The sequence below is a fragment of the Actinospineispora acaciae DSM 45401 genome, from assembly GCF_000620785.1.
Lineage (GTDB): Bacteria > Actinomycetota > Actinomycetes > Mycobacteriales > Pseudonocardiaceae > Pseudonocardia > Pseudonocardia acaciae.
The window spans coordinates 843,982-900,848 of the sequence record NZ_JIAI01000001.1 but is presented as its reverse complement, the minus strand read 5'-3'; the positions used below and the strand labels follow the sequence as shown (position 1 = coordinate 900,848).

The following is a 56,867-nucleotide window of genomic DNA, read 5'->3' as shown; positions in this document are numbered from 1 at the left end:
ACTCCTGGGTCGCCCAGCCGATCGGCGCGCCGTTGTCCATGGCGCGCGCGGCCACGGCGGACAGCGAGGGGTAGCTGGCCACGAACTCGCCCGCGATCACCCGTTCCACCGCCGGCGTCGGGCTCACGAAAGCGACCGGCCGGTTCGCCGCGAACCCCTCGAACCAGCGCCGGCCCAACTGCTGGTCCACCTGCGTCCAGTAGAACACCGCGTGCTGCAGGGACGCGGAGCCCGGGCTGCCGGCGTCGATCCGCCCCTTCCAGGACGGGTCGGCCCAGCCCTGATAGGTCCGCAGCAGCTCCAGCTCCCGAGGCGTGATCTTGTCGGAGTTGTACGCGGCCCCCGTCGTATAGGCCAGCCAGGGATAGGCGATGCCGGGCACCGACGCCTCCGCCGGGTATTTGGCCGCGGTGGAGGGGGTGTACTCCTGGACGAGACCCTCGGTCCGAAACTCGTTCTGGAACGGCTCCAGGCCCGGGTACTGGATGACGTCCGCGACGTCCTTGCCGGCCCGTTTCTCGCTCAGGAAGGTCGTCAGGATCGCCGAGCCGATCTTGTTGGTCACCTGGACCTCGATGCCGGGGAACTCCTTCTTGAAGGCGTCCACGAACGCCGAGATCTCCTCGGTCGCGGTCACGTGGCTGTACAGCGTGACCTGGCCTTCTTGCAGCGCGGCCCGGTACAGCTCGGCTATCCGAGGATCGCCCGAAGCCAGGCCGGGGGCGTTGGCCGGATCACCCTGCCCGCCGCTGCACGAGCTCAGGGCAAGAGCCACGACGACCAGGAACACAAGCGCGAACTTCTTTGTCATTGTCCCACTCACGGTGGCGGAGGTGGCGGAGATCGCGGGCTGCACCAGGGGTTTCGCGCAGTCGCGGAGCATGATTGCATGCAATGTGTATCCAGTCAAGCGACGGGAGCTGTTGACAGCCGAGACCATCGAAGGCAGTCTATTTACTATAGAACCTGCCTCGAGCGCACCCGAAGCCCGAGGACGCAGCGGGGCGTCATCCGCTCCGTCTGGCCAGCAGGTCGCTCGCGTACCCCATCAGCAGAGCCATCCGAGGACGCGGGCGAATCGATGCGTGACGGCTGGCGCCCCGGGGCGGGGACGAGGACGGAGAGGAACGCGCAATGGCGGGCAAGATCACGGTCCACAACCCCGAGGGCAACGCGCCGGTCGTGGGCGCGAAGTCGCTGGCGCCTCGGCCGGCGAGCCTGTCGGGCAAGCGGGTGTTCCTGGTCGACGTGGGGTTCGAGAACTCCGGTGACTTCATGACGCAGCTGCGCGCGTCGTACGCCCAGAGCCTGCCCGACGTCGAGACCGTCGTCGTCCACATGGAGACGCCGTTCAGCCCGGCCCCCGACCTGTACTCCCGGATCCAGTCCGAGGGCGACGCGGCGATACTCGGGGTAGGCCTTTGAAGCGGTTGCGCGCCGGCGGTCGCCGGCCACGCCACCCGGCTCGAGTCCGAGTACCGGGTTCCCACCGTCTCCGTCCACGCGGATGCGTTCCACCGCCTGGTGGCCTCCACCAGCCGGCTGGCCGGCATCGGCACCCTGCGCCACGCCTTCGTCCCGTCCCCGGTGCAGGGGCGCACCTCGGCCGAGCTTCGGGCCTACATCGAGGGCACCAACCCGATCTCCAAGAACGCGTTCGCCGAGGACCTGCTGGACGGGCTGACCAGGCCGCTGGACGACAGGGACATCGCCGGCATGGCCTTCGAGCAGTCCAAGTCGCGGCTGCTCGACCCGGACACCGAGGAGAACCTGCTCGCCGCCTTCGCGGAGAACGGCTGGACCGACCAGCTGCCCGTGGTGCTGCCGACCGAGGAGCGCGTCGAGGCCATGCTGGCCGGCACCAGCCACCCGCCGGACAAGGTGGTCGGCAAGCTGCGCGCGGCGTCCACCAGGGACTACTGGGAGTTCACCGTCGAGCAGGCCGCCGTGAACGCGGTGATGGCCGGGGCCAGGCCGGAGTACTTCCCGGTGATCCTGGCGCTGCTGGGCAGCGGCTACTCCGCCCGGCACAGCAGCATCTCCTCGATGGCGCCGATGGTGGTCGTGAACGGCCCCATCCGCGAGCAGATCAAGATGAACTCGGGCATCGGCGCGATGGGCCCGTACGGGCACTCCAACGTCACGATCGGACGTGCCTACGGGCTGGGCTCGCAGAACCTGCAGGGCGGCTCGGTGCCCGGGATCAGCTACATGGGCACGCTGGGCAACCCGTTCTCGTTCACCAACCTCACGTTCGCGGAGAACGAGGAGTACAGCCCGTGGGAGCCCTACCACCTGCGCTACGGCTTCGCGGCGGAGGACAGCACGGCCACCGTGTTCATGGGCGTGCGGACCATGGTGACGGCCGGCGGGCTGGGGGAGAACTGGCGGGAGAACGCGCTGCGAGTGTTCGGCGCGATGCGCGGCGGCGGGGGAGCGATCATCGTGCTCGACCCGCTGGCGGCGCAGACCCTGGTCGAGCACCACGGGTTCACCCACCGGCAGGACCTGATCGAGTGGGTCGCGGACAACGCGCGCGTCCGGGCCGGGCTGTGGTGGGGGCAGGGCCTGCAGGACCTGTTCTTCGGCCGGCGCGGGCGCGAGGGCGTCGAGCCGTGGGCGAGCTACCTGAAGGCCGGGCCCGACGACCTGATCCCGATCAACGTGCCGGAGGACATCCACGTGATCGTGATGGGCGGCCGGACCACCGCGAGCTGGCGGGTGTTCGAGGGCTGGGGCAACGGCACGCCACAGGAACGCATGCTCTCCGGGCGCTCGGTGTCGATCGACGAGTGGCGCTGAGCTAGCTCGCTACACGAAGGAGTGAGGGGCAATGAGGCCTGTTGCGCGCAAGCTGGCGCGGCCGGGCAGCGCAGTGGTGACAGCGCTGGTGGCCGCGCTGGTGCTGGCGGCGTGCGGCGGCGGTGAGTCGGGGGTCGTGACGCTGCGGATGTACGACTCGACCGCCACCAAGGACGGCACCGAGCCGATCATCGCCGCGTTCAACGCCAGCCATCCCAAGATCAAGATGAACGTGCAGTACATCCCCACGGTCAAGCTCGGCCAGGTGGAGACCACCCAGCTGCAGGCCGGCAACCCGCCCGACATCATCGGCCCCAGCCCCGGCTCGGGCGGCGGCTCGACCGGCCTGTCGCTGTACAAGCTCGCCAAGGCCGGCAAGCTGGTCGACCTCAGCGACCGGCCGTGGGCGCGCGACCTGCCCGAGCTGCTCAAGCCGACGGCCACCTACGAGGGCAAGGTGTACAGCCTGGTCGGCGGGCTCTCCACGCAGTTCATGGACTACACGGTCCCGGACATGGAGAAGTTCGGGCTCAAGCCGCCGCAGGACTTCGCCCAGCTGCTCGCGCTCTGCAAGCAGGCGCGGGAGCACGGGACGTACGCGTTCGTCGCCGGCGCCGCCGACATGGCCGGCAACCGGATGCTGCTGCAGTCCTTCGCCGCCGCGAACGTCTACAGCCAGGAGCCCGACTGGGACGCCAAACGCGCGGCCGGCAAGACCACCTTCCAGTCCACCCCGGGCTGGCACAAGGTGTTCCAGCAGGTCCAGGACATGATCAACGCCGACTGCTACTACCCGGGTGGGGCGGGCCGCACCACCGAAGAGGGCAAGCGGATGCAGGTCTCCGGCAAGTCGCTGATGGGCATCGGCCCGTCCACGGCGGCCACCTACCTCACGGCGCGCAACCCGCAGCGCAAGTGGGCGGCGGCGCCGGTTCCGGGCGGGCTGGGCACGGCGCTGCCCCTGGAGGTCGGCGGGTCGTCGATCCCGAAGGACTCCAAGCACATCCCGGAGGCGCTGGTCTTCCTGGACTACATGGCGCAGCACCGCGACGAGCTCGCGCGCAACACCGGGGCGTTCTCCCCGGCCATGATGTCCCGGGGCGAGCTTCCCGACTTCCTCGGCCCGCTCGAACCGCTGGCCAAGCAGGGCAAGTTCGCGCTCGGGGCCGGCATCATGTGGCCGTCCGAGGCCCCGGCACAGGCCGCCTACAAGGCCATGACCGGCCTCTACAACGGCCAGGTCAAGGTTGACGACATCCTGCGGGCGATGGACGACGCGTGGGCGGCCAACCCGTGACGGCCACCCTCGTCAACGCCGAGGAGGCACCCCCGTCGCCCAAGCTCGGCCGGCGGCGGGCGGGCGGTGCCCGCCGCCCGCCGTGGCTGCTCGCGCTGCTCGGCATCGTGCTGCTGGTGACCATGCACTTCGCCGCGCCCCTGATCGGCGCGGTGTACGCGTTCACCAACTGGGACGGGGTGGGCGCGCCGGACTTCATCGGGCTGGACAACTTCCGGGAGATCATCGGCTCGCCCGTGCAACGCGGCGCGCTGCTGCACACCTTCCTGCTGGCCGGCTGCTTCGTCGTGCTGGTCAACGTGGCCGGCCTCGGGTTGGCGCTGGCGCTGAACCGCACGCTCAAGTCGCGCAACGTGATGCGCACGGTGTTCTTCGCCCCGGTGGTGCTCAGCCCGCTGGCGGTGACCTACATCTGGCAGTACATCTTCACCTACGACGGCGCGCTGAACAGGGCGTTCGACTCGCTCGGCCTGGAGTCCTGGCGCCACGAGTGGCTCGGCGACCCGAACACCGCGATCTGGACGGTGCTGGTCGTGATGGTCTGGCAGTACTCCGGCCAGGCCATGATCATCTACCTGGCCGGGCTGCAGGGCGTGGCGGACGAGCTGGAGGAGGCCGCCATGATCGACGGCGCCGGGCTGTGGATGCGGCTGCGGCGGATCATCCTGCCGCTGCTCGCGCCGGCCAGCACGGTGGTGTCCACCCTGATGCTGATCCTCGGGCTGCGGGTCTTCGACCAGGTCTTCGCGCTGACCTCGGGCGGCCCGGTGTACACCACGGAGACCCTCGCCACCCAGGTGTACGACCAGACGTTCGTGGTCGGGCGGTTCGGTTTCGGCGCCGCGATCGCGCTGGTCATGACCGTGCTCATCTCGGTGCTCGGGATCGCGAACCTCATGTTCCAACGGCGACGGGAAAGGCGGCTGTCGTGAGGTACACGGCCTGGTCGTTGGTCCGCGAGGCGCTGATGGTGCTGCTGGCGGTGATATTCGCGCTTCCGTTCTATTTGCTCATCGAGATCTCGTTGAAGTCCACCAGCGACTTCAACGAGTCGCCGTTGACGCCATTGTTCGACGTGGAATGGGGAAACTACGCCCAGGCCTGGACCAGCGGCGGGGTCACCGGCGGCATGGGCAGGGCGTTGTTCAACAGCGCCGTGATGACGGTGGCCAGCGTCGCCTGCCTGGTGCTGGTGGCGGCCCTGACCTCGTACGTGCTGGCCCGGCGGACCTCGCTGCTCAGCCGGGGCCTCTACGTGCTGTTCGTGGTCGGGTTCATCATGCCGGCCACCCTCGGGCTGGTCCCGGTGTACGTGGCGATGCGCGCGTTCGGCCTGCTCGCGACCTATCACGGCATGGTCATCCTGCACACCGCCGGCATCCTGCCGTTCGCGGTGTTCCTCTACACCGGGTTCATCCGCGCGCTGCCCACCGAGTACGAGGAGGCCGCGCAGGTGGACGGCGCCGGCCTGTTCCGGACGTTCTTCCGCGTGGTGGTGCCCCTGCTGCGGCCCATCACGACCACGGTGGCGATGCTCGCCGGCCTGATCGTGTGGAACGACTTCTTCCTCGCGCTGATCTTCATGAGCGGCACTCCTATCGCCACCCTGCCGCTCGCACTGAACACGTTCGTCAACGAGAACTACACGCAATGGAACATCATTTTCGCGGGAGCCACGATCGCCATCATGCCGATGTTGTGCATTTTCTTCATCGCTCAACGCCGGTTCGTTCGCGGTTTCGCCGGCGGGATTAGAGGCTGACATGGGAGCCATTGACCTCCACAACCTGGGAAAGGTCTACCCGGGCGGCACCCGCGCGCTGAAGGACCTGAACCTGCGGATCGCGGACGGCGAGTTCATGATCTTCGTCGGGCCGTCCGGGTGTGGGAAGACGACGGCGCTACGCATGATCGCCGGCCTGGAGACGATCGAGGAGGGCGAGATCCACATCGGCGGCCGGCTGGTCAACGCCGTCGAGCCGCGCCGGCGCGACATAGCCATGGTGTTCCAGAACTATGCCCTGTACCCGCACATGACGGTGTTCGAGAACATCGCGTTCCCGCTGCGGTGTGCCCGGATGCGCACCGCCGAGGTCCAGGGCCGGGTCAAGGAGGCGGCGGCGCTGCTGGGCCTGGAGGAGCTGCTCGCGCGCAAGCCCAGGGCGCTGTCCGGCGGACAGCGGCAGCGCGTCGCGATGGGGCGGGCGATCGTGCGCCAACCGCAGGCGTTCCTGCTGGACGAGCCGCTGTCCAACCTGGACGCCAAGCTGCGGATGCAGATGCGCTCCGAGCTCTCCGGCGTGCAGCGCCAGCTCGGCGTGACCACCGTGTACGTCACCCACGACCAGGTCGAAGCCATGACCATGGGCACCCGGATCGCCGTCATGAAGGACGGCGTGCTGCAACAGGCGGGCACCCCGGAGGCGGTCTACGACGCGCCGGCCAACACGTTCGTGGCCACCTTCATCGGATCGCCGGGGATGAACCTGCTGCACTGCCCGCTGGGGCGCGCCGAGGACGGCAGCGACGACGGCGGCCTGTCCTGGCTGTTGGGGGAGCACCGCGTCCCGGTGCCGCGCGGGCGGCACGCCGCGCTCGCCGATCTGGCAGGGTCGGAGGTCGTGGTCGGGATCCGCCCGGAGAAGGTGACCGACGCGGCACGGCCGGTGACGCCCGCGGCACGGCTGCGCGGCCAGGTGTCGAACGTGGAGATGCTCGGTCACGAACGGCTGGTGCAGATCACCGTGCCCACCGGCTCGGGCGAGACACCCGTCTACGCCCGCTTCTCGCCGTCGGCCACCGTCAAGGTCGGTGAGACCGTCGAGGTCCCGCTGGACGCCGACGACCTGCACTTCTTCCACCCAGAGACCGGTGAGGCGATCAGGTAGTGAGCGGTTTCGAGGTATTGGTTGCCGGCGGCGGGATGGCCGGGCTGACGGCGGGGCTGTTCTCGGCGCGCAACGGCCGGAAGACCGGCCTGCTGCTCGGCGACGAGGTCGCCGGCGGTGGCCACCTGATCAGCGTGGGCCGAATCGAGGACTTCCCCGGTTTCCCCGAGGGCGTGCCCGGCTACGACCTGTGCCCGATGCTGCAGGAGCAGGCGCTCAACGCCGGCGTGGAGTGCCTGCCCGGCTCGCTGGAGAAGATCACCCAGTCCGACGGCGGCTGGGTGGCCTCGACCGGCGCGGGGGAGATCCAGGCCTCGGCCGTCATCGTCGCCACCGGCTCCGAGGCGCGCCGGCTGGACGTGCCAGGGGCGGACCGGCTGCACGGCCGCGGGGTGTCCGACTGCGCGACCTGCGACGGGCCGCTGCACCGGGGCAAGACCGTCGCGGTGGTCGGCGGCGGCGACTCCGCGCTGCTGGAGGTGCTGGAGCTGACCAACCACGTGGAGCGGGTGCTGCTGTTCCACCGGGGCCGCGAGCTCGGCGGCCAGCACACCTACCGCACCCGGGTGCTCGAACACCCGGCCATCGAGGTGCGCGCGGAGTCGGTCGTCGAGGAGGTGCTCGGCGACGAGGTGGTGGGCGCGGTCAGGACGCGGGTCGCCGGGGGAGAGGTGGTCGAGGACGCGGTCGCGGGCGTGTTCGTCTACATCGGGCTGCGGCCGAGGACCGACTTCCTGCGCGAGCTGCTCACGCTCGACGACGACGGCAGGGTGGCGACCGACGGCGGGATGCGCACCGGGCTGCCCGGCCTGTTCGCCGCCGGGGACATCCGGGCCGACTCGGCGTCCCAGGCGATCACGGCGGCCGGCGACGGCGCGACCGCGGCGCTGGCCGCGCACCGTTACCTCGACAGGGGCGAAGACGACTGACCGGCTAGCCAATATTCTATACACCATCGGACACAAAAACGGAGGTCAACTGTGCGCGTGCGGGTAGCCACGGCGATCGCGAAGGCCCTCGAAGGAGCGGGCACCGAGTTCTGCTTCGGCTACAACGGCCACGGGAACTGGGCGCTGCTCGACGCCCTGGTCCACGAGACGTCCATCAAGACGGTGGCCAGCCGCAGCGAGGACCACGCCGTGCACATGGCGGACTGCTACTGGCGGACCCGCCGGCAGCCGCCGATGGCGGTGGTCACCACCTCGGTCGGCCCGGGCAACGCCAACATCACCCCGGCGGTGGCCTCGGCGTTCTTCGACTCCTCGGCGCTGCTCGTGCTCGCCGGCGGCGGGGCCACCCAGTGGTACGGGCGGGGCGGCATCGAGGAGTACTACCGGTACGGCCCCGAGGAGTGGCCGCTCACCCTCAAGCCGGTGACCAAGCAGTCCTTCAGCGTGACCAGGCCGGACACCGCGCTGGAGATGATCTCCCGGGCGTACAAGACGGCGATCAGCGGGCGCCCCGGCCCGGTGGTGGTGCAGCTCCCGTTCGACATCCAGCACACCGAGATCGAGGTCCGCGAGCTGCCCGACCTGGCGCGCTGGACCACGGTGAGCCGCCCGGGCCCCGACCCGGAGGCGATCGAGCGTGCGGCCGCGCTGATCTCGACGGCGCAACGCCCGCTGCTCAGCGTGAGCAGCGGCATCCACAACGCCCGAGCCTGGGACGAGCTGGCCACCCTGGCCGAGCGGTTCGACATCCCGGTCGAGACCGCCGTGCCCGGCAAGGGCGCGCTGCCCGAGGACCACCGGCTCTCGCTCGGCTGCGTCGGGCGCGCCGGCACCGGGCAGGCCAACCAGGCCGCCCGCGAGTGCGACGTGCTGATCGGGATCGGCACCCGGTTCGGCGACATCGACACCGGCGGCTGGAGCCTGCACGACATCCCCGGCAGCACCAAGCTGGTGCACATCGACATCGACGAGGGCGAGCTGGCCAGGGTCTACCCGGCGGAGGTGGCGATCGTCTCGGACGCCCGCTCGGCCATCACCGGCCTGGTCGACGCGCTCGGCCGGCACCGGCAGGCGGACCGCACGCCGTGGCTGGACCGGCTCGACGAGCTGCGGCGGGAGTGGCACGAGCAGGTCCAGCCGCTGCGCGTGGACGACTCGGCGCCGATGGGCTACGCCCGGGTGTTCAGCGACGTCTCCGACGTGGTCGAGGAGCAGGCGCCCCAGGCGAACGTGCTGTTCGACACCGGGCACTCGCTGTCCTTCGGCCCGCCGTTCCTGCGCGCGCTGAGCAGGCACTACATCCACTCCGGCGCGTTCCACCGGATGGGCTGGACGGTGCCGGGCGCGATCGGGGCCGCGCTGGCCCGCCCGGAGCAGCCGACGGTCGTGCTGGTCGGCGACGGCTCGTTCGTGATGACCGGATCGGCCATGCTCACCGCCGCCGAGCAGGGGCTGCCGATCGTGGTGATCGTGCTGAACAACTCGACGCTGCAGATCGAGCGGGAGCAGATGATCAAGTTCTACGGCCGGCACTCGCTGACCGACTACGTGGACGCCGAGTCCGGCGCGCCGCACCGGGTGGACTTCGCGGCCTGGGGACGGGTGCTGGGCGCGAACGGGGTCACCGTCAGGAGTCCCGACGAGATCAAGCCGGCGGTGAAGGAGGCGCTGTCCGCCGGCCGGCCGACGATCATCGACGTGGACATCGACCCCGAGTCGCCGGGATACCGGTCGATCCACTATCGGTATCCCTCGCACTTCGACCACCGCGGCCTCGACAACCCGCCGTTCTAGTGGCTACCGAGCCCGCGCTGAGCGCGCGGATCATGGACTTCGCGCTCGGCCACCCGAGCGCCGCCGTGCCCGACGACCTGCTGGAGTGGGCGGCCGGGCGCTTCCTGGACACGGTCGGGGTGGCGCTGGCGTGCGCGAGCTTCGACCTGGGCACGGCGGGCGCCCGGCTGGTGCGCGCGGACCCCGCCCCGGGTCCGGCGTCGGTCTGGGCCAGCGGCGGCCTGCGCGCCAGGGCCACCGACGCCTGCCTGGCCAACGGCATGCTCGCGCACGGCATGGACTACGACGACACGCACCCCGCGACCATGATCCATCCGAGCGTGGTGGTCGCGCCGACCGCGCTGGCGCTGGGCGAGGAGACCGGCGCGACCGGTCGGGACATCGTGGCCGCCGGCGTGATCGGCTACGAGGTGGCCGCCCGGCTGGGCGTGCTGGCCGAGGGGCGGCTGCAGAAGCGCGGCTTCCACCCGACCGCGATCATCGGCATCTTCGCCGCGACCGCCGTGGCCTGCCGGCTGCTGGGCGTGGGACGGGCCGAGGCGGTCAACGCCGCCGGGCTGGCCGGCAGCATGGCCTCCGGCCTGATGGAGTACCTCTCCGACGGCTCGGACGCCAAGCAGATGCACCCGGGCTGGGCGGCGAACGCGGCGGTCACCGCCGTGCGCCTGGCCCGCTGCGGCGCCACCGGCCCGGCGACGGTGCTGGAGGGCCCGTCCGGGGTGTATCGCTCGTTCGCCGGCGTCGACCTGACCCCGGAGGGCGCGTCGAGCGCGCTGGACGGCCTGGGCTGGGAGTGGGTGGGCACCCGGGTGGCGCCGAAGCCGTACCCGGCCGGCCATTGCATCCACGCCCCGGTGGACGCCTGGCGCGCGCTGCGCGAGCGGCTGGGGCTGCGGCCCTCGGACACCGGCCGGATCCGCCGGCTCACCGCGCTGGTGCCGTCGGCGTACCTGCACCTGGTGTGCGACCCGCTGGAGACCAAGCGCGCCCCGCGCACCGTCTACGACGCCCGGTTCAGCCTGCCGTTCTCGCTGGCGCTCACCGTGGTCGACGGAGGCCTCGAGCTGGACAGCTACCGCGCCGACCGGCTGCGCGACCAGCGGGTGCTGGACATCGCCCGCCGGGTCGACTACCAGGTGCTGGAGTACGACGAGTACCCCAGCGCGTTCCCCGGCGGCGTGCGCATCGAGCTGGACGACGGCACCCGCCACGAACAGCACGTCCGGCACAACGCGGGCAGCCTGGGCAACCCGATGTCGACGGGCGACCTGGACGCCAAGTTCCTCGGCGGCGCCCGGCGGCTGGCCGACCAGGCGACCAGCGAGCGGCTGCTGTCCAGCCTGCGCGGCCTGCCGGCGGCACCGTCGGCGTCGGAGTTCACCGCCGCGATGGCCGCGATCTCTGTGCCGTCCGAGCGGCTACCCGAGCGGAGCTCGGAAGGTCTCGCGCATCCGGAAGGCGATCACCAGCGAGACCAACCCGCCGGCGATCACCAGGAAGCTCGGTGACGCGCGGCTGCCGGTGACCGCCACCAGGAACGTCGCCAGGAACGGGGCGGTGCCGCCGAACACCGCCACCGAGAAGTTGTAGCCGATGGACAGCGCGCTGTAGCGCACCTGGGTCGGGAACAGCTCGACCAGCGTCGCCGGCAGCACGCTGCCGAGCACCGCAAACAGCAGCCCGATCAGCACCTCGGCCGCCAGCACCGCCCCGAACGCGCGCTGCGCCAGCAGCAGGAACACCGGATAGGTCAGCACCACGTAGCCCACCCCGGCGGCGATCAGCATCGGCCGCCTGCCGACCCGGTCGGACAGCGCGCCCATCACCGGCGTGAACAGCAAGGTGGTCACCAGCGCGACCACAGTCGCGGACAGCGCCCACCCGCTGGACAGCCCGACCACCTCGACCAAATAGGTCGGCACGTACACCAGGGTCGCGTAGAAGGCCACCCCGGGCAGCAGCGCGATCCCGAACGCGGTCAGGGTGGCCAGGCGGTTGCCGCGCACCGCCTCCCGCAGCGGGGCGTGCGCCACCTCCCCGGTCCGCTCCAGCGCCCGGAAGCTGGGAGTCTCGGCGATCCTCAGCCGCACGTACAGGCCGATCGCGGCCAGCGCGAGCCCTACCAGGAACGGAATCCGCCACCCCGACCTCACGTCCCCGAGCAGCACCGGCAGCAGCGCGGTGAACGACGCCCCGGCGAGCAGCCCGCCGACCACCCCGAACTGGTGCCAGCTGCCGAAGAACGCGCGCCGGCCCGGGGGAGCGTGCTCGACCAGGAAGGCGGCCGAACCGCCCCACTCGCCGCCCGCCGAGAACCCCTGCGCCAGCCGGGCCAGCACCAGCAGCGCGGGCGCGAACGCGCCGATCTGGGCGTAGGTCGGCAGCACGCCGATGGCGAACGTGGCCAGGCCCATCAGGATGATCGCGGCGGACAGCGCGGGCCGCCGGCCGATCCGGTCGCCGAGGTGGCCGAACACCACGGCGCCGAGCGGGCGGATCACGAACCCCAGGGCGAACACCGCGAACGTGGACAGCAGCGCCGCCAGCCGGTCGCCCGCCGGGAAGAACAGCGTCGCGATCGTCCCGGCCAGGTAGCCGTAGACCGCGTAGTCGTACCACTCGATGAAGTTCCCGATGGCGCCGGCGATGACCGCCCGGCCGCCCATTCTGCTCGCGGTGGGGTCGGCGGTGGCGGCGTCGGCCATGCCCGGCTCCTTACGACTGGCGGGTGAATTCGATATTATATTGACGTTCCGGTCCGGGGCTAGTGGCATGGCGAAACAACCCGCCGCGCGGGTCGCACGCGGGCCGAGTGATCCCCGCTGGCGCTAGACTATGCTGGTCAGTGCCCTGAACCAGGGTGAATACCGAGAGGTGGAGACGTGCCGACGTTGCCCCAGCCCGCCGCTCGGGGGACTTCCGACGGCCCTCCGCTGAGCAAGACGGCCTATGTTCTGGACAGGCTGCGGCGGGAGATCGCCGAGGGCACTGTCCACCCGGGCCAGTCGCTGCGCCAGGTCGAGGTGGCGAAGCGGTACGGGGTGAGCCCGACCCCGGTGCGGGAGGCGTTCCGGCTGCTGGAGGCGGAGGGGACGCTGGCCTACGAGGCGCACCGGGGCGCCACGGTGAAGGACATGTCCGTGCCTGAGGTGCGCGACCTCTACCTGCTCCGGTCGGAGATCGAGGGCCTGGCCACCTCGCTCGCCGTGGAACGCATGAACGACGCGGCGCTGGAGCGCATCCACACCGCCCACGAGAACCTGAACAGCGCGCTGGAGAGCGAGGACAAGTCGCAACTGTCCCTGCTCAACCGCGCATTGCACTTCGCCATCTACGACTCGGGGTCCTCACTGGTGGCCGTGCAGGCGGCGTCGCTGTGGTCGTACATCCCGCCTCGGATCACCATCTGGGCGGACCCCAAGAACGCCCGCTCGCTGGCCGGCGACCATGCGCGGATCATCGATGCCATCGAGCGGCGTGACCCGTATGACGCCCGCCGTTGCATGGCCGAGCACATCCTGCACGCGGCCAAGCTGCGCGAGGCGTACACCGCCCAGCACAACTCCTGACACCACCGCTCATATCATTGGCGGTTCGCGTGTCCACCGATTGTCTATATTGTGTAGACGGCATGAGTTTCTTTGTTCGCGTTCAGGTCGGCATTGTTCCGATGACGACCGTCGCCGCCAGTTCGTCGGACGCGGCGACGCGCGGCAATAGGCCGCCGTTCGCGAATGCCTCGACGACCCGGGGCGCCTGGCGCTCGCCGGACTCGACGAGCACGCAACCGCCCGGCGCCAGCCAGCCGCGCGCCGGGGCGATCACTTTCCGCACGATGTCGAGCCCGTCCGCCCCGCCGTCCAGCGCCACCCTGGGCTCGTGTTCCCGGGCCTCCGGGGGCATCAGCCCGATCGAATCGGTGGGAACGTACGGCGCATTGGCCACCACGACGGCGACCCGGCCCTTCAGCTCGGCCGGCAACGGGCGGTAAAGGTCACCCTCGTACACCCGGCCACCCACCTCCGCCAGGTTCCGGCGGGCGCACCGAACCGCGCCCGGGTCGATGTCGACGGCATGCAGCTCGACCGAGGGCGCCCGCGCGGCCACCGCCAGGCCGACGGCGCCGCAGCCGCAGCACAGGTCGACGACCACGGCGCGGGGCCGGCGTTCGGCGAGCGCGGCCGCCTGTTCAACGAGGAACTCGGTACGGCGACGGGGCACGAAGACGCCGGGCTCGACGGCGACCCGCAGGCCGGCGAACTCCGCCCAGCCCAGCACGTGCTCGAGCGGCACGCCGCTGACCCGGCGGTCCACCATCGCCGCAAGATCATCCGGAGTGGCCGCCGCGCCGGCCAGCAACAGGGCTTCTTCTTCGGCGAAGACACAGCCGGACGCCCGCAGCCTGGCGACGATCGCCGGCGACTGTGGGGACTGTGCGGACGAGAAAGCTGACATGAGAGCGCCTTTGCGATGCCGTGGACGCTCTCGCCCGGCTACCTCGCGCGGACCGCGCGGCCGTGAGCCGAGAGCGCCCAGCCTGAACTGGCGGTAACGGGTCTCACCTCCCGGTTCGTTCGACGACGGACAACGCAACCTTATCCCAACAGTGTTTCCCATCGCCTGCCGGCCATTTTGTCGATCCGTTCGGCGAGTGTGACGAGGGTCCTCGGCACCGCAGCGAGTGTGGAACACAGGGCACTCGAGTCACCGAGTCGGAGTGCCGATGTGTTGTGGTGGTGTGATTTGTGGATGGGTGATTCGACAGATGCGCTGAATGGGGTTTATCGTGGCGTCGGCTCAGTTGGGGTGGGCCGCGGGAGGGGCGCAACGTGAACGGGTCGAGTTGTATGGAGGGCCGCTGAGATGGCGCAGAAGGTCACGGTTTCGCTGGTCGACGACCTGAGCGGAGACAAGGCCGACGAGACGGTTCAGTTCGGGCTGGACGGCAAGAACTACGAGATTGATCTGTCGAGCGGTAATGCAGGCAAGTTGCGGGAAGCGCTGCGGTCGTATGTGGCGGCCGCCCGGCGACCCGGTGGTCGGCGCCGCTCCGGTGGTGCGGCATCGGGCGGGGCGCGGCGCACGGCCGTCGATCGGGACCAGAACCAGGCGATTCGGGAATGGGCTCGCAAGCGCGGCATGAAGGTGTCCGACCGCGGCCGCATTCCGGCCGATCTGCTCGAGGCCTATCACAAGGAGAACTGACGCCGCGCCCCCGCACCACCGCGATCAGGCGGCGTCCACCGGGGTCAGCTCGAAATGGACGGTCCGCCCCAGTTTCGCTCGCCCGGCGCGGTGGCTCAGCGGCACCACCAGACCGTGCAGAAGCGGGTACTTGCGGCGTAGCAGGTGCGCCGCCCGACGGGATTCGGCGCCGTCCAGGATTCGTGCCGTCGCGCGAATGGCCGGTCCCGTCGGGACGCCTCGCCCGGTGGACGGGGCGATCTCGACCGACGGGTTCTTGCGCAGCCGCCGTGTCTTTCCGGCCTTCTGGAAGCTGCGCACCACGGCCCGGTCACCGTCGACCGCCACGCTCACCGCGGTGGGCACCGGCGTCCCATTCGCGCGGTAGGTCGTGAGCACCACCGTCTTCTGCTCCGCAAACGGGGCCAGCGCCCGTGTCATGGCCGGGCGGACATACCCGACGACAGAGCCGAGGGCGCGCAGCCGAGCCCACACCGCGATCGCGGCCAGCGCCGACAGCGTGCCCAGCAACCAGGGGTCCGACAGCCGGCCCCCGAGGTGCAGGTCGGCCACGTGGTTGTAGGCGTGCACCGTGTTCGCCACCCAGAAGGCGGCGAGCGTGGTGAGAAGCGCGTCGCGCCACACCAGCGCGAGCAGCAGGCCGATGCCGATGCCGATCTGGAAGGCGCCGGCGTCGTGCAGGAAGTGCTCGTTGGGGTCGAAACGGACGAACTCGGCGAACTCCATCGGCCAGCCGAGGGCGAAGATCCCGGCGAGCACCATCACCAGGCCGCACAGCACGACGGCCACGGGTACCACTATCTGGTCGGGAGGCCGGCGCTCGGTTCGGATCGGGTCGGCGGCGGGGGAGACGGACACGGTGGGTCCTCCGGTTGGTGGGTCAGTCGGTTGCCGGCTCGGTCGCGGGCTCAGTTGATGGCACGGCGTCCGGGCCGCGCTGGGCGCGCAGCGCGCGGACGTCGGCGAGCGGTCCGAGGTGGCGAAGCTTGTCGGGGTTGATGACGGAGCGGACGGTCTGGACCACCCCGTCGGCGATGTCGAGCACGAAGACGTTGGTGAGCTGCCCGTCGGCGTCCAGCACCATGACGCCGGGCTGGCCGTTGACCTCGCGCGGGCGCATGCCGATGCCGAGGTTGCGCATGCCCTTGCCGAGGTTCGCGAGCAGCTTCGCCACCCGCTCGGCGCCGACGATGGGCCGCGACCACTGCGGGACCTTCCCGCCGCCGTCGCCGTACACCACGACGTCCTTGGCCAGCATCTCGACGAGCTGGTCGACGTCACCGTCCGCGACCGCGGCGAAGAAGCGCGCGGCCAGCTCCTCGCGGTCCCGCCGCGCGGCGTCGAACCGGGGCTTGCTGTCCGCGAGGTGGCGCCGCGCCCTGGCGGCGAGCTGTCGGCAGTTCGCCTCGGACTTGCCGACGATGGACGCGATCTCCGGGTAGCCGTAGTCGAACACGTCGTGCAGCAGGAACACCGCGCGCTCGACCGGGCTGAGCCGCTCGAGCACCAGCAGGAACGCCATGGACAGCGAGTCGGCCCGCTCGGCGTGCAGCGCCGGGTCGTCGCGGCCACCGTCGGTGAGCAGCGGCTCCGGGAGCCACTGCCCGACGTAGGACTCCCGGCGCACCCGAGCCGAGCGCAGCTGGTCGATGGCCAGCCGGGTGGTCACCGCCGAGAGGAAGGCGCGCGGCGAGCCGATCTCGGTGCCGTCCAGCAGGGTCCGCTGGTAGCGGGCGAACGCCTCCTGGACGACGTCCTCGGCATCGCTGACGGTCCCGAGCATGCGGTAGGCGATCGAGAACAGCAGCGGGCGCAGCGTCTCCACCGTCTCCGTCACGACGCCACCCCGGGCGCCGGTGCGTCGACAAGGCCGTTGCGGAACCCGTCGCGCCAGCTCGCGAACCCGGGGCGCCAGTCAAGCGCGTTCTTCGCCTTCTCGTTGGACGCGCCCCGACTCTCGGTCATCCACCGCACCGCGACCTCACCGGCGGCGAGCCTGCCCAACCACACCGGCACCCGCATCGGCGGCTTGGCGCCCAACACCTCGGCCAGGTAGGGCAGCCACTGCGCCACCGGCGCCGGCTCGTCGTCGACGATCTGGTACACCCCGGCGGTGCCGCGCTCCAGGGCGGCGATGGTGGCCTCGGCGGCGTCGTCGAGGTGGATCCACGACCAGACGCCCGCGCCACTCCCGATGATCGGCAGCTTGCGGGCCCGGACCAGCTCCACCTGCGACTCCGAGGCCCCAGGGCCGTAGAAGTTGCCGTAGCGCAGCACGATCCCGTCCAGCGGCGCGTCCCGCACCGTCCGCTCCAGGAACCGGACGGCCGCCATCGTCTTCCGCTGGGCGGCGGCCGGCTCGGCGTCGAGCGGGTCGTCCTCGGTCTTGACCGGGCCGCCGGTGCGGGCGTTGGTCCAGCCGGTGTAGCTCTGCGCCACGAACCGCTCGACCCCGGTGGCCTGCGCGGCGGCCAGCAGGTGCTGCGTCCCCTGCGTCCGCAGCTCGTTGGTGGTGGCGAACCAGTCGTCGAACCGGCGCAGGTTCGGCTGGCCGGCCAGCGCCGTCATCTGGTGGACGATGGCGTCGGGCCGGGCGCCCGCGACGGCCTGGCCCACGGCGGCCGCGTCCAACCCGTCCAGCACCACGGCGTCCGCGCCGAGCGCGCGCAGCTCGCCCGCCTTGGCGGCGGAGCGGGTGGTGGCCGTCACCCGGTGCCCGCGAGCGAGCAGCCTCGGCACCAGCCGACGGCCCACGGCTCCGGTGGCTCCGGCAACGAATACATGCATCGGGATCTCCTCCGTCTGTCTCTGTCGCGTTCTCGACCCCCTCAGACGGAACTAGGTGTCCCGCTGTGACAACCCCAGATCTTTCAATGAACGGAATGTGACCGTTGCCACTGGTCGGGCCGGCCGCCATCATCCGCACCGTGAGCGAACAAGTACAGATGCCGATCGTGGACCTGGACGGGACGGCCGCCGAGTTGGGCCGCGCCGGCGAGCGGGTGAGGGTGCTCTGGCAGGAGGGCGAGTCGCTGGCCTTCATCGCCAGGGGACGGGAGTACCGCAGCGAGTTCCACCTCAACCCCAGCGACGAGGTGATGCTCATGATCCGAGGCCAGATGAACCTGCACTACCGCAACCCGGACGGCACCGAGGACGTCGCGGTGATCCCGCAGGGCGCGTCCATCTACACCCGCGCCGGCATCCCGCACTCGCCGCGCTTCCCGCCGGACGCGTTCGTCATGGTGATCGAGCGGTTGCGCCGCCCCGGCGAGCTGGACCGCTTCCACTGGTTCTGCCCGTCCTGCGACACCTTCCTGCACGAGGAGAGCGTGCACGTCGCCGACTACCGGACCGACCCGGTCGGCAACGCCTACCGGAAGTTCTTCGACGACCTCGACGCCCGCACCTGCTCCGCGTGCGGTGACGTCATGCCCACCGCGTAAGCACAAGGAGGTCACCATGCCGAACCGCGCGGTGAGGACCACCGCCGCCCCCGTGGTGGGGTTCTCCACGGGCACCAAGGCACCGCTGTCGCAGGCCGTCGTGCACGGCGGCGTCATCTACTGCTCGGGCACCGGCCCGCTCGACCCTCGGACGCACACGATCGTCTCCGAGGAGTTCGCCGCGCAGGTCCGCCAGACCCTGGCCAACCTGCTCGCGGTGGTCGAGGCGGCCGGCGGCGGCAAGGACTCGATCATCAAGTGCAACTGCTACCTGCGGGACATCGAGAACTTCCCGGAGTTCAACAAGGAGTATCGGGCGTTCTTCGCCGACTGCCCGAGCTTCCCGGCCCGCACCACCGTGCACGCCGCCCCTCCCCGCGCGGGCGTGCTGGTCGAGATCGAGTGCACGGCGGCGGTGGTCGCGGGCACCTGAGCCCACGTGTCCGACCGATGACCGTTGGGTGAACGGTCAACCGGTTCGGCCGTGCGCGCGCCGGCGCGTGGAGACAATCCGGCCGTGGTCGTACTCGACGCCGCGCAGTCGATCGTGACGTTCCTCGGCGCGAACAACATCGTGCTTGCGATCGTCGGACTGCTCGCCGCCCCGTTCGTCGACAGGCTTCTGATCAGGCGAAACCGCATCACGTACCGGGTGCTGTACAACTCCAAGATCGGTGTCGTGCCGGACGACCCGCACGCCGCCGACGACCCGGCGCGGCCCCACTCGCCGCGGTTCGGTCAGCTCGCGGAGCTGTTGGACCGGATGAGCGTCGTGGTCATCCGCATCCGCAACACAGGCAGCCACGAGGTCACCCGCGAGGACTTCCTCCACCCGCTGTCGTTCACGTTCGGCCGGCGGACCATCTGGAACGCACGCATATCCGACGCCACCAACGAGGACCTTCGCCGGCGCATCCGGGACGGCCTGGAGTTCTTCACCTCAGACACCGGGCCCAGGGAGCCCTCGCCCGGCGGCGGCAGCCTGCGCACGCTGCGCGAGCTGTTGCCCACCCGGTTCCGGGGCGAGGAGCCGGGGCCCGACTGGCACGGGGTCCGGCTGCGCAACCTCACCCTCGGCCGCCGGCAGCGGTTCAAGCTCGTGGTGGTGCTCGTCGACCCGCCCGACCACCGCGGCGGGCTCATCAAGCAGATCACCCCGGGCGGGCGGATCCGGGACGGGCTGATCCGGGACGGCAGGATCGAGCGCAAGATCACCCTGCCCCGGGTGACGGGGGCGCTCGCGGTGGCGCTGACCCTGCTGCTGGTGGTCGGCGCAGTGATCGTGTCCCCGCCGGGCGGCCCGGACGTCGGGTGCGTGGCCGGTCGGTTGCGGATCGAGGGCTCCAGCGTGTTCATGCCGACCATGGCGCAGCTCGCCGAGCAGTACCGGCGCGGCTGCCCGGACGCCGAGATCACCACCCAGGCGACCGGCAGCATCGACGGCGTGCGGGCTTTGGCCGGCCAGGAGGACGGCACGTCGAACGAGTTCGCCGCCCTGTCCGACGGGAAGCAGGACACCGCGCCGGTGGTACTCCACTCCGAGCAGGTGGCGATCGTCCCCTACCACGTGGTGGTCAACGCCTCGGCCGGCGTGGACGGCCTGAGCACCGCCCAGTTGCAGGGCATCTACAACGGCACGTACCGGGACTGGAGCCAGCTGCGCGGCGGGCCGGAGCTGCCCATCCGGATCGTCGGGCGCGGCCAGGAGTCCGGGACCAGGGAGCTGTTCGAGCAGCGGGTGCTGCACGGCGCGGAGCCCGCGCTGACCTCCAACGAGTGCCTGACCAACGACCGCGACCCGAGGGCGGCCGTGGTCAGGTGCGAGCGCAACGCGAACTCCGAGGTCATCGCGAAGATCAGCCAGACGCCCGGCGCGATCGGCTACACGGACGCGCCCTCGATCGCCGAGGCCCGCAGGCAGAACGCGGTCAGGGCGCTGACCATCGACAACAAGGCGTTCGACACCAGCACAGTCATCGAGAGCGGCTACCCGTTCTGGACGGTGGAATATCTCTACACCAAGCACCCGCCGGTCCCGGACACGCTGCTGGCCAGCTTCGTCGAGTACGTGCGGAAGAACGACAGCGCCCGGGTGCGGCTCGGCGGCGCCGGCTACGTGCCGTGCACGACCCCGGACGGCGGCCCGCTGGAGCTGTGCAACCACCGCTGATCACGGCGGCTCGGTCGACTCCAGGATGAGCCGCTGCACGTCCAGCAGGTGGGCGTGCATGGCCTCGTAGGCGCCCTCGTCGTCGCGGCGGGCGATCGCGTCCAGGATCCGGTGGTGCCCGTCCAGGGAGCGCCGCATGCCGCCCGGTGCGTGCAGCGACCGCTCCCGGCTGGCCCTGAGCAGCTCGTGGATGCCCTCGACCATCTTGGTCAGCAGGTCGTTGGAGGCGGCGCGCGCGATCGCGAGGTGGAAGGCGCTGTCGTCGTCCACGAACGGGACCCCGCGCGCCGTGCTGGCCTCCTGGCGGTCCACCAGCCGCCGCAGGGCCTCGACGTCGTCGGCGTCGGCGCGCAGCGCGGCCAGCCGGGCGACCTGCGGTTCCACCAGCTGGCGCAGCTCCAGCTGGTCGGTCAGCGAGCCCTGGGCCAGGCGCAGCGCGGTGACCAGCGAGGTGACCGAGGCCGCCGAGGAGTCGGCGGCGAACGTCCCCTCGCCGACCCGGCGGTCGATCAACCCGTTGTGGTCGAGCGCCTCCAGCGCCTGCCGGATGGTCGCCCTGCTCACCGCGAACCGCGCCGACAGCTCTCGCTCGGAGGGCAGCCTGTCGCCGGGCCGCAGGTCACCGCGCCGCATGAGGTCCTGGAGCTGGCGGACCACCTCCTCATGGGCGCGGGTGCGCGCGACCGGGCGAATGTCCAGCTCATCGCGTCCTCGCGGCCCCATCCGCCCATGCTAACGGCGCGTGGTCACCGGTCAGACCACTGAACCACCCGTTTGGCCGTCGCCCCATCTGGGTGAGCAGGGCCACAGTATCCAGTATTCCGTAGACGGCGTGGATCAGTGGTCCGACCGATCGGAAGGGGGCGCATGGCGCGCACGACGCGACCGGTCGCACTGGCGCGGCGGGGCATGGTGGCGACACCGCACTACCTCGCCTCCGGCGTCGGGCTGCGGATACTGCAGGACGGCGGCAGCGCGGTCGACGCGGCGGTGGCGGTCAACGCCACGCTCGGCGTGGTGTACCCGCACATGACGGGGGTGGGCGGGGACGCGTTCTGGCTGGTTTACGAGGCCGCGACCGGTCAGGTGCACGCACTCAACGGCAGCGGGCGGGCGGCGGGCGAGGCGAGCGCCGAGTACTTCCTGTCGCGTGGTCACCGGGCCATCCCGACGCGCGGGCCGCTGGCGGCGGTGACGGTGCCGGGAGCCGTGGACAGCTGGTGCGCCGCGCACGAGCGGTTCGGCTCGTTGCCGCTCACCAAGGTGCTGGAGCCGGCGATCGGCTACGCCCGCGACGGCTATCCCATGTGCGCCGGCCAGGCCGAGTGCCTGCGCGCGGTCGCGGACGTGCTGGCGGAGCACGCGCCGGGCTGGGAGGTGCTCGACGGGGCGGAGCCGACGGTGGGCCGGCCGGTGCTGCTGCCGCGGCTGGCCGCCACGCTGCACGAGATCGCGGTGTCGGGCCGCAACGGCTTCTACACCGGCGCGGTCGCCGAGGAGATCACCGGGACGCTGCGGCGCGCCGGCGGCCTGCTCACCATGGCCGACTTCGCGGCGCACCGCTCGGAGTGGACCGAGCCGCTGTCGACCGGTTACCGGGGGTTCGACTGCTACCAGCACCCGCCGAACTCCCAGGGCTTCGCGCACCTGATGCTGCTGAACGTCCTGGAGGGCCTCGACGTGGCGGCCATGGGCGACGCCGAGTACGTGCACACCGTGACCGAGGCGACCAAGCTCGTGTTCGCCGACCGGGACCGCTACCTCACCGACCCCGGGTTCGGACCCGCGCCGCTGCACCACCTGCTCTCCAAGGACTACGCCGCCGAGCTGCGCGCCCAGATCGCGGCCGGCCCGGTGCCCGCCGCGCCCCCGGCCGCGGCCGCCGGCGGGGACACCACCTGCAGCGTGGTCGTGGACGGCGCCGGAAACGCGGCCGCCGTCATCCAGAGCCTCTACCACGAGTGCGGGTCGGCGTTCGTCGGCGGCGACACCGGGGTGGTGCTGCAGAACCGGGGCTCGTTCTTCTCCCTCGACCCCGGCGACGTGAACCGCCTCGAACCGGGCAAGCGCACCGCCCACACGCTGATGCCCGGGATGATGCTGCGCGACGGGGAGCTGCGCATGGTCTACGGGACCATGGGCGGCGAGGGCCAGCCGCAGACGTCCACCGCCGTGGTGACGCGGGTGGTGGACTTCGGCCACGACGTGCAGCGCGCCATCGACGCGCCGCGCTGGCTCTACGGCCGCACCTGGGGCGAGCAGACCCGCGAGCTGCGCATCGAAGATCGCTTCGGTCCCGAGGTCGCCACCGGGCTGCGCCGGCGTGGGCACACCGTGCGGGTGGTGGCGGACTTCGACGAGGTGATGGGCCACGCCCAGGCGATCCAGGTCGACCCGGAACGGGGCCTGCTCATGGGCGGCGCGGATCCGCGCGGGGAGGGCAGCGCACTGGGTTGGTAGTGGCCCACACCAAGGAGGGTGGCCATGGCGGAGGTATCAGGCGGGACGCGATGGGTCCAGCTCGGGCTCGGCGTGGCAGCGATGGTCGTGATCTCCAGCCCGCAGTACACCTGGACGCTGTTCGTGCCGTCGCTGCGGGGCGTCACCGGCGCCAGTGTGGCCGCGGTACAGGTCACGTTCTCGCTGCTGATCGTGTTGCAGACGTGGTTCTCTCCGATCCAGGCGTTCCTGGTGGACAGGTTCGGCCCCCGGCTGTTGCTCTCCCTCGGGGCGATCCTGGTCGGCGCGAGCTGGCTGCTGGCCGCCCCGGTCGGCTCGCTGCTCGGGCTGTACCTGACCTACGGGCTGCTCGGTGGGATCGGCACCGGCATCGTCTACGTCGGGGTGGTCGGCCTGATGGTCGGCTGGTTCCCGGACCGGCGCGGGCTCGCCGTCGGGCTGGTCGCGGCGGGGTACGGGGCCGGCGCGTTCCTGACCACGATCCCGATCGCGGCCATGGTGCACGCCGGGGACTACCGGCAGGCGCTGGTCGGCTTCGGGATCGCCCAGGGGCTGGTCGGGCTGGCCGTGGCGCAGGGCCTTCGGCGGCCGCCGAAGGAGCTGGGCTTCGACACGGCGGCGGTGGCGGACGGGCGCCAGTCGCGGCGCAGCTATTCCGCCCGGCAGATGCTGCGCACCCGTCCGTACTGGCTGCTGCTGGTGATGATGGCCATGATGTCCACCGGCGGGCTGATGGTGGCGGCGCAGGTGGAGCTGTTCGCCAAGGACTTCGGGGTGGACAACTACCAGGTGCTCGGGGTCGGGGCGGTCGCGCTGTCGCTGAGCCTGTCGCGGATCACCAACGGCCTCACCCGGCCGTTCTTCGGGTGGGTCTCCGACCGGATCGGGCGCGAGCACACCATGCTCATCGCGTTCTCGCTGGAGGGCCTCGCCGTGCTCTCCGTGCTCGCGTTCCGCAACGACCCGGTGCTGTTCGTCCTGCTCACCGGCGTGGTGTTCTTCGGCTGGGGAGAGATCTTCTCGCTGTTCCCGGCGACGCTGACCGACATCTACGGCCCGGAGCACGCGACCACGAACTACGGCTTCCTGTACGTCGCCCAGGGCGTCGGTGCGGTCCTCGGCGGGCCGGCGGCCGCCTACCTCGTGTCCGTCACCGGAAGCTGGAGCCCGGTGTTCTTCATCGTCGCCGCGCTGGACCTGACCGCCGCGCTGCTCGCCTACTTCGTGCTCAGGCCGATGCGGCGGCGCTGGGTCGGGGACCAGCCCGCCGCCGTCCAGGCCGTACCTCAATGACCACCTCAGGGCTCACGCAGCGGGTCCGCCCACACGTCCATCGGCACGGCGGCGACCGCGCGACCGGCCTCGTCGAGCAGCCGCCCCATCCGCTTGAGCGGGCGCAGCGTGACGCACCTGTCCACGATGGTGAGCCCGGGCAGCGCCTTGGCCAGCGACAGCTCGAAGCGGTGGATCTCCTCCGGGTCGCGCAGCCAGGCGGCCACGACCAGCGGCGGCGTCCCGGCCAGGGTGGCGCAGAGCCGAACCTCGCGCAGTTGGCTGGCCATCCGCGCGGCCTCCTCCAGCCGGCCGGTGGGGACGTCCACGGACAGGTTGACCAGCACCGGCCACCCGGCCAGCAGCCCGGCGACCTCCGCGCGCAGCAGCACCATCCCGGTCCGCAGCAGCCGGGCGGTGCGGCGGCGGGCGGTGGCCTCGCTGATCTCGGCGGCGGCGGCGAGCGCCCGGTAGGACGAGCGCCCGTCCAGGCCGAGGCGCACCAGGATGGCCCGGTCCGCCGGCGGCAGTGGCGTGGACACGCTCGCCCCGTTGGGTTCCTCCAGCCGGGACCTGGACCGCAGGTCGCTGGCGGCCTGGCGGGGCAGCGCGCCGAGCCGCCAGCCGGAGCCGTCCCGGTAGATCCGGGTCGCGATGCGGGTCCGCAGCCCGGTGATGCCCGGGATCATGTCCAGCCGCCCGAGCAGGTAGCGCGACAGGGCGGCCAGGTCGGCGGCGGCCACCGTGACGAACAGGTCCGCGCCGCCCGCGGTCAGCTCGACGCTGAGCGCATGCCGGTCCGACGCGATCAGCTCGGCGACCGCGAGCCGCCGCCCCGGCGTGCAGGTGATCTCCACGTAGGCCACGCACTGGGCGTTCCACACGGCCACCCCGGGCGGCCCGGTGACCCAGGCGATGCCGGCATCCTCCAGCCGGGCCCAGCGCCTCGCCGCGGTCACCGGGCTGATGCCGATCGCGGTGCCCACCGAGGACCAGGACGCCCGGGGGCTGACCTGCAAGGCTTCGACCAAGGACAGGTCGGTTTCGGTCAACGCGACGCAATCTGTCGTCACCGAGCAGAGAATGACGGATTCTGCACAATCTGTCACCCGCCCGGCGGCGGTGGCGAACGGTCCTGCGCAAGATACGGCCATGGGGAGGCGTGATGTCCCTCGATGACAGGCTCCGCGACGACGCGACGGCCCTCGCGCCGGAGCTGGTGACGCTGCGACATCGGCTGCACCGACATCCCGAGATCGGCCTGGACCTGCCGGTGACCCAGCGGGCGGTGCTGGAGGAGCTGGACGGCCTGGGGCTGGAGCTGAGCACCGGCTCGGCGCTCAGCTCGGTCACCGCGGTGCTGCGCGGCGGTGGCGGCGGGTCGGGGCCGGCGGTGCTGCTGCGCGGGGACATGGACGCGCTGCCGGTCACCGAGGCCACCGGGGTGGACTACGCCAGCACCGTGGACGGCGCGATGCACGCCTGCGGCCACGACCTGCACACCGCGATGCTGGTCGGAGCGGCGCGGGTGCTCGCGGCGCACCGCGACGAGCTGCCCGGCGACGTGGTGTTCATGTTCCAGCCGGGGGAGGAGGGCTGGGACGGCGCCGGGCACATGATCACCGAGGGCATCCTGGAGGCGTCCGGCCAGCGGGTGGCCTCGGCGTACGGCATGCACGTGGTGGCCGCCCGGGTGCCGAGGGGCACATTCACCACCCGCGGCGGGACGCTGATGGCCGCCAGCGACGCCCTGCGCGTCACCGTCCGGGGCAAGGGCGGGCACGGTTCCGCGCCGCACCTGGCCCACGACCCGGTGACCGGGGCGGCGGAGATGGTGACCGCGCTGCAGACGATGGTGACCCGCCGGTTCGACGTGTTCGATCCGGTCGTGCTCACGGTCGGCAGCTTCCACGCCGGCACCAAGCGCAACATCATCCCCGACGACGCCCGGTTCGAGGCCACCGTGCGGTCGTTCTCCGAGGCCGCCCAGGACCGCATCCGCGAGGAGGCGCCCGTGCTGTGCGAGCGGATCGCGGCCGCGCACGGGCTGGACGTCGACGTGGAGTTCGCGGCCGAGTACCCGGTGACCGTCAACGACGACGGGCACGCGGCGTTCGCGGCGGACGTGGTGGCCGAGGTGTTCGGCGAGGAGCGCAGCGCGCCGCTGCCCAACCCGATCACCGCGTCGGAGGACTTCTCCCGGGTGCTCGCCGAGGTGCCCGGCTGCTACCTCTTCCTCGGCGCCCACCCCGGCGACGACATGGACGGTCCGAACAACCACAGCCCCCGGGCGGTCTTCGTCGACGACGTACTGGCCGACGGGGTGCTGCTGCACAGCCAGCTGGCGGTGCGCGCGCTGCGCCGTGACGCGGCTGATGCCGGCACCAACGGGGCGGGAAGGTGAGCACCCGATGACCTCGACCGAGGGCGGCCGCCGGCGTCGCTGGCCGTTCCTGATTCCGCTGTTCGTCATCATCGTCGCGCTGGTGACCACCGTCTTCCTGCCGTTCGTCAACCAGTCGGCGCTCTGGCTGGGGCTGCCGTCGGTGGGGCTCTGGACGGTCGTGTGGGTGCTGGCCATCACGCCCGCGCTGGCCGCGGTGGAGTTCCTCACGCCGCAGGACGACAACGACGAGGAGGGTTCGTCATGAGCGCCACCCTCGCGGTCACCCTGGTCGGGATCCTGCTGATCGCCGCCTTCGGCTTCGTCGGGCGCCGGCGCGTCGTCAACCTGTCCGAGTGGACGGTCGGTGGCCGCCGGTTCGGGGCGGTCACCATGTGGTTCCTGCAGGCCGGCGAGGTGTTCACCACGTTCACCTTCCTCGGCATGGCCGGGCTGGCGTTCACCGGCGGGGTGGCGTCGTTCTACGCGCTGCCCTACATCCCGCTGGCCTACATCGGCCTGTACTTCCTCGGGCCGGTGATCTGGCGTCGCTCCCGGTCGCGCGGGCACCTCACCCAGGCCGACTTCGTCGCGGACTTCTACGACTCGCGGCTGCTCGGCGCGGTGGTCGCGGTGTTCGGCGTGGTGTTCCTGCTGCCGTACCTGCAGCTGCAGATCACCGGCCTGGGGCTGGCGGTGCAGCTGGCCACCGGCAACGCGACCTCGGCGAACCTGAGCATCATCATCGCGTTCGGCCTGACCGTTGGGTTCGTGCTGTGGTCGGGGATCCGAGGCGTGGCCACCACGTCCTACTTCAAGGACGTGATCATGATCGTGGTGTTGATCGTCCTGCTGATCGCGATCCCGGCGACGTTCACCGGCGACATCGGCGGGACGTTCGAGCGAGTGCTGGCCACCCATCCGGACATGCTGCGGATCCACGGCGGCCCGTTCGACCAGACCTGGTTCGTCACCAGCATGCTGGCCTCGACGATCGGCGTGCTGTTCATGACGCTGCCGCACCAGTGGCCCGCGCTGCTGTCCGCGGGGTCGTCCAAGGCGCTGCGGCGCAACTACGTGTTCCTGCCGGTGTACTCGATCTCGCTCGCGCTGCCGATGGTGATCGGGTTCACCGGGCTGGTGGTGGTCCCCGCCGTGACCGGCAACAGCAACGGGGTGCTGCTGGCGCTGACCAACCGCGCGTTTCCCGGCTGGTTCGTCGGGGTGGTCGTGGTGGCCACCGCCGCCACCGCGATGGTGCCGGCGGCGGGCCTGATCGTCGGCATGTCCTCGCTGATCGCCCGCAACATCGTGCGGGTTCGCGGCGAACGCGCCGCGTTCCTGACCAACCAGACGTCGGTCGTGGTGGTCACCGGGCTGGCCCTGGTGCTCGCGCTGACCAGGCCGGACCTGCTCGCGAACCTGCTGCTGCTCACCTACTCCGGGCTGGACCAGTTCGTCCCCGCGATCGGGCTGGCGTTCCTGTCCCGCCAGCTGGTGGGGAAGTGGCCGGTGCTGGCCGGGATCGTGGTCGGCGAGGTCCTCGTCACCTGGCTGACGTTCGCGAACATCTCGGTCGGGCACGCCAACGTGGGCCTGGTCGCCCTGGTGCCGAACATCCTGGTCGTCGCCGTCGGCGCCGCCGTGGAACGGGCGCTCGGCCGCGGCCCGGCGGCTCGGCCTCAGCCGAAGTCGAGCTCGCCGGACCGGGTGCGCTTGAGCTCGGAGAAGTCCGGGTAGCCGGCCAGCAGCCGGGCCCCGTCGAACACCCGGAGCGCGTCCTCGCCGCGCGGGACGGAGTTGAGCACCGGGCCGAAGAAGGCGACGCCGTCGACGTGCAGCGTCGGGGTGCCGACCTCCATGCCGACCGGCGCCATGCCTTCGTGATGGCTCTTACGGATCGCCTCGTCGTACTCGGGGGTGTCGGCGAACGCGGCGAACTCCGGCGCGCCGATCTCCTCCAGCGCGCCGGCGATCACCACATCGCGGTCCCTGACGCCCTGGACGTAGCGCCGGGTGCCGAAGCCCGTGTAGAAGTCGCGCATCGCCGTCTCGCCGCGCCGGTCGGCCAGCGCCGCGCACACCCGCACCGGTCGCCAGGCGTTCTTCGCGCCCCTGGTGTGCTCCGGGGGATAGCCCTCCCGCCCCTCGTTCAGCACGGCCAGGCTCATGATCCGGAACCGGAGCTCGATCTCGCGCTGGGCCTGGACCTCCAACATCCACCGCGAGGCGATCCAGGCGAACGGGCATACCGGGTCGAAGTAGAGGTCCACCCTTGTGGGCATCGGCACCTTCCGGGTCGTCAGCCGGCGGCGTCCCATGCCCCGGCGGCGGCCGCCGCCTTCGCGAACTCGGTGAAGTCCCGAGGGTCCCGGCCGAGCGCACGCCGGACACCGTCGGAGAGGTGGCTGTCCATGCCGCGTCGAATCGGCTCGATGATATCGGCGGAGTCGCGCGCCTCGCCCGCCGAGAGGCCCTGCGCGATCAGCTCGGCCACGAACGCCTCGCGGGTCAGCGGGACGTAGCCGATCCGCCGGCCGGTGGCCTCGGAGATCTCGGCGGCGGCCTGTGCGAACGTGAGCGCGCGCGGGCCGGACAGCTCGTAGGTCTGCCCGGCGTGGCCGTCCCCGGTCAGCGCCGCGACGGCCACCGAGGCGATGTCGTCGGCGTCGACGAAGCTGACCGCGCCGTCCTCGGCCGGCAGCCGCAGCTCGCCGGCGAGCACGGCGTCGCGGAAGAACCCCTCGCTGAAGTTCTGCGCGAACCACCCCGGCCGCAGGACCGTCCATTCGATGCCGCTCCCGCGCACCGCGCGCTCCCCGTCGACGTGCGTCGCCACCAGCGGGTTGTCCGGGTCGGCGTATCCGGGAGTGTCCACCCCGCGCCCGGACAGCAGCACCACCCGCTCGACGCCCAGCGCCACCGCCCGCTCGACGAAGGGCGCGGTGAACGACCGGCCGTCGAACGGCACCAGGTAGACCGCCCGCGCGCCCGTCAGGACGTCGTCCCAGGTGCTGGCGTCGGTCCAGTCGAAACGCGGCCGGCTGACCGCCCTGACCTCCGCCCCCTGCGCCCGCAGCTGGGACACCACCCGGCCGCCGGTCTTGCCGGTGCCGCCGAGTACCAGAATCGGATCTTTCGTCATGGCCCCAGTAAAGGCGTGGCACTTGAGACGCTCCATGGCTCTTTGACTCAATTCGATGTTTCTACGTCTACAGTCGGGGTGTGGACGTACTCGCTGACCTGCTGGACGGCGTGCGGGCCCGGGGCGCCGTGTTCGGGCAGGCGATCATGAACCCGCCGTGGTCGGTGCGGTTCGCCAGCGGCGCGTCGCTGAGCCTGGCCACGATGCTGCGCGGCCACGCCTGGGTGGTGCCAGCCGGCGGCGACCCGGTCCCGATCCGAGCCGGAGACATCGCCATCGTCTCCGGCCCCTACACGCTCGCCGACGACCCGGCCACCCCGCCCCGGTACGTCGTCACCGACACCGACTACTGCCCCGGGACCGAGGAGGCCTGGTTCAATCTTGGCGGGCGCACCTGCGGCGTCGGCACGAACGGCTCGGCCGTCCTGCTCAGCGGGGCCTACGAGGGCCGGGGCGAGATCAGCGAACGGCTTCTCGGCGCGCTGCCCGAGGTCCTGGTGATCCCCGACCAGGAGTGTCACTGGCCGATCCTGGAGTGGGTGGCTTCGGAGCTCGGCGAGGACCGCCCGGGCCAGCGCGTGGTGCTGGACCGCATCCTCGACCTGACGCTGATCAACGCCCTGCGCGCCTGGTTCGACCGTCCGGGCACACCCGTGCCGGCCTGGTACACGGCGATGGACGACCCGGTGGTCGGCCACGCGCTGCGCCTGCTGCACGACGATCCCGCCCATCCCTGGACGGTCGCCACCCTGGCCGCCAAGTCCGGGGTGTCCCGCGCCGGCTTGGCCCGCCGTTTCACCGCGCGGGTGGGCCAACCGCCCATGGCGTACCTCACCGCGTGGCGCATCGCCATGGCGGCCGACCTGCTGCGCGACACCGACGCCACGGTCGGCTCGATAGCCCGCAAGGTCGGCTACGCGAACACCTTCGCGCTGAGCGTCGCGTTCAAACGCCTCCGAGGCATAACCCCCACCGAGCACCGCGCCGCGGCGCCATAACCCCACGAGCATGCACCCGCCGCGAAAGGGCATTGGACCTTCCTCGTGCGCCCGCCCCACGATGACACGGTGGCGGCCAAGACGTTGCGAAACTATGTCGGCGGAGCGTTCCTGCCGCCCGGCAACACCTTCGACAAGATCAGCCCGGTGGACGGCTCACTGGTGGCCCAGGTGGCCGAGGCCGACCGGAACACGGTCGACCAGGCCGTCGCGGCGGCCCGCAAGGCGGTCGACGGCGCCTGGGGCAACACGAGCGTCCCGGAACGAGTGGCCCTACTTCGCCGCATAGCGGATCGCGTAGAGGCCCGCTTCGACGACCTGCTCGCCGCCGAGGTGGCCGACACCGGCAAGCCGTTGGCGCTGGCCCGCGAGCTCGACGTGGCCCGCGCGGTGGCCAACTTCCGGGCGTTCGCCGACGTCACCGCCGCCCGCGGCCTGGACTCCTTCCTCACCGAGCTCCCCGACGGCCGCCGAGCCCTGAACTACGCGCTCCGCAAACCGCTAGGCGTCGTAGGCATCATCGTGCCCTGGAACCTGCCCCTGCTCCTGCTCACCTGGAAGCTCGCGCCCGCCCTGGCCGGCGGCAACGCCGTGGTCATCAAACCCTCCGAGGAGACCCCGTCCTCCGCCACCCTGCTGGCCGAGATCTGCGCCGAAGCCGGCGTCCCTGACGGCGTGGTCAACGTGGTCCACGGCTTCGGCCCGGATTCCGCCGGCGAGTGGCTCACCACCCACCCCGACCTGGACGGCGTCACCTTCACCGGCGAGTCCGCCACCGGAGCCGCGATCATGCGCGCGGTGGCCCCACACGTGCGCCCCGTGTCCTTCGAACTGGGCGGCAAGAACGCCGCGATCGTATTCGCCGACGCCGACCTGTCCCGCACGGTCGACGGCCTGGCCCGATCGATCTTCACCAACACCGGCCAGGTATGCCTGTGCACCGAGCGGGTCTACCTGCAACGCCCGGTGTTCGACGAGGTAGTGGCCGGCCTTGCCGACCGCGCCCGCGCCCTGCGGCCCGGCCGCCCCGACGACCCGTCAACCACGACCGGGCCGCTGATCTCGCTGGCCCACCGCGAGAAAGTCCTCTCGTACTACCGTCTGGCCGAGTCGGAGGGCGCCACCACCGTCACCGGCGGTGGCGTGCCCTCGCTGGCCGGCTCCCTCGATCGGGGCGCCTGGATCGAGCCAACCCTCTGGACCGGACTGCCCCACGATGCCCGCGCGGCCCGCGAGGAGGTCTTCGGCCCGGTCGCCGCGCTCATCCCGTTCGACACCGAGGAGGAGGCGACCCGACTGGCCAACGACACCCGCTACGGCCTGGCCGCCGCGGTCTGGACCCGCGACCTGGAGCGCGGCCACCGCGTCGCCGGCCGGATGCGCGTCGGCATGTCCTGGGTCAATACATGGTTCCTGCGCGACCTGCGCTCCCCGTTCGGCGGAGTCGGCCTGTCCGGCATCGGCCGGGAGGGCGGCGAGCACTCGCTGCACTTCTACACCGAACCGACGAACGTCTGCGTGGCGCTGTAAACGCGCATCCACATCACCGTTCATCGGCTTGGGCGGGTGAGTCTGGTCGCGTTTGTCTGTTTGATCGTTTTCGGGACCCGGGGTTCTTTCGGGATCAGACGATATTCAGTGGCCGGTGACGCCGAAGGCGTTGCCGGGCGTCGAGCGCCGTGCCCAGCCATCCTGGGGTGACCACCTGGCGCTCGTCCCATCGGGTGAACCTGCGAAAGCCGCCTACTGGACCACTCGGAAACTGTCAGGGGTCGAACATACGGTCGAGTCATGGTTCAGGTCGCGTCGGGTGCGGGGTTGGCGGAGCTGCCGCCAGGCCCGGAGCTGGCCGCGGCCCTGGCCCAGGTGCGGTTGGGTGCGGTGCCCAACGATCAGGTGATCGAGGTGCTCCAAGCGCAGGCCCGCCAGCTTGCCCACGAGCAGGCCCGGATGCTGGCCACCCTGGTGGAGGTCTCGCGCACCACCCCAGGTCTGGTGGGCCCGGCGCGCGCTGATGAGGCGTATGAGTGGGCGTCGGGGGAGATCTCGGCCGCCTTGACATGGACCGGGCGGACCGCGGATCGGGAGTTGGCGTTCGCCCAGACCGTGGTGTCGCGGCTGCCGGCGGTGTTCGCCGCGTTGTGGGCCGGGCGCATCGACCGAGCCAAGGCGTGGGTGTTCGCCGACCACCTCGACGCGAACTGCGGACTGTCGGGCGAGCAGGTGGCGGCGATCAGCGCGCATCTGGTCCCACTCGCGCCTGCGTTGACGACGGGGGAGTTGGCGGCGCGGTTGCTGCGCGCGATCCTCGCCGTGGACCCCGACCACGCCGGGCGCCGCTATGCCCGCGCGGTGCGCGAGCGGGAGGTGATCTCCTACCTCGACCGCGACGGCACCGTCACCATCAGCGCCCACCGACTCGCCCCCGACGAAGCGGCCGCAGCCACCGAACGACTCCGCGCCCTCGCCCAAGCCGTCAAACGCGCCGGGCATCCCGGGCGGCTGCCCCAGATCCAGGCCGACCTGTTCTGCGCGCTGCTCAACGGCCGCTACCACCACCACACCCGAGCCCAGATCATCGCCGACATGCTCACCCACGCCCCGGACAAGCCGTCGGGAGCGCGGGCGGGGGTGGAGATCCGCGTCGGGCTGGGCACCCTGCTCGGCCGCGACGATTACCCCGGCGAGATCCCCGGCCTCGGCCCGATACTCGCCCCGACCGCCCGGGACCTGGTCGCGGCCCAAACCCACGGGGCGCGGTGGCGGTTCGCGGTCGTCGACAACGACGGCTACCTCATCCTGGCCGGCGCGATCCGACGCCGCCCCACCAACCGTTCGGGCGGGCGCTGCGCCGGTGGCATCGTGGAAATCCACGTGCCCGCCGACCTGCTCGAACACCTCGCCGCGCACCCTGTCGAGGCCGGGCGCTGGGCCGGGGTGATCGCCGAGATCACCGCCCAGTACCGCGACCGCGACCGGCTCCTCGCCGCCCTCGACAACAACCCGAGTGCCCGCTTCGCCCACACCGCGTTGGCCCGGCACACCGAGGTCCGCGACCGCACCTGCACTTTCATCGGCTGCCGCGCCCCGGCCCGACACTGCGACCTCGACCACACCATCGACCACGCCCACGGCGGCGCCACCACGCAAAGGAACCTCGGCCCCGGCTGCGGCCGCCACCACCCCTACAAACACAAACTGGGCTGGCGACTACACCAGCCACGACCAGGCCACTTCACCTGGACCAGCCCACTCGGACACACCTACCACACCCGAGGCCAACCCATCATGCCCCCACACGCCCCACGACCCCCACCCGCCCCACCACCGTTCTGATCAAGGAACCGGCGGCCGGGGATCGTCTCGTCGCCGTGCGAGCGCGCCAGCAGACCGCCGACCTCACGCCGGCGGGGTTCGCTGATGCCACGGCCGGGCGCGTTCGAGCTGCGCGGAGACGGAGAGGAGGACGTCCTCGCGGGCGTACGCGGCTACGAGCTGCACCCCGATCGGCATTCCGTCACGGCTCCAGTTCAGCGGGAGGCTGATGGCGGGCTGGCCGGTGACGTTGAACGGCCGGGTGAAGACGATGTAGTTCGCTCCCAGGGACGCGATGCGTTCGAGGTCGCCGTCGTAGGAGCCGATCGGCGGGGCCGGCTGGGCCGTCGTCGGCGTGAGTAGCAGGTCGTATCCGTCTGCCCACCACCGCTGTACCTCTCGGCGATAGCGGGCGGCGGCCGCCATCGCCTCGGCGTAGTCGTAGGCCGGGATGCCCCGGATCCGCTCGAAGATCGCCCAGCTGAAGGGTTCGACGTCGGCGGCGGTGACCTCGCGTCCCAGGGCTGCCTCGAGATGGCGGAACGACGCGAGCAGCGGACCCGTGGCGGCGAGGGCGATGGGGCTCCTGCCGCCGACCGCGTCCTGCTCGAGGGCGGCCGGGTGGGCCTGCTCGACGTGATGTCCGAGCTCGTCGAGCAGGCGTGCCGTGGCGTGGACGGCTTCCGCGCAGTCGGGGTGCACGGGATCGCCCTGGGGAGTGCGGTCGAGAAGTCCGATGCGCAGCGGCGCCGGATCGGCTTCAAGCTCGTGACGGTAGGGGCGTTGAGGCGGCGGCGCGACGACGAGGTCGCCGACCGAGGGGCCGCTCAGGGCGTCGAGCATCGCCGCCGTGTCCCGAACCGTCCGGCTGACGCCGAGGGCGACAGCGGGCCCCGACTCGTCGGCCAGGGGACCGGCGCTGATCCTGCCCCGGGAGGGTTTCAGGCCCACCACTCCGCAGAGCGCGGACGGGATCCTGATCGAGCCCGACCCGTCGGAGGCGTGCGCGACGGGAACCAGCCCCGCCGCGACAGCGGCCGTCGCGCCGCCGCTCGAGCCGCCCGTCGAGCGGTCGAGGTTCCACGGGTTCCGGGTGGGCCCCCACGCCGCCGGCTCCGTGGTCGCCATGGTGGCGAACTCCGGCGAGTTCGTGCGACCGGCGGTGACGAGCCCCGCCGCCCGGAACCTGGCGACCAGGGTCGAGTCGGCCTCGGACAGGGCGGCCAGGCTTTTCAGTCGCGCATTGCCATTCGACATCGGCTGCCCCGCGTACGGGGCCATGAAGTCCTTCAGCAGAAAGGGGACACCGCCGAACGGTCCGCCGGGTGAGCCGTCGGCGACGAGCGAGCGGGCGTGATCGAACCATTCCATGGTGACCGCGTTGATGCTCGGATTCAGCGCGCGTATTCGTTCGATCGCCGCTTCCAGCAGCTCCGCCGCCGACACCTTTCCCGATCGGACGAGGAGTGCCTGCTCTGTGGCGTCCATCCACCGCGTCTCGTCCGCAAGGTTACTCAATGTCAGGCCCGCCTCTCCGGATCGTCCGCGGCCTTCACCTCGACCAGAATGTTCTGGTAGTGCTCCGCGCCTTGGTTGACGAACATGTGGACCTCTCCGGAGTCGTGCCATTCTACGGTTCCGGCGCGAAGGGATCGCCTCAGCGGCTCGTCGTCGGGCGTGCCGACGCTCAGGTCACCATCCGCGAGGTTGACCAGCAGATATGGTAGGCGGTGGTGATGCATCGGGAGCTCGTCGCCCGGCCCCACGTCGATCAGCCACGCCCGAACGTGATCATTCTCGAAGAGTATCTTGTTTCCCACGGGGTGCATCGTTCCTACCCTCTCAGTGAGATAAGGTGAATGACTGAGTGAGCTGCGCACATTCGCCGGAGATCTTTGCGCAGATACTAGACAACCGTACGCCCCGCTCACGAATGACGGAATCTTGCCACTTCGCACTGATGTTCGCGATGGCGGCGGCGCCGAGGATCTCGGACCTCCCATTGAGGATCGGCGCTCCGACGGCGGAGATGCCCACCTCGACATCGCCGATGCTGACAGCGTAACCGAGATCGCGAATTCGGTCGATGTCTTCGCGGATCGCGTCGGGATCGGTTTGTGTCGCGTCGGTGTAGGCAACCAGGTCTCGCGTCAGATACTCCTTAACCACTTGTTCCGGCGCTCTCGCCAGGATCGCCCGCGAAGCGGCCCCGACGTGCAGCGGCAACCGTTTCCCGGTGTCGCAGTAGAACTGGACGTTTCGATTCGCATTGATCTTGTCCACGAAGACGACGTGGTCACCCTCGGGAATGGCGACCGTGATCGCCTCGCCGTACTCGTCGGCGAGCTCGCCGAGCGGCCCCTGGGCCACGTTGCGCAGGTCGGTGCGTTCCAGGAGCGCCGTGGACATCTCGACGATCTGCCAGGTCGGCTCGTACCCGGCGGCTCCGGACGCGGCCGGACGGACATACCCGGCGGAGATCAGCGTGCACGCGACCCGGTACGCGGCGACCTCCGAGACGCCCAGGCTCGACGCGAGCGTGGAGAGCGCGACCGGGCCACGAGCGAGCGCGATGACGCGCAGTCCGTCGAGCACCCTGCGCGCGGAGGTGAGGACGTTCTTCTCGCTCATGGCGACGCGGCTACTTTCTTTATATGAAAGCTCACATTCTTATGATGAAACGAACGCTAATGCGCGGTGATCACGACGTCAACGGCTCGCGCCGCTCCAGGGCCGTGGCCTTGGCCGCCCGGCCGAGCAGCCGGTACGCGCGCGCCCACACCTCCGGGTCGGCCAGCGGAAGCCCGCGCCAGCAGCCGGTGACCACCGTGGGCAACCGCACGACCCCGCCCGGCCCGCGCAGCGCGAAGTTCACCAGCACGTCGATGTCGTGGTCGCCGCCGTCGATCACGTACCGGGCGTCCGAGGCATAGACCCCGCCGCGCTCGGTGCCGTCCCGGAAGTCCAGGCCACCCCGACGCAGCGCCGCCGCGACCGACGATGTCGGGGCGTCGACGGTGACGTCCCAATCGTGAGCGACCTCCGCGAGCCCCAGCGCCACCAGCAGCCCGGACCCGCCGACCGCCGCGACCAGCCCGTCCGCCCGTAACGCGCCCACCACCGCGAGCACCACGTCGAGCCGGGGGACCGACACCCGAGGGGCTCGCTACCGCAGCACCGACCGGTTGGTCTCCGGCAGGGTCAGCACGATCACGAACCCGATCACCGCCGCCACCGCGACGTACCAGAAGAAGGCGGTGTCGTACCCGGCGTTGGCCAGCGCGGTGATCACCAGCGGCGCCGTCCCGCCGAAGGTCGCCACCGTGATGTTGTACCAGGCCCCGATGCCGATGCCGCGCAGCTCGGTGGGGAACAGCTCGCTCATGATCGCCGGCGCGATCGAGCTGAGCAGCGCGTAGAGCGCCAGCCCGACGCAGAACACCACCGTCAAACCGGCCAGCCCCGGCCCGACCAGGTACGACAACGGCACGATGAGCAGTGCGAAACCGGCCGACCAGACCAGCATCTGCGGCTTGCGCCCGAACCGGTCGGACAACGCGCCGAACGGGTACTGGGTCGCGATGAACACCACCGTGCCGGCCGAGAGCGCCAGGAAGACGTCCTTGGGGTCGGCCTGCCGGGAGGTGACGGCGAACGGGGTGAGCGCGGCGAAGAACGTGTAGTAGCACAGCGTCGAGAGCATGGTGAACCCGACGAGCTGGATGACCGCCTTGGGGTGTTCACGCAGGGTCACCAGCAGCGGCCAGCGCACCGCCGCCGCCTTGTCCTTGTTGTCCTCGAACTGCTCGGTCTCGGCCAGGGTGCGCCGCAGCCAGAGCCCGACCAGCGCGAGCACACCGCCGATCAGGAACGGGATGCGCCAGCCGAAGTCCACCAGCTGCGCCTTGTCCAGCACGGCGGCGAGCAACGCGCCGAGCAGGGAGGCGAGCAGCAGCGCGGAGCCCGTGGAGATGTAGAAGAACGACGAGTAGCGCCCCCGGCGGGCCGGCGGGGCGATCTCGGCCAGGTAGGCCGAGGCGTTGGACACCTCGCCGCCCAGCGAGACGCCCTGCGCGACCCTGGCGAGGGTGAGCAGCGCCGGCGCCAGCCAGCCGACGTCCTCGTAGGTGGGCAGCAGGCCGATCGCCGCCGACCCACCGGCCATCAGCAGGATCGTCAGCAGCATCGCTTTCCGGCGGCCCTGGGTGTCGGCGAACCGGCCGAGCAGCCACCCGCCCAGCGGCCGGAAGAAGAACGCCAATGCATAGGTCGCCGAGGTCTTGACCAGCGCGAGGCCCGGGCTGTCCGACGGGTAGAACTGGCTGGCGAAGTAGATGCTGAACGTCGCGTAGATCGTCCAGTCGTACCACTCGATCGCGTTGCCGATGCTCGCCGCGATCAGCGTGCGGATCGGGAGGCGGTGTCGCGTGCCGTCCTCGGCGGAGGGGGCGACTCCACTGCCAGCGCTCATTCGGACTCCCAAGTCAATCGTTGGACGGCAGATTAGCTGCGATAACCCAAGGTGACCAGACGCGGCGCTTGTCGGATTTCACACCGGACGTTAGATTCGGTTCCGAAAGTCGCCCAGCTTTTCCTATTATCGGGAAAGATCGAAATGGTTCGCTATCCGGAGCCCGCCGGAGACCGCCGGCTGTCGGGGGTCCTCGGCGGAAACGGGTTCTCCCAGACCCTCAGCCGAGGTGTGCACCTGCTGGAGCTGATCGCGGCCTCGGCCACGCCGCCGACGCTCACCGAGCTGGCCGAGGGCTCCGGGTTCGGCACCACCGTCACGCACCGGCTGCTGCGCACGCTCGCCGGGCACCGGCTGGTGACGCAGGACCGGGTCGGTAGGTACGCGCTCGGCTTCGGGCTGGTCACCCTCACCCGCGCGGTGGCGCTCGGGCTGGCCGACCGGGCGCGGCCGGTGCTGCGGCTGGCGGCCGAGGACCTGGGGACGACCGTATTTCTAGGGGTGGCCGACGGCGACGACGAGCTGGTGTGCTTCGTGTCCGCCCAGCCGGCCCAGCCGGACGGGTTCGCGCTGTCCTACCGGGAGGGCCTGCGGCATCCGATCACGAAGGGCGCCTCGGGCCGGGCGATCCTCGCCGCCCGGCCGCCCACCGCCGACGAGCCCTCGGAGGTCGCGCTGGCCCGCCGCCGGGGATACGCGCACAGCGCCAACGAGCTCTCCTCCGGCGTGACGGCGTTCGCGGTGGCCGTCCCGGGCGGGGGCTCGATGTCGGTCACCGCCCTGTTCCTCGGCGAACCGAGCCCGGGGGAGGAGCGGGTCGCCGACCGGTTGCGCCAGGCCGCCCAGAAGATCGCCGAGATCGAGCCCACCGAGGAGATGAGATGAGCGTCGTCGACATCCATACCCACATGCTCAGCGAGCGGTACCTCGAGCTGCTCACCACCCGCAGCGACGGCGTCTACCGGATACGCGACGGGATCGGCGACGTCCGCGTGCTGGACAAGGGCGGGGCGCCGTTCCTCACCCTGACCGAGGGGATGTTCGACTACCCGATGCGCATCAAGGAGATGGACGCCGCCGGGGTGGACCTGGCGGTCATCTCGCTCAGCGCGCCGAACGTCTACTGGGGCTCGGCCGACACCAGCGCCGAGGTGGCCAGGCTGACCAACGACCAGCTGGCCGCCGCCCAGCGGGAGCACCCGGACCGGATCCGGTTCCTGGCCAGCCTGCCCTGGCAGCATCCGGACCGGGCGGTGGCGGAGCTGGAGCGCGCGGTCGGGCTGGGCGCGGTGGGCGTGATGGTGCTCGGCAACGTGGCAGGGGCCTCGTTGACCGAGGAGGCCTTCGCCCCGGTCTGGTCGGCGATCGACCGGCGCGGCCTGCCGGTGCTGGTGCACCCGACCACGCCGCCCGGCGTCGAGCAGATGGACGTGTCCCGCTACCACCTGGTCTGGAGCGCGGGCTTCACCTATGACACGACGCTGGCGCTGTCCAGGATGATCCTGGACGGCTTCTTCGACAGGTACCGGCAACTCAAGATCATCGGCTCGCACGCCGGCGGCTACCTGCCGTTCCTGATGCCCCGGCTGGACCAGGGCTTCCACTCGTTCGCCTCGACGCGGGAGTCGATCGACAGGCTGCCGAGCAGCTACCTGCCCCAGTTGTACGTCGACTCGATCGCCTACTCGGAGGCGGCGCTGCGGTTCACCGTGGACACCTTCGGCGCGGACCATGTGCTCTACGGCAGCGACTACCCGCACAAGTGCGGCCGGATGGACCAGATGCTGGAGCTGCTGGACGCCGGCACCTCGGGACAGGCGACGACGGCGATCAGGGGCCGCAACGCCGAACGCCTCTTCGCGTTGTGACGGCGGCGGTGCTGGACGAAATGACGGCCCGGACGGCTGCAACCGCGCATTTCATCTCGTGAGACCGAGCGCAACTGGACAGCGGTCCGGCCGCTCCTAGGCTGTCGGACACGTCCCGGAGGGGTGACAGGGTGACACGTGTCAACGTTGACACAGCGGCGGAGCGGCTCATCGACGTGCTGGCCGGCTGGGGTGTGGACGCCGTCTTCATCTGCCCCGGCAGCACCGAGGCGCCGTTCCTGGACGCCACCTTGGACAGGGAGCACCCGAGGGTGGTGCTCACCACGCACGAGACGACGGCGGTGGCGATGGCCGACGGGCTGAGCCGGGCGACCGGCCGTCCCTCGGTCGCCTACCTGCACGCCAACGTCGGCCTCACCAACGGCCTGTCCAGCCTGTACGCGGCGCAGTTGGCCCGCTCGCCGGTGGTCGTGCTCAACGGCCTCAAGCCGACGGCGATCCAGGGCCGGCGTGCGTTCACCAGCACGACCAGCATCCGGGATCTGGTCCGCCAGTACGTGAAGTTCGACTGGCAGACGCTGCACGCGGGGGCCGTCGCCGAGGACGTGGACCGCGCATTCGGGCTGGCGGCCACCGAGCCCACCGGGCCGGCCTGGGTGGGCCTGTCCCAGGACCTGCTCGCGGCCACCTGTGCCGGCCCGGCGCGGATGGTCGGGCACGGCGAGCCCGTCGCCAGGGCGCGACCCGCCGCCGGCGCGATCGAGCGGGCCGCGCGGCTGCTCACCGGGGCGGCCCGGCCGCTGCTGGTGGCGGGCAACGACGTCGCCCGCCACGGCGCGACCGCGCAGTTGGTGGAGCTGAGCGAGCGGCTCGCGGCGCCGGTCGTGACCGAGGACCGCCGCGGCCTGGAACGAGCCGCGTTCCCCAGTGACCACCCGCACTTCGCCGGCGCGTACGCCCCGAACGCCCCGGTGGTCCGACGCAGCGACGTGGTGTACTTCGCCGGCTGCCGGTGCTTCACCGAGTTCGAGCCGACGGCCGGCCCGGACGTGCCACCTGGCGCCGCCGTGATCCACGGCCACTGTGACGCCGCCGAGATCGGCTACCTGGTCGACGTGGACGTGCCGCTGGTCGGGGACCAGAAGCTCACCCTGCTCGACCTGCTGGACAAGGTGCCGGTCGCGGCGCACGCCGGCCGCCGCTCCCACCTGCTCGACGCGCATGCCGCCTGGGAGGCCACCAGGCTCACCGGCTCGGACCCCGAGGGCGGCCAGTCCTCCATCCCCGAGGTGGCGCGGGCGCTCGGCGCGGCGGTCAGCTCGGACACGACAGTGGTCGCGGACGCCATCACGTCGAACCCGACCCTGCTCAGGGCGCTCCCGCACACCCATCCCGACCAGCTCCACCTCACCTCGTCGGGGTCGCTGGGGTGGGGGATGGGCGCCGCGCTCGGGCTCCAGCTCGGGCTGCCAGGGCGGCACGTGGTGAACGTGCTCGGTGACGGCGGCTTCCAGTTCGGCATGCCCGCGTTGTGGACGGCGGCGCGCTACCGGATCCCGGTCACGTTCGTCGTGCTCAACAACGGTTCCTACGCGGCGGTCGGTGCCGCGCTGACCCGCTACGGTGGCCGGGCGGTCGCCTCCGGTGTCTTTCCCGGCGTCGACATCTCCGGGCCGCGCATCGCCGACACGGCGACCGCGTTCGGTGTGCCGGCCCGGCGGATCACGGCGGCGAAAGACGTGGCCGACGCGCTGTCGTGGGCACGGCAGGCGGCGGGACCGGCCCTGGTCGAGGTCATGACCGATGCCGATGACTTCGGCCCGACAAGCATCGCACCGCGCTAAGGGAGAAGGTCATGCGAACCGACAGGCTCCGGAAGTCCGGTCTCGGCGTCGTGCTCGCCGTTGTGGTGCTGGCGGCGACGGCCTGCGGGGGGTCCGCCCCGCCGCCCGCCCCGAGCAGCCCGAGTCCACCGGCGCTGGGCAGCGCGGCGCCGCTGTTCGCGCAGCTGCCGGACCGGGTCAAGAACGCCGGGGAGATCGTCGTCTCGAACCCGCTCTCCAACCCGCCCTACGCCTACCTGGAGGCCGACGGGACGACGCTGCGCGGCATCGCACCCGACCTGAGCAGGGCGCTGGAACCGCTGCTCGGGGTCAAGTTCAGGTGGGTCAACACGCCGTTCCCGGGGCTGATGCCGGGGTTGCAGGCGCACAAGTTCGACATGATCTGGGGGAGCATCAGCGACAACAAGGAACGGGAGAAGATCCTCGACTTCGTCGCCTACCAGAAGGACGGCGCGATCCTGCTGGTCAAGAGCGGCAACCCGAACAACATCGTGGGCATCACCAGCCTGTGCGGCAAGCCGGCGTCGGCGCTGTCCGGGTCGGTGCAGATCGCCCTGTTGAACCAGCAGTCCAGCGCGTGCGCTGCCAGCGGCGCGCCACCGGTCGACGTGCGCATCTACCAGAGCGTCTCGGACGCCGAGCTGGCCGTGCGCAGCGGCACCGTGACGGCCTTCTTCGCCGGCCTTGGCGCCGCGCTGTACCAGGTCAAGACGGCCGGCGACGGGCGGGTGTTCGAGACGGCCGGCCCGCTCTACGACGCGCAGGTCTACGGCGCCGGCTTCCGCAAGGAGGACCGCGAGCTCTCCGCCGCCGTCCAGGCCGGCATCAAGCGGCTGGTGGCCGACGGGACGTACCGGAAGATCTTCGACCAGCACGGCCTGGGACAGGCGGCACTGAGCGAGCCGGAGATCACGATCAACGGCGCGAAATCCTGAACCGCCGCGCGGAGGGCGTGATCGACGCCAGGCCGGTCCGCCACTACGGCCAACCGATCCTCGCGGTGGTGCTGCTGTTCCTGCTGGCCGGGGTGCTCAACTCGGTGTGGCGCAGCCCGAACATCGACCATCCGACGATCGCACAGTTCCTGACCAGCCCGGCGATCCTGAGCGGCCTGGCCACGACGCTGCGGCTGACGGTCATATCGGGCGCGGTGGGGCTGGTGCTCGGGGTGGTCTTCGCCGTGCTGCGGTCGTCGCGCAACAGGGTGCTCGCCGCCCTGAGCTGGTTGTACATCTGGCTGTTCCGGGGCACCCCGCTGCTGGCCCAGATCCTGATCTGGGGGAACCTGGCGCTGCTGTTCGAGAACCTGGTGATCGGCATCCCGTTCACCGACATCACCTTCTTCACCGCGCCCACGAACGTCGTGGTCACCGCGTTCGTCGCCTCGGTGCTGGGCCTGGGCCTCAACGAGGGCGCCTACATGGCCGAGGTGGTGCGCGGCGGCATCCTCGCGGTGGACAAGGGCCAGGCCGAGGCGGCGAAGGCGCTGGGCATGACGCAGGCGCAGACCATGCGCAGGATCGTGCTGCCGCAGGCGCTGCGGGTGATCATCCCGCCCACCGCGAACCAGTTGATCAATCTGCTCAAGGCCAGCTCGCTGGTCTCGGTGATCGCGGGCGGTGACCTGCTCACCCAGGCGCACATCATCTCGGCCGCCAACCTGAGGACGATCGAGCTGCTGTTCGTCGCGTCGTTCTGGTACCTGGTCATCGTCTCGGTGGCCAGCGTCGCGCAGTACTTCCTGGAGCGGCGGCTCGGGCGGGGTCGTTAGTCGGTGGCGGGCACGACGTAGGGCCGGTGCACGATCTCTTCGAGGACCATCAGCGTGTGGGTGGTGCCGACGTGCTCGATGGCCTGGATCTGTTCGAGCAGCACGCGACGCAGCTCCTCCTGGTCACGGACGCGCAGCAGGACCACCACGTCGGTCTCGCCGGTGACCATGGCCGCGTACTCCACGGCCGGGATCTCCTCGAGCTGCTCGCGCCAGCGCATCCACCGCAGCCGCCCGCGCCGGTTCGCCGAGATCAGCACCAGCGCGGTGACACCCGTCCCCACCCGCGCCGGGTTCACCACCGCGCTGAAACCGCGCAGCGCGCCCAGCTCGCGCAGCCGGTTCAGCCGGACGTAGGCGCTCGCGCGCGAGGTGTGGACGGCCTCGGCCAGCCGCGCCACCGAGATCCGTCCGTCCTCGCGCAGGACCGACAGGATCCGGTGATCCAACTCGTCCAGGTTTGCTGGACGTCTTGCGGTCGTATCACCGTTGGTGTGGTCGGAACGTCTCGTCAGAGCCTGTTCTGGTTCGTCGTCTTTATCCATGTGTGTCCAAGCGGTGGACGAGCTGAAGGAGCTCGAACGATAGTTCACCGATGCGGATGACCGGCGGGGAGGCGCTCGCCCGGCAGTTGGTGCTGGAGGGCGTCACCGACGTCTTCGGCGTGCCGGGGGTGCAGTTGGACCACGCGCTCGACGGCCTCGCCCGGTGGGCCGACGGCATGCGGTTCTTCGTCACCAGGCACGAGCAGGCGGCCGCGTACATGGCGGACGGGTACGCGCGCGCGACCGGCGACGTCGGGGTGTGCATGGTGGTGCCGGGCCCGGGCGTGCTGAACGCCGGGGCCGGCCTGGCGACGGCGTACGCCTGCTCGTCGCGGGTGCTGTGCATCGCGGGGCAGGTGCCGTCCTGGGCGATCGGGCGGCGCCTCGGCCTGCTGCACGAGGTTCCCGGCCAGACCGCGCTGCTGCGGTCGTTGACGAAGTGGTCCGGGATGGCGCGCACGCCCGGCGAGGTCCCGGGGGTGGTCAGGGCGGCGATGCGGGAGCTGCGCTCGGGGCGGCCTCGGCCGGTCGCGGTGGAGATCCCGCCGGACGTGCTGGCGGCCACTGGCGAGGTGGAGCTGGTGGCTCCCGGCGACGAGGAGCGGCGGCCGACCGTGCCGGATCCGCAGGCGATCGAGCGGGCCGCGGCAATGTTGCGCCGGGCCGACCAGCCGGTGATCTACGCCGGCGGGGGCGTGGCCGCGTCGGGCGCCGGCGCGGAGCTGGCCGAGCTGGCCGAACGCCTGGAGGCGCCGGTGGTGATGAGCCGGGGCGGGCGGGGCGCCGTGTCGGACCGTCACCGGCTCGCGCTGACCAGCGTCGCCGGCCGCAAGGTGATGCCGGACGCCGACGTCGTGCTGATCGTGGGCAGCCGGTTCCTGACCAACGCCGGCCAGCCCGTGCCCACCGCCGAGTCGACCGAGCTGATCGGCCTCAACGCCGACCCGGCCGGCCTGCGCGCCCTCGATACCGCCGTGCTCGCCGACGCCCGGCTGGGGCTTCGCGCGCTGACCACCGCAGTCGGCGAGACGGCACCGCGGTCCCGGCAGGCCGAGGTGGACGCCGCGCGCGCCTGGGCCGAGCGGCAGGTGTCCGCCGTGCAACCGCAGTACTCCTGGCTGCGGTCGCTGCGCGCCGCGATCCCGGACGACGGGATCCTGGTCAACGAACTGACCCAGGTCGGCTACCTCGCGTCGGTCGCCTACCCGGTGTACCGGGCGGGCGGCTTCATCGCCCCCGGTTACCAGGGGACGCTCGGCTACGGCTTCCCGACGGCACTGGGCGCGAAGGTCGGCGCCCCAGACCGGCCGGTCGTGTCGATCACCGGCGACGGTGGTTTCGGCTGGTGCCTCGCCGAGCTGGCCACCGCGCGCAAGCATGGCATCGGCGTGGTCACCGTGGTGTTCAACGACTCGGCCTTCGGCAACGTCCGGCGAACCCAGCGCGAGCGGTTCGACAGGCGGGTCATGGGGTCCGAGCTGGTCAACCCCGACTTCGTCGCGCTCGCGGAGGCGTTCGGCGTGCGCGGGGCGCTGGCCCGCACGCCCGCCGAGCTGGAGGGAACCCTGAAGGATGCGCTGACGGCCGACGAGCCCGCGCTGATCGAGGTGCCGGTGGGGGAGATGCCCAGCCCGTGGCACCTCGTGCTCGACTAGTGCCGCAACGCCTGGATGGGATGTAGCCGGGCCGCACGAAGCGCCGGGAAGCCGCCGGCGACGAGACCGATCACCACGCTGGCCCCGAACGCGACGATGATGGCCAGCACGGAGATCTCCGGCGCCCCGAACTCGGGCGCGACCGTCGGCACCACCCAGCCGCCGAGCACGGTGAGCCCGATCCCCAACCCCACACCGACCAGCCCACCGAACGCGGCGAGGACCACCGCCTCGATCAGGAACTGTTTCATGATCGCGCTGTCCCTGGCGCCGATGGCCTTGCGCACGCCGATCTCGCCGGTCCGCTCGGTGACCGTGACCAGCATGATGTTGGCCACCCCCAGCGCGCCCACCAGCAGCGAGATCCCGGCGATCCCCGCGACGAACAGCGTGAGCAGGGACAGGAACTTGTTCACCTTCTCCAGCTGGACGAGCATGGCCTGCGTCTGGAAGTCGCGCAGCCCCGGGTCCTTGATGTCGTGCTGGGAGTCGAGCACCTGGTTGATCTGCTCGATCGCGGCCGGCACGTGGTCCACCCCGGCCGCCACCACGCCGATCCCGTTGATCGTGTTCGCGCCGGCGAACAGCGCGCGCGCCGAGTTCAGCGGCACCAGCGCGGTCCCGTCCTGGTCCTCGCCGGCGGACTTGAGCACGCCGACCACCTTCATCGTCAGCCGGCCGATCTTGACCTCGGAGCTGAGCGCGGCGGCCACGTCCCCGTCGAACAGGTACTGGACGACCTTCGTGCCGATCACCACGACCCGCTCGCGGTTCTCGTTGTCCTGGTGGGTGAACATCTGGCCGGCCAGGATCTCGCGGTTGCGGACCTGCAGATAGCTCGGGAACACGCCGGCCACCCCGGCGCGGAACTCCTTGGTGCCGTTGCGGAACACGGCCTGGCCGTTCCGGAACGGGGTCACCTCCGCGATGGCCGGCGCGGCGCCCGGCTTGGCGAGCGCCTGCGCGTCGTTCTCGGTCAGGCTCTTCGCCGGATGCGCGCCCGGCAGCGAGGTGTTGACCTTGGTCACGATGATCGCGGTGCTCAACGGGCCGAACGACTCGTCGAAGCCACTGCGGATCCCGGTGCCCAACCCCACCAACAGGATGACCGCCGCGACACCCACCACGATGCCCAACGCCGTCAACGCCGTACGCAACCGCGCCACCCGCATGCTCTGCAACGCAATGGCGAGGGCTTCCCTGACGTGCATCGACGCGCTCTCCCTTGATCGGCGCAGGCGGACCGACCCGAACCGTCGGCCGCCATAAGGCAAGGCTTACTTTATGCACACATGTCACCCGTCCGACGGCGGCCCATTACCCCTCGTGCGCACCCTGTCGCGGTCAGTCATCATTGTGTTAGGCTAACCTAACGTAAGGTGAGGGGTGCCTGATCGGCCAGGTCACGGCCGGTGTACCGACCAGCGGCGCGTCTCGAAAGGTCCGGACCCAGCGAGGCGTGATGATCGAGTTCGAGGGCGTCACCAAGATCTACCGAATGGGCACGGTGGAGCTGCGTGCGCTCAACAACGTCAGCCTCACCATCGAGAACGGCGACCTCGTCGCCATCATGGGCCCGTCCGGGTCGGGCAAGAGCACGATGATGAACATCCTGGGCTGCCTGGACGTGCCCACCGAGGGGACCTACAAGCTCGAGGGCGTCGACGTCGGCTCGCTGAGCAGCAACCAGCTCGCCGACATCCGCAACGGCCGCATCGGCTTCGTGTTCCAGGCCTTCAAGCTCATCCCACGGATCAGCGCGATGCGCAACGTCGAGCTGCCGATGGTCTACGGCGGTATCGGCAACCGCAGGCGCAAGGCCCTCGCCGCGCTGAAACGGGTCGGCCTGGCCACCCACACCAACCACATGCCCAGCGAGCTGTCCGGCGGCCAGCAGCAGCGCGTGGCGATCGCCAGGGCGATCATCACCGACCCCGTCATGATCTTGGCGGACGAGCCCACCGGCAACCTGGACACCCAGACCACCACCGAGATCATGCGGATCCTGGTCGAGCTCAACGAGGCCGGCCGCACCGTCGTGCTGATCACCCACGACGAGGAAGTGGCCAGCTTCGCCAGGCGGGTCGTCACGCTGCGCGACGGCGAGATCGTCAGCGATCGGGCGCCGGGTAGCCGCGGCGTCATGACCAGGTAGGACGCCGTCTTCGCGGGTTCGGGGGCCCGCCCACTGATTGCTCCCCACCCTCCGGGCGCTGCCCGGACACACGAAAGGCAGGAAGTTGATGACTCGGACCATGGTCCGTGGCGGCTCGGGGGTGCGCGCCGCCGCCGCGCTGTCGCTCGCCCTGGTGGTCTCCACCGGGGCGGCGGCGTGCGGAGCATCGCCGGACTCGTCCCCGACGTCTCGGGTGGAGCGCGGCACCGTCGCGACCCGGGTGTCGGCGTCCGGCGCGCTCGCCTCGGTGACCTCGCAGAACCTCGGGTTCCAGAAATCCGCGCAGCTCAAGGAGCTGAACGTCAAGGTGGGCGACCTGGTCCAACCCGGGCAGGTGCTGGCGCGCCAGGACGACTTCACCTTCCGGCAGGCGCTGCAGCAGGCGGAGGGCATGCTGCAGCAGCAGGAAGCGACGTTGAGCAGGTTGAGGGCCGGGGTGGCCGTGCCGAACGCGGAGGCTTCGCTGGACCAGGTGCGCAGGATCCTGGACAAGACCAAGACGAGCGTGGACAAGCAGGTCGACGCGGCGAGGCTCGCCGCGCACCGGGCGAAGCTGAAGTGGGAGACCGACCAGAAGGCGTACAACGCGGCCAAGAAGGCGCTGGAGAACTGCCTCGGCAAGCCGGGCTCGTTGCCTTCCGACCCGACGGGTTCCCCGGGGGGCGGCGGCGCGGCAGGCGGCGGTATGGATCCGACGGCCGGCACGGGCTCGGCGCTGGCGGCCGACCCCTCGGCGGGTGGCGGCGGCGGTTCCGCACCCTCGATGCCCTCGGCCCCGCGCAGCCCCGGCGGCCTGTTGGGCGGCCTGGGCTCGGCCATCGTGCCGGACTGCTCGAAGGAGCAACAAGCGGTGGCCGCCGCGACCGCGGCGGCCACCGCGTCCAAGACCGCCTACCTGGCGGCGAAGAGCCAGGCCGAGGTCGTCGAGGCGGGCGGCGCGGTGACCGTCGAGAACGCGCGCAACGCCGTGGTGACCGCCGAGAACCTCGTCAAGTCCGCGAGCGCCGACCGTCCCGGCACCATCGAGGCCCAGGAGGGGCTGGTGGCCTCGGCGCGGGCCGCGGTGGCGCTGGCGAACCGCGACGTGGAGAACTCCGTGCTGCGCGCGCCGGTCGGCGGGTCCGTCTCGGCGATCACCGGCGCGGTCGGTGAGTACGTCTCCGGCGCCGCCATGACCACCGCGCTGGCCCCGGGCACGAACGCGTCCATCCCGGGCGTCGGCGCGGCGGCCAGCAGCGACTCGGCCGGCCAGGCGTCCTCCGGGCTGTCCGCGACCCGGCCGGGCGGCGGGGCGTTCATCGTGTTGAACAACGTCAACACCTTCCAGGTCGTGGTCCCGTTCGAGGAGTCCGACGCGGCGAAGGTGTCCCCGAACCAGAAGGTGCGGGTGACCTTCGACGCCATCCCCGACCTGGAGCGGGACGGCACCGTGCTGTCCATCGCGCCGTCGGGCACGAACATCTCCGGGGTCACGAACTACTACGCGACGATTCTGCTCCTCGACTCCGACCCGAGGCTGCGAGCCGGCCTGACCGCCGAGGCGGGCGTGCAGACGGCCCAGACGGAGAACGTGCTGATGGTGCCGAACGCGGCGGTCACCAAGCAGGGCGGCCAGTCGTTCGTGAACATCCCCGGCCCGGACGGCAAGCCGATGCGCAAGCAGTTCGAGCCCGGCATGGTCGGTGACACCACCACCGAGGTGCGCTCCGGGCTGAACCAGGGGCAGGAGGTCCTGATCACCCAGGCCAACCCGAGCGGCCCCGGCGGGCGCGGGGGCAGCATCGGCGGCGGCGGGGGAGGAGTCGGCGGCGGCAACTAGCGCCGGCCGGTGGGCTGGGGCACGGCTTCAGCGGTCTCAGTGGTCGCGATGGCCGTCGTTGACGTCGTCGCGGCGGCCGTCGTGGTCCTCGCGGTGGCCCGGGTCGGCGGCGCGCTGGCCCGGCGGCTGGGCTCGGACCGGGTGGTCGGCGAGATCGTCGCCGGGTTCGGGCTGGCGCTGGCGATCGCGTGGCTGGCCGCCCCGCTGGTGTCGGGGACCGTCCTGCCGGAAGGCGTCATGGCCGGGCTCCGGTTCGTCGCCGAGGCCGGGCTGGCCTGGTACCTGGTCGGCATCACCCACGAGCTCCGGTTCGGGCTGCGCGGCCCGGACCGGAGCGGGGTCGGCTGGGTGGCCGTCGGGTCGCTGGTGCCGCCGCTGTGCCTGGGCGCGGTGCTCGGCGCCTGGCCGCTCACCCAGGCCGGGCCCGCGATCCGGGGCGCTGCGCCGGCGCCAGCGTTCGTCCTGTTCGTCGCGGTAGCGCTCGCGATCACCGCCGTGCCGGTGCTGGCCAGGGTCATCGGTGATCGCGGAATGAGCCACACCAGGGCCGGTCGGGTGGCCCTCGCGGCCGCGATCGTGAACGACTCGGCCGGCTGGCTGGTGCTCTCGGTCGCGGTCAGCCTCAACGCCGAGAGCCCGACGGCGTTGTTGCGTTCGCTGTTCGTCCTGCTCGGTGGGGCGGTGGTGGCGCTGCTGCTGCGCCGGCTCATGAGGGTCGGGGCACCGCGCCGGCCGCTGGCCGTAACGTCGATCGCGCTGGTGGCGCTGGCCGTCTCACAGCTCACCGAGCATCTGGGGCTCACGGCGATCTTCGGCGCGGTGCTGGTCGGGCTCGCGATCCCGGCCGGGCCGACCTCGCCCTGGCAGCCGGCGGTGGTGGCGGTGTCCCGCGCCGGACGCGGCCTCGTCCCGCTGTACTTCGCGGTGACCGGCCTGAGCGTGTTCGCCACCGCCGCGCTCGCGGTGCCCTGGTGGCTGATCGTCCTGGTGCTCGGCTGCGGCGTCGTCGGCAAGGTCGGCGGCGGGTACCTCGGCGCCGCGCTCGGCCACCACGGCAGGTGGGACGCGGCGCGGATCGGCGTCCTGATGAACACCCGAGGTCTCACCGAGCTCGTGGTGCTCCAGGTCGGCTACCACGCCGCGATCATCACCGGCACCCTCTTCCTCGCGTTCCTGGTGATGGCCCTGGTCACCACGGCGTGCACAGGGCCGGCGCTGTCAGCCCTCGACCGGCTGCATCGTCGGCGCCACCCAGCCGAGGCCGTCGGCGGAGGGCACCAGGCCGCCCGGTAGCACCGGGCTCTCCGCCGAGCCGTCACCGAGGACGCCCCGGGACTGGATCTGGTTCATCTCGGCCATCACGTTCGCCACCACCGGCGCCTTGAACAGCTTGGTCATCCGTTCGCCGGACTCGGTCTGCATCGCCCCGGTCTCCGCCACCGCCCGGGTCAGGTCGCTCGACGCCGTCGCCAGCCGGCCGCCGGCCGCCTCCGGGCTCAGCCCGCGATCGCCCGAGGCCACCCCGCCGACCAGGGTGGCGAACGCCTCCAGGTCGGTCTTGCCGAACGAGGTGACCCGCCGCGCCTGCCAGAAGTACGAGTCCTCGCGCTGGCGCATGTCGTAGAACGCGGTGAGGAACTCGTAGAACACCGTGTACTCGCGGCGGTACCGGTCCTCGAACTCGGTCATCGCGGCGGCCTCGTCCAGCTCGCCGGCCAGCACCGAGTTGATCGACCGCGCGGCGAGCAGCCCGCCGTAGGTGGCCAGGTGCACGCCGGTGGAGAACACCGGGTCGATGAAGCAGGCCGCGTCCCCGACCAGCAGCATGCCGTCGCGCACGAACGAGCCGGTGGCGTAGGAGTAGTCCTTGCGGACCCGGACCTGCCCGTGCACGCCCTCGGTGACCCGGGTGGCGTCGGACAGGTAGTCGGCCACGATGTCGCAGCGGCCGGTGAGGTCGAGCAGGGCCTTCTCCCGGTCGGCCTGGATCAACGCCGCCTGGGAGCGGTGCACGACGGCGCCGACGCTGGTCAGCTCCTCGGACAGCGGGATGTACCAGCACCAGCCCACGTCGAATGCGGCGCACAGGATGTTGCCCTTGTCCGGCCCGGGCAGCCGCTTCCCGCCGAGGAAGTAGCCGAACACGGCGATGTTCTTGAAGAAGTCCGAGTAGTGCCGGTCGGAGGTGACCTGGTTCCACAGCCGGCCGGTGTTGCCCGAGGCGTCCACCACGAACCGGCCGCGCGCGGTCCGCGACTCGCCGTCCGCGTCCGTGTAGCGGACCGCCTCGGCGCGACCGTCCGGACCGCGCAGGACCTCGGCGACCGCGCACTCCTCCCGCACGTCCACCCCGTGGCGGGCCGCGTTGCGCAGCAGGATCTCGTCGAACACCATGCGGTCGACCTGGTAGGCGTACGAGGTCGGGCCGGAGAGCTGGGGGGACACCGCGAACAGGAAGTTCCACGGATCCGGACTGGTGCCCCAGCGGAAGGTGCCGCCGCGTTTCACGGTGAACGCGGCGCGTTCGAGGTCGTCGGTCACCTCGAGCAGCCGGCAGACCCCGTGCACGGTCGCCGGCAGCAACGACTCGCCGATCTGGTAGCGGGGGAACCGTTCCTTCTCCAACAGCAGGACCGAGTGGCCCCGCCGGGCGATCAGGGTCGCCACCGATGACCCGCCCGGGCCGCCGCCGATGACGACGACGTCGAACTCGGGGCTCTGGGCGCCGGCTGTCGAGGTCATGGTCACCCCTCGGTCCGCTCGGTCGCGCCGCTGATCACTTCGGTCCATGCCGCCACCGTCGGGTTCTCGGCGAGGTCCACGAACGAGACCTCGACACCGTCGCGCCGGAACTTCTCGACCAGGCTCATGAGCCGGATCGAGTCGATCCCTCGGTCCAGCAGGTTGTCGTGGTCGCCGATGTCGGTCTCGGGTTCGGCGAGGATCTCGGCGACCTGCGCGCGGACGGTGTCGACGGTGATCGGGCTGGTAGCTGCCATCGTGGCTCCTTTCGGGGCGGGCCAGGATCGACGGCGCTACCTCGCCTTGCCGGAGCAGTGCCGGAGCAGTGCCCGGAGCAGTGCCCGGAGCAGTGCCGGAGCATTGCCGGCGGACGCGGCAGACGCCGTGCGGCATTTCGGATCGCGACGAACCAAGCGCACCAATGCGCCTGGTCAACGCGATGCGCGACTGAGTGACTGATTACTTAGGTTAGCCTATACTCTCACCCGAAAGGTGCCAAGACTCCGCCGAGCGGCGGTTCAGGCGAGCGCTACCTCGTCACCGGTCTCGATCCGACCGCCCTCGACGACGCTCAGGTACACCCCGGCGCACGGCAGCACGCCGAAGCCCTCCACGTCGACCCGGTTCTCCGCCATCGGCGTGCGCACCGCGTGCACGGCCCTGGGCAGCTCGCCGTGTTCGAGCGTGGGCACCGAGCACCTCGGCGTGGGCAGCGCCCCGCGCAGCCGGACCCCGCCGACCGTCAGCTCCCGGCCGACCCAGTCGTTCTCCGAGTACGGCGGGTGACCCGGCGGCGTCTGGACGACCAGGTTCGGCCGGTACCGGATCGCCTCGGCGCCGATGTGCTCCAGGGTCGCGGTGGTGATCAGGTGCAGCGGTGCGTAGTCGACGAACGAGCCGCCCGGGCTGCCCTGGGCGATCACCAGGGTGGCGAACTCCACCTCGGCCTCGACGCCGTGCTCCAGCACGTCCTCGGGGGCGGGCCGCTCCACCTCCGCGCCGGCCGGGCGGCTGCGCGCCAGCCGCACCCGCCGGCCGAGCAGCCCGGACAGCAGCTCGTCGACGCCCGCCTCGTCCGCCGCGACGCCGCGACCGTCCGGGAGCCGGATCACCACCCGCCCGGGGTCCCCGCTGGCGGCGAACCGGAGCAGCGAGCGCCACAGCCGGGGATGCTTCGCGGTGGCCACCCGCCCGGTCTCGGCGTCGATCAGCGCCAGGCGGCGGTCACCGTCCGCGCCGCCCTCGTCGACGGCGATGCCCGGTACCGTCTCGCCGAGCATGGACTTCACCGGGTAGCGACGCACCGCGCTGACCTTCATCGACAGACCTCCCGCCCATCACGCCTCGACGTGAGACTAGGCCGTTTTGTTGAAGATGGCCTCCGAGCGGTCGCGGTTTTCGTGCAGGTCCCAGTACAGCGGGGCGATCTGCTCGGGCGTGGCCGTCGGGGAGCCCTCCGGGCCGCCCCCGCCGATCCAGACGTTGATCGCCACGTGGCCGGCGTACACGCCGCTGCCGGCCAGCTCCTTGTTGAGGTTGATCACCCAGTTGCGCAGGGCCGCCTGGGCCGCGTTGACGTTGCCCAGCATCGGTACCGGGTCCACGGAGCCGCCGCCGGTGGTGAACAGCAGGGTCCCGGCACCGGCCTCCCGCATGGCGGGCAGCACCGCCTGGGCCACCGTGACGGCACCGTAGAAGCTGTACTCGATCTGCAGTTGCAGGTTGTCCACCGTGACCTGCGAGGGAGCGGCCAAGGTGAAGCCCGGCACCGGGGAGTGCGGGGCCGGCGAGTACTCCAGTACGTCGATGCCGCCGAACCGGGCCGTGGCCGCGTCCAGGGCATCGGTCAGTGAGGCACGGTCGAGGATGTCGGCGGGGAACGCGGCTGCCTTGATGCCTTCCTGGCCGAGCCGCTCGACAAGTGTTTCCAGCTTCTCCCTGGTGCGGGCGATCAGCGCGACGTCGAAGCCGCGACCGCCGAAGGTGCGGGCGATGGCCAGGCCCATACCGGGGCCGGCGCCGACGATGGCAAGAGTGGGCACAGTCAGACCTCTTCCTTAATTCCTACTTTTTGTGCGTAACACCATGATGGACCAGTATTGGAGCCCGTACAAAAGGCACACCGATGTCTGTACCGGAGGAGGATGTGCGCCATGGACACCGAGGGCCGGGGGCCGTGCGCCGCCATACCCGCTGATCAGATGGACTTCGTCCGGCAGATACTGGACCGGATCGGCGACAAGTGGAGCATGCTGGTGATCGCCGTGCTGGATGCCGGCCCCCTGCGCTACACCGACCTGCAGCGCGAGGTCCCCGGCATCTCCCAGCGGATGCTCACCCTCACCGTGCGCCAGCTACAGCAGGACGGCCTGGTGACCCGGACCGCCTACGCGGAGGTCCCACCGCGCGTGGAGTACGCCCTCACCCCCATGGGCCGCAGCCTCCACCGGATCGTCACGTCCCTGGTCACCTGGGTCGCGGACCACCACGGCCAGATCCGCGAACACCGAGCGCGCACCGCCACGGGCTAGCTGCCGGGGGCCTTCGCCTGCGGGGTCAGGACGGGTTGGCCGTCGCGCAGGCCGGAGAGCACCTGCGTGGTGTCGTCGCCGACCGCGCCGGCCTGGAAGGGCACCAGCACCGGCTGGCCGTCCGGACCCGGGGTGTTCACCAGGGTCTTGCCGTCCTTACGGATCACGGCCGTGTTCGGCACGGTGAGCACGTTGTCCAGGGCGTTGACCAGCACGCCGGCCTGGGCGCTCTGGCCGGTGCGCAGCCGAGGGTCGGTGTCGGTGAGCACGATCGTGGCGTAGTAGTTGGTCACCCCGGAGATGCTGGTGCCGGCGGGCGCGACGGAGAGCACGGTGCCGTGCCTGGTCAGGTCGGGGACGGCGTCGAACGTGACGTCCACCCGCTGGTTCGCGGACACCTTCGCCGCGTCGGACTCCTCGAACGGGACGACCACCTGGAAGGTGTTGACGTCGTTCAGCACCAGGAACGCGTTGCCGCCGGGACGGGTGGCCGACAGGCCGGCGCCGGAGTTCCCGCTCTGGTCGCTGGTCGCGGCGGCGCCGACGCTCGGGATCGGGGCGCCGGTGCCGGGGGCCAGCGCCGTGGTGCCGGACGACGCCGAGCCGACGAACTCGCCGACCGCGCCGTTGATCGCCGACACGGTGCCGGGCACCGGGGCGCGCAGCACGGAGTTGTCCACATCGCGCTGGGCCAGCGCCACCGCGGCCTTCGCGGAGTTCACCACCGCGGTCTGGGCGGCGATCTCCGAAGGGCGGTCGGTGCCCGTGGAGTTGACCTGGTTCTGCGCGGTCACCACGCTCTGGCGGGCGTTCTCGACGGAGACCTTTCCGGCCGCCTCGTCCACGTTCTCCTTGTTCTTCGCCTCGGTGTGCGCGGTCCGCGAGGCGAGCACCTGCCGCTCGGCCGTGGTCACGGCCTGGCGGTCGGCGCCGCAGGTGGAGGTGGCCGCCCCGCCGGCATCGGAGGTCAGGTCGGAGCCCGAACCGGTCGACGCCCTGCTGTCGGACGAACGGCGACGGCCGGACGAAGGCTCGTCGTCGAGGCCGTCCTGGGAGCAGCCGTCGAAGTCGAGCTTCTGGCGCGCCTTGTCCAGTTGCTCCTGGTCGAAGTCGAGCTGGACGCGGGCGCGCCGGGTGGCGTCGGAGTTGGCCTTCTTCTGGGCGTCGACGTTGCTCTGCGTCGCCGAGAGGATGCGCTTGGCCTGGTCCAGCGTGGCCCGCGCGCCACCCACCGCCGTGCCGTTGACGATCTTGTCGAGCTGGGCCTGCTGCTGGTTCAGCGCGGCCCGCTGCTGGGCCAGGGCCTGGTCGAACGCGAAGGTGTCCAGCTTGGCCAGCACCTGGCCAGCCGTGACCTTG

54 protein-coding genes (2 of these 54 only partly in view) are annotated in these 56,867 nt (G+C 71.2%); 32 read left to right on the top strand and 22 right to left on the bottom strand.

All coding sequences use genetic code 11. The features are described from left to right. Positions 1 to 811, bottom strand: the 5' portion of a protein-coding gene (locus tag N912_RS0104410) for an ABC transporter substrate-binding protein (RefSeq protein ID WP_169747803.1). It extends 287 nt beyond the left edge of the window; the window shows 811 of its 1,098 coding nt (coding positions 1-811); it begins with the start codon at positions 809 to 811; the stop codon falls past the left edge of the window. Positions 812 to 1,134: 323 nt separating this feature from the next. Between N912_RS0104410 and N912_RS0104405 the strand changes: the two genes are divergently transcribed. From N912_RS0104405 to N912_RS49385, 9 genes are all read left to right on the top strand, one after another. Continuing rightward, positions 1,135 to 1,425 (top strand): UGSC family (seleno)protein, encoded by a 291-nt coding sequence (locus N912_RS0104405; protein WP_028921486.1) that lies wholly within the window; start codon positions 1,135 to 1,137, stop codon positions 1,423 to 1,425. Positions 1,426 to 1,524: 99 nt separating this feature from the next. Next, a complete protein-coding gene (locus N912_RS59930; protein WP_028921485.1) occupies positions 1,525 to 2,802 on the top strand; it encodes a hypothetical protein in 1,278 nt (425 codons plus the stop codon). A 31-nt stretch (positions 2,803 to 2,833) separates the two neighbouring features. Next, complete coding sequence (locus N912_RS59925) at positions 2,834 to 4,099, top strand: ABC transporter substrate-binding protein (protein ID WP_084210578.1); 1,266 nt, start codon at positions 2,834 to 2,836, stop codon at positions 4,097 to 4,099. Then, entirely contained in the window at positions 4,081 to 5,031 is a 951-nt protein-coding gene (locus N912_RS0104390; protein ID WP_211261123.1) for a carbohydrate ABC transporter permease, read from the top strand. The genes N912_RS59925 and N912_RS0104390 overlap by 19 nt, the downstream gene beginning before the upstream one ends. Beyond that, positions 5,028 to 5,861, top strand: a complete 834-nt coding sequence (locus N912_RS0104385; protein WP_028921482.1) for a carbohydrate ABC transporter permease — start codon at positions 5,028 to 5,030, stop codon at positions 5,859 to 5,861. Before N912_RS0104390 ends, N912_RS0104385 begins: the two co-directional genes overlap by 4 nt. Position 5,862: 1 nt before the next feature. Beyond that, complete coding sequence (locus N912_RS0104380; RefSeq protein WP_028921481.1) at positions 5,863 to 6,987, top strand: ABC transporter ATP-binding protein; 1,125 nt, start codon at positions 5,863 to 5,865, stop codon at positions 6,985 to 6,987. Then, positions 6,987 to 7,916: an NAD(P)/FAD-dependent oxidoreductase gene (locus N912_RS0104375; RefSeq protein ID WP_028921480.1), complete on the top strand. Its 930-nt coding sequence runs from the start codon at positions 6,987 to 6,989 to the stop codon at positions 7,914 to 7,916. The genes N912_RS0104380 and N912_RS0104375 overlap by 1 nt, the downstream gene beginning before the upstream one ends. A gap of 51 nt (positions 7,917 to 7,967) precedes the next feature. Next, complete coding sequence (locus N912_RS0104370; RefSeq protein ID WP_028921479.1) at positions 7,968 to 9,731, top strand: thiamine pyrophosphate-binding protein; 1,764 nt, start codon at positions 7,968 to 7,970, stop codon at positions 9,729 to 9,731. After that, a complete protein-coding gene (locus N912_RS49385) occupies positions 9,731 to 11,239 on the top strand; it encodes an MmgE/PrpD family protein (RefSeq protein ID WP_051579602.1) in 1,509 nt (502 codons plus the stop codon). The genes N912_RS0104370 and N912_RS49385 overlap by 1 nt, the downstream gene beginning before the upstream one ends. On the opposite strand, the gene N912_RS0104360 is transcribed toward N912_RS49385, so the two are convergent. Further along, positions 11,150 to 12,436 carry an MFS transporter gene (locus N912_RS0104360; protein ID WP_051579600.1) on the bottom strand — a complete coding sequence of 429 codons (1,287 nt, stop codon included), beginning with the start codon at positions 12,434 to 12,436 and terminating at the stop codon, positions 11,150 to 11,152. The two genes, N912_RS49385 and N912_RS0104360, sit on opposite strands and share 90 nt — an antisense overlap. A 177-nt stretch (positions 12,437 to 12,613) precedes the next feature. Here N912_RS0104360 and N912_RS0104355 point away from each other — a divergent pair, with 177 nt between their 5' ends. Next, complete coding sequence (locus N912_RS0104355; protein ID WP_051579597.1) at positions 12,614 to 13,300, top strand: GntR family transcriptional regulator; 687 nt, start codon at positions 12,614 to 12,616, stop codon at positions 13,298 to 13,300. Between the two features lie 82 nt (positions 13,301 to 13,382). On the opposite strand, the gene N912_RS0104350 is transcribed toward N912_RS0104355, so the two are convergent. After that, positions 13,383 to 14,186, bottom strand: a complete 804-nt coding sequence (locus tag N912_RS0104350) for a putative protein N(5)-glutamine methyltransferase (protein ID WP_028921476.1) — start codon at positions 14,184 to 14,186, stop codon at positions 13,383 to 13,385. Positions 14,187 to 14,594: 408 nt separating this feature from the next. Here N912_RS0104350 and N912_RS0104345 point away from each other — a divergent pair, with 408 nt between their 5' ends. Further along, complete coding sequence (locus N912_RS0104345) at positions 14,595 to 14,936, top strand: histone-like nucleoid-structuring protein Lsr2 (RefSeq protein ID WP_028921475.1); 342 nt, start codon at positions 14,595 to 14,597, stop codon at positions 14,934 to 14,936. A gap of 24 nt (positions 14,937 to 14,960) precedes the next feature. Here the strand turns inward: N912_RS0104345 and N912_RS61790 are convergent, their stop codons facing one another. The 3 genes from N912_RS61790 to N912_RS0104330 are packed head-to-tail and all read right to left on the bottom strand — an operon-like array spanning position 14,961 to position 17,723. Next, positions 14,961 to 15,794: a PPOX class F420-dependent oxidoreductase gene (locus N912_RS61790; protein ID WP_245645175.1), complete on the bottom strand. Its 834-nt coding sequence runs from the start codon at positions 15,792 to 15,794 to the stop codon at positions 14,961 to 14,963. Positions 15,795 to 15,816: 22 nt separating this feature from the next. Then, positions 15,817 to 16,773, bottom strand: a complete 957-nt coding sequence (locus tag N912_RS49380; protein WP_084210577.1) for an RNA polymerase sigma-70 factor — start codon at positions 16,771 to 16,773, stop codon at positions 15,817 to 15,819. Next, positions 16,770 to 17,723 (bottom strand): NAD-dependent epimerase/dehydratase family protein, encoded by a 954-nt coding sequence (locus N912_RS0104330; RefSeq protein ID WP_037062787.1) that lies wholly within the window; start codon positions 17,721 to 17,723, stop codon positions 16,770 to 16,772. The genes N912_RS49380 and N912_RS0104330 overlap by 4 nt, the downstream gene beginning before the upstream one ends. A 140-nt stretch (positions 17,724 to 17,863) precedes the next feature. On the opposite strand from N912_RS0104330, the gene N912_RS0104325 reads away from it, so the two are divergent. From N912_RS0104325 to N912_RS0104315, 3 genes are all read left to right on the top strand, one after another. Continuing rightward, positions 17,864 to 18,382 (top strand): 3-hydroxyanthranilate 3,4-dioxygenase, encoded by a 519-nt coding sequence (locus N912_RS0104325; RefSeq protein ID WP_245645174.1) that lies wholly within the window; start codon positions 17,864 to 17,866, stop codon positions 18,380 to 18,382. Positions 18,383 to 18,398: 16 nt separating this feature from the next. Next, on the top strand, positions 18,399 to 18,815 hold the full coding sequence (locus N912_RS0104320) for a RidA family protein (RefSeq protein ID WP_037062784.1): 417 nt from the start codon (positions 18,399 to 18,401) through the stop codon (positions 18,813 to 18,815). Between the two features lie 84 nt (positions 18,816 to 18,899). Next, a complete protein-coding gene (locus tag N912_RS0104315; protein WP_028921470.1) occupies positions 18,900 to 20,552 on the top strand; it encodes a PstS family phosphate ABC transporter substrate-binding protein in 1,653 nt (550 codons plus the stop codon). On the opposite strand, the gene N912_RS49375 is transcribed toward N912_RS0104315, so the two are convergent. Further along, positions 20,553 to 21,275: a FadR/GntR family transcriptional regulator gene (locus N912_RS49375; protein WP_037062782.1), complete on the bottom strand. Its 723-nt coding sequence runs from the start codon at positions 21,273 to 21,275 to the stop codon at positions 20,553 to 20,555. It abuts the gene before it with no gap. Between the two features lie 144 nt (positions 21,276 to 21,419). Here N912_RS49375 and ggt point away from each other — a divergent pair, with 144 nt between their 5' ends. After that, positions 21,420 to 23,012 carry a gamma-glutamyltransferase gene (gene ggt / locus N912_RS0104305; protein ID WP_037062779.1) on the top strand — a complete coding sequence of 531 codons (1,593 nt, stop codon included), beginning with the start codon at positions 21,420 to 21,422 and terminating at the stop codon, positions 23,010 to 23,012. Between the two features lie 24 nt (positions 23,013 to 23,036). Next, a complete protein-coding gene (oxlT, locus tag N912_RS0104300; protein WP_028921468.1) occupies positions 23,037 to 24,305 on the top strand; it encodes an oxalate/formate MFS antiporter in 1,269 nt (422 codons plus the stop codon). Between the two features lie 5 nt (positions 24,306 to 24,310). On the opposite strand, the gene N912_RS0104295 is transcribed toward oxlT, so the two are convergent. Beyond that, positions 24,311 to 25,336, bottom strand: a complete 1,026-nt coding sequence (locus N912_RS0104295) for an Lrp/AsnC family transcriptional regulator (protein ID WP_051579596.1) — start codon at positions 25,334 to 25,336, stop codon at positions 24,311 to 24,313. Positions 25,337 to 25,449: 113 nt separating this feature from the next. Between N912_RS0104295 and N912_RS0104290 the strand changes: the two genes are divergently transcribed. Genes N912_RS0104290 through N912_RS0104280 form a run of 3 tightly spaced genes read left to right on the top strand, consistent with a single transcriptional unit; the run spans position 25,450 to position 28,407 of the window. Further along, positions 25,450 to 26,688, top strand: a complete 1,239-nt coding sequence (locus N912_RS0104290) for a M20 metallopeptidase family protein (protein ID WP_037062776.1) — start codon at positions 25,450 to 25,452, stop codon at positions 26,686 to 26,688. 7 nt (positions 26,689 to 26,695) lie between these two features. Then, complete coding sequence (locus N912_RS0104285; RefSeq protein ID WP_028921465.1) at positions 26,696 to 26,935, top strand: hypothetical protein; 240 nt, start codon at positions 26,696 to 26,698, stop codon at positions 26,933 to 26,935. Then, positions 26,932 to 28,407, top strand: coding sequence for a sodium:solute symporter family protein (locus N912_RS0104280; protein WP_028921464.1), 1,476 nt, complete (start codon positions 26,932 to 26,934; stop codon positions 28,405 to 28,407). The genes N912_RS0104285 and N912_RS0104280 overlap by 4 nt, the downstream gene beginning before the upstream one ends. On the opposite strand, the gene N912_RS0104275 is transcribed toward N912_RS0104280, so the two are convergent. Then, a complete protein-coding gene (locus N912_RS0104275) occupies positions 28,350 to 28,952 on the bottom strand; it encodes a mycothiol-dependent nitroreductase Rv2466c family protein (RefSeq protein WP_037063458.1) in 603 nt (200 codons plus the stop codon). The two genes, N912_RS0104280 and N912_RS0104275, sit on opposite strands and share 58 nt — an antisense overlap. A 17-nt stretch (positions 28,953 to 28,969) precedes the next feature. Further along, positions 28,970 to 29,812 (bottom strand): NAD(P)H-binding protein, encoded by an 843-nt coding sequence (locus N912_RS0104270; RefSeq protein WP_028921462.1) that lies wholly within the window; start codon positions 29,810 to 29,812, stop codon positions 28,970 to 28,972. Between the two features lie 80 nt (positions 29,813 to 29,892). On the opposite strand from N912_RS0104270, the gene N912_RS0104265 reads away from it, so the two are divergent. From N912_RS0104265 to N912_RS0104255, 3 genes are all read left to right on the top strand, one after another. Then, a complete protein-coding gene (locus tag N912_RS0104265) occupies positions 29,893 to 30,810 on the top strand; it encodes an AraC family transcriptional regulator (RefSeq protein WP_028921461.1) in 918 nt (305 codons plus the stop codon). 69 nt (positions 30,811 to 30,879) lie between these two features. Further along, positions 30,880 to 32,340: a 2-hydroxymuconic semialdehyde dehydrogenase gene (locus tag N912_RS0104260; protein WP_028921460.1), complete on the top strand. Its 1,461-nt coding sequence runs from the start codon at positions 30,880 to 30,882 to the stop codon at positions 32,338 to 32,340. A 261-nt stretch (positions 32,341 to 32,601) separates the two neighbouring features. Then, positions 32,602 to 34,146, top strand: coding sequence for an HNH endonuclease signature motif containing protein (locus N912_RS0104255; RefSeq protein WP_028921459.1), 1,545 nt, complete (start codon positions 32,602 to 32,604; stop codon positions 34,144 to 34,146). A gap of 63 nt (positions 34,147 to 34,209) precedes the next feature. On the opposite strand, the gene N912_RS0104250 is transcribed toward N912_RS0104255, so the two are convergent. The 5 genes from N912_RS0104250 to N912_RS0104230 all read right to left on the bottom strand — a co-directional run bounded on the left by N912_RS0104250 (position 34,210) and on the right by N912_RS0104230 (position 38,596). Continuing rightward, on the bottom strand, positions 34,210 to 35,613 hold the full coding sequence (locus tag N912_RS0104250) for an amidase (protein WP_211261121.1): 1,404 nt from the start codon (positions 35,611 to 35,613) through the stop codon (positions 34,210 to 34,212). Between the two features lie 32 nt (positions 35,614 to 35,645). Then, complete coding sequence (locus N912_RS59920) at positions 35,646 to 35,945, bottom strand: cupin domain-containing protein (protein ID WP_051579594.1); 300 nt, start codon at positions 35,943 to 35,945, stop codon at positions 35,646 to 35,648. 22 nt (positions 35,946 to 35,967) lie between these two features. After that, a complete protein-coding gene (locus N912_RS0104240; protein WP_028921457.1) occupies positions 35,968 to 36,756 on the bottom strand; it encodes an IclR family transcriptional regulator in 789 nt (262 codons plus the stop codon). Between the two features lie 70 nt (positions 36,757 to 36,826). Further along, complete coding sequence (locus N912_RS0104235; protein ID WP_028921456.1) at positions 36,827 to 37,279, bottom strand: hypothetical protein; 453 nt, start codon at positions 37,277 to 37,279, stop codon at positions 36,827 to 36,829. Between the two features lie 12 nt (positions 37,280 to 37,291). After that, positions 37,292 to 38,596 (bottom strand): MFS transporter, encoded by a 1,305-nt coding sequence (locus N912_RS0104230; protein WP_028921455.1) that lies wholly within the window; start codon positions 38,594 to 38,596, stop codon positions 37,292 to 37,294. Positions 38,597 to 38,740: 144 nt separating this feature from the next. Here N912_RS0104230 and N912_RS0104225 point away from each other — a divergent pair, with 144 nt between their 5' ends. From N912_RS0104225 to N912_RS63250, 5 genes are all read left to right on the top strand, one after another. Next, positions 38,741 to 39,481: an IclR family transcriptional regulator gene (locus tag N912_RS0104225; protein ID WP_051579592.1), complete on the top strand. Its 741-nt coding sequence runs from the start codon at positions 38,741 to 38,743 to the stop codon at positions 39,479 to 39,481. After that, the gene (locus N912_RS0104220) at positions 39,478 to 40,464 is read left to right on the top strand and encodes an amidohydrolase family protein (RefSeq protein ID WP_028921453.1); all 987 of its coding nucleotides are present in this window, start codon (positions 39,478 to 39,480) and stop codon (positions 40,462 to 40,464) included. Before N912_RS0104225 ends, N912_RS0104220 begins: the two co-directional genes overlap by 4 nt. A gap of 131 nt (positions 40,465 to 40,595) precedes the next feature. Beyond that, complete coding sequence (locus N912_RS0104215) at positions 40,596 to 42,269, top strand: thiamine pyrophosphate-binding protein (RefSeq protein ID WP_084210574.1); 1,674 nt, start codon at positions 40,596 to 40,598, stop codon at positions 42,267 to 42,269. Between the two features lie 11 nt (positions 42,270 to 42,280). Further along, positions 42,281 to 43,204 carry an ABC transporter substrate-binding protein gene (locus N912_RS63255; protein WP_028921451.1) on the top strand — a complete coding sequence of 308 codons (924 nt, stop codon included), beginning with the start codon at positions 42,281 to 42,283 and terminating at the stop codon, positions 43,202 to 43,204. Between the two features lie 17 nt (positions 43,205 to 43,221). Beyond that, positions 43,222 to 44,040: an amino acid ABC transporter permease gene (locus tag N912_RS63250; RefSeq protein ID WP_245645173.1), complete on the top strand. Its 819-nt coding sequence runs from the start codon at positions 43,222 to 43,224 to the stop codon at positions 44,038 to 44,040. Here the strand turns inward: N912_RS63250 and N912_RS0104200 are convergent. Beyond that, positions 44,037 to 44,489: an Lrp/AsnC family transcriptional regulator gene (locus N912_RS0104200; RefSeq protein WP_051579590.1), complete on the bottom strand. Its 453-nt coding sequence runs from the start codon at positions 44,487 to 44,489 to the stop codon at positions 44,037 to 44,039. The two genes, N912_RS63250 and N912_RS0104200, sit on opposite strands and share 4 nt — an antisense overlap. A gap of 146 nt (positions 44,490 to 44,635) precedes the next feature. Here N912_RS0104200 and N912_RS0104195 point away from each other — a divergent pair, with 146 nt between their 5' ends. Continuing rightward, positions 44,636 to 46,240 (top strand): thiamine pyrophosphate-dependent enzyme, encoded by a 1,605-nt coding sequence (locus tag N912_RS0104195; RefSeq protein ID WP_028921448.1) that lies wholly within the window; start codon positions 44,636 to 44,638, stop codon positions 46,238 to 46,240. Here N912_RS0104195 and N912_RS0104190 read toward each other — a convergent pair. After that, on the bottom strand, positions 46,237 to 47,451 hold the full coding sequence (locus tag N912_RS0104190) for an ABC transporter permease (protein ID WP_028921447.1): 1,215 nt from the start codon (positions 47,449 to 47,451) through the stop codon (positions 46,237 to 46,239). The two genes, N912_RS0104195 and N912_RS0104190, sit on opposite strands and share 4 nt — an antisense overlap. 251 nt (positions 47,452 to 47,702) lie before the next feature. On the opposite strand from N912_RS0104190, the gene N912_RS0104185 reads away from it, so the two are divergent. The 3 genes from N912_RS0104185 (at position 47,703) to N912_RS49365 (ending at position 51,528) form a co-directional block, all read left to right on the top strand. Next, positions 47,703 to 48,395 carry an ABC transporter ATP-binding protein gene (locus N912_RS0104185; RefSeq protein ID WP_028921446.1) on the top strand — a complete coding sequence of 231 codons (693 nt, stop codon included), beginning with the start codon at positions 47,703 to 47,705 and terminating at the stop codon, positions 48,393 to 48,395. An 88-nt stretch (positions 48,396 to 48,483) separates the two neighbouring features. Further along, a complete protein-coding gene (locus N912_RS0104180; protein WP_084210572.1) occupies positions 48,484 to 50,235 on the top strand; it encodes an efflux RND transporter periplasmic adaptor subunit in 1,752 nt (583 codons plus the stop codon). A gap of 48 nt (positions 50,236 to 50,283) precedes the next feature. Next, complete coding sequence (locus N912_RS49365; RefSeq protein WP_064745199.1) at positions 50,284 to 51,528, top strand: cation:proton antiporter domain-containing protein; 1,245 nt, start codon at positions 50,284 to 50,286, stop codon at positions 51,526 to 51,528. Here the strand turns inward: N912_RS49365 and N912_RS0104170 are convergent. From N912_RS0104170 to N912_RS0104155, 4 genes are all read right to left on the bottom strand, one after another. Then, the gene (locus N912_RS0104170; protein ID WP_028921444.1) at positions 51,454 to 52,977 is read right to left on the bottom strand and encodes a tryptophan 7-halogenase; all 1,524 of its coding nucleotides are present in this window, start codon (positions 52,975 to 52,977) and stop codon (positions 51,454 to 51,456) included. The two genes, N912_RS49365 and N912_RS0104170, sit on opposite strands and share 75 nt — an antisense overlap. 2 nt (positions 52,978 to 52,979) lie before the next feature. Beyond that, complete coding sequence (locus N912_RS0104165; RefSeq protein ID WP_037062774.1) at positions 52,980 to 53,234, bottom strand: phosphopantetheine-binding protein; 255 nt, start codon at positions 53,232 to 53,234, stop codon at positions 52,980 to 52,982. A 261-nt stretch (positions 53,235 to 53,495) separates the two neighbouring features. Beyond that, on the bottom strand, positions 53,496 to 54,296 hold the full coding sequence (locus N912_RS0104160; protein ID WP_051579585.1) for an MOSC domain-containing protein: 801 nt from the start codon (positions 54,294 to 54,296) through the stop codon (positions 53,496 to 53,498). A 36-nt stretch (positions 54,297 to 54,332) separates the two neighbouring features. Beyond that, positions 54,333 to 55,019, bottom strand: coding sequence for an SDR family NAD(P)-dependent oxidoreductase (locus N912_RS0104155; protein ID WP_028921441.1), 687 nt, complete (start codon positions 55,017 to 55,019; stop codon positions 54,333 to 54,335). Positions 55,020 to 55,121: 102 nt separating this feature from the next. Here N912_RS0104155 and N912_RS0104150 point away from each other — a divergent pair, with 102 nt between their 5' ends. Continuing rightward, positions 55,122 to 55,508, top strand: a complete 387-nt coding sequence (locus N912_RS0104150) for a winged helix-turn-helix transcriptional regulator (protein WP_028921440.1) — start codon at positions 55,122 to 55,124, stop codon at positions 55,506 to 55,508. On the opposite strand, the gene N912_RS0104145 is transcribed toward N912_RS0104150, so the two are convergent. Beyond that, positions 55,505 to 56,867 carry the 3' portion of an efflux RND transporter periplasmic adaptor subunit gene (locus tag N912_RS0104145; RefSeq protein ID WP_169747801.1) on the bottom strand. Its footprint extends 197 nt past the window's final position, so the window shows 1,363 of its 1,560 coding nt (coding positions 198-1,560); the start codon falls outside the window, past its right edge; the stop codon is at positions 55,505 to 55,507. The two genes, N912_RS0104150 and N912_RS0104145, sit on opposite strands and share 4 nt — an antisense overlap.

Coding starts and splice junctions, on each gene's coding strand:
- N912_RS0104350 (WP_028921476.1), bottom strand. CDS start 14,186: ATGTCAGCTTTCTCGTCCGCACAGTCCCCACAGTCGCCGGCGATCGTC.
- N912_RS0104230 (WP_028921455.1), bottom strand. CDS start 38,596: ATGAGCGCTGGCAGTGGAGTCGCCCCCTCCGCCGAGGACGGCACGCGA.
- N912_RS0104255 (WP_028921459.1), top strand. CDS start 32,602: ATGGTTCAGGTCGCGTCGGGTGCGGGGTTGGCGGAGCTGCCGCCAGGC.
- N912_RS0104180 (WP_084210572.1), top strand. CDS start 48,484: ATGACTCGGACCATGGTCCGTGGCGGCTCGGGGGTGCGCGCCGCCGCC.
- N912_RS49375 (WP_037062782.1), bottom strand. CDS start 21,275: ATGGGGCCGCGAGGACGCGATGAGCTGGACATTCGCCCGGTCGCGCGC.
- oxlT (WP_028921468.1), top strand. CDS start 23,037: ATGGCGGAGGTATCAGGCGGGACGCGATGGGTCCAGCTCGGGCTCGGC.
- N912_RS49365 (WP_064745199.1), top strand. CDS start 50,284: ATGGCCGTCGTTGACGTCGTCGCGGCGGCCGTCGTGGTCCTCGCGGTG.
- N912_RS0104225 (WP_051579592.1), top strand. CDS start 38,741: ATGGTTCGCTATCCGGAGCCCGCCGGAGACCGCCGGCTGTCGGGGGTC.
- N912_RS0104320 (WP_037062784.1), top strand. CDS start 18,399: ATGCCGAACCGCGCGGTGAGGACCACCGCCGCCCCCGTGGTGGGGTTC.
- N912_RS0104330 (WP_037062787.1), bottom strand. CDS start 17,723: ATGCATGTATTCGTTGCCGGAGCCACCGGAGCCGTGGGCCGTCGGCTG.
- N912_RS0104345 (WP_028921475.1), top strand. CDS start 14,595: ATGGCGCAGAAGGTCACGGTTTCGCTGGTCGACGACCTGAGCGGAGAC.
- N912_RS63255 (WP_028921451.1), top strand. CDS start 42,281: ATGCGAACCGACAGGCTCCGGAAGTCCGGTCTCGGCGTCGTGCTCGCC.
- N912_RS0104250 (WP_211261121.1), bottom strand. CDS start 35,613: ATGGACGCCACAGAGCAGGCACTCCTCGTCCGATCGGGAAAGGTGTCG.
- N912_RS0104360 (WP_051579600.1), bottom strand. CDS start 12,436: ATGGCCGACGCCGCCACCGCCGACCCCACCGCGAGCAGAATGGGCGGC.
- N912_RS0104195 (WP_028921448.1), top strand. CDS start 44,636: ATGCGGATGACCGGCGGGGAGGCGCTCGCCCGGCAGTTGGTGCTGGAG.
- N912_RS0104170 (WP_028921444.1), bottom strand. CDS start 52,977: ATGACCTCGACAGCCGGCGCCCAGAGCCCCGAGTTCGACGTCGTCGTC.
- N912_RS0104285 (WP_028921465.1), top strand. CDS start 26,696: ATGACCTCGACCGAGGGCGGCCGCCGGCGTCGCTGGCCGTTCCTGATT.
- N912_RS0104150 (WP_028921440.1), top strand. CDS start 55,122: ATGTGCGCCATGGACACCGAGGGCCGGGGGCCGTGCGCCGCCATACCC.
- N912_RS0104240 (WP_028921457.1), bottom strand. CDS start 36,756: ATGAGCGAGAAGAACGTCCTCACCTCCGCGCGCAGGGTGCTCGACGGA.
- N912_RS0104190 (WP_028921447.1), bottom strand. CDS start 47,451: ATGCACGTCAGGGAAGCCCTCGCCATTGCGTTGCAGAGCATGCGGGTG.
- N912_RS0104160 (WP_051579585.1), bottom strand. CDS start 54,296: ATGAAGGTCAGCGCGGTGCGTCGCTACCCGGTGAAGTCCATGCTCGGC.
- N912_RS0104220 (WP_028921453.1), top strand. CDS start 39,478: ATGAGCGTCGTCGACATCCATACCCACATGCTCAGCGAGCGGTACCTC.
- N912_RS0104165 (WP_037062774.1), bottom strand. CDS start 53,234: ATGGCAGCTACCAGCCCGATCACCGTCGACACCGTCCGCGCGCAGGTC.
- N912_RS59925 (WP_084210578.1), top strand. CDS start 2,834: ATGAGGCCTGTTGCGCGCAAGCTGGCGCGGCCGGGCAGCGCAGTGGTG.
- N912_RS0104405 (WP_028921486.1), top strand. CDS start 1,135: ATGGCGGGCAAGATCACGGTCCACAACCCCGAGGGCAACGCGCCGGTC.
- N912_RS0104270 (WP_028921462.1), bottom strand. CDS start 29,812: ATGACGAAAGATCCGATTCTGGTACTCGGCGGCACCGGCAAGACCGGC.
- N912_RS0104280 (WP_028921464.1), top strand. CDS start 26,932: ATGAGCGCCACCCTCGCGGTCACCCTGGTCGGGATCCTGCTGATCGCC.
- ggt (WP_037062779.1), top strand. CDS start 21,420: ATGGCGCGCACGACGCGACCGGTCGCACTGGCGCGGCGGGGCATGGTG.
- N912_RS0104380 (WP_028921481.1), top strand. CDS start 5,863: ATGGGAGCCATTGACCTCCACAACCTGGGAAAGGTCTACCCGGGCGGC.
- N912_RS0104290 (WP_037062776.1), top strand. CDS start 25,450: ATGTCCCTCGATGACAGGCTCCGCGACGACGCGACGGCCCTCGCGCCG.
- N912_RS0104275 (WP_037063458.1), bottom strand. CDS start 28,952: ATGCCCACAAGGGTGGACCTCTACTTCGACCCGGTATGCCCGTTCGCC.
- N912_RS0104185 (WP_028921446.1), top strand. CDS start 47,703: ATGATCGAGTTCGAGGGCGTCACCAAGATCTACCGAATGGGCACGGTG.